Below are 47,094 nucleotides of genomic sequence, written 5' to 3'. Positions count from 1 at the left end.
TCCTTGATGCGAACAGGACGATGATCATAAACAGATTCAGAGAGATGGGCACACTTTGGGCAGACCTCGTGCGTCGAAGTTTTCTTAAAAAACCCCAGAATTCGATTGCTGAGTTTTACCGATTTCACAAGTTCCAGTTCAGGAAGAAGAACGAGTCGTGCTGGTCTTTCCATAGACATAGGCGCCCTCCTGGCTTTTTGATTCTGGCGAACCAAAATCTACGGCAGGTTTGCCTATGTCCCTATTTTATTTTTGGAAATGACCCACCACGAACCGAGAAGACCCCCAATTGTCCCATAGCTCAGTTGGGTTGCGAATATTCGGTTGTCAAAGATCAAGGTGGTTTTCTTCGCGGGACCTGTTACCCATAACCCAACGTGAGTTTTATGTTCATAAGACAACGCTTCACCTCCTGTTCATATCGCCTTGGAAATATAACAATGGTCTGCCTTGCCTTTCGCACCACCTGACAGGCAAGGTTGACCAGACAATAACGAATTCTTTTTGAAAACATCGGACGATCAGGGCGCATCACCGTCCCCAGAAAGCGCATGAAATTGTATGCGAAAGCCGCTATCAATCCATAGGCGCGGTTTGCATTAAGCTTCTGGCAGGGAAAGTGATGCAGATCAAATCCGTTTTTGAGTTCCCGAATGAAATTTTCGGCATGCCCGCGTTTGCGATAAAGTCCACGGCATCCTCGGCGGAAAGGCCCGAACTGCTTTCTGAGGTAATATAGGCCTGATACGTCCAGTGCCAGTCGGCAAAGATCTCCCGCTCGCCCTTGCGAGGTCGTCTCATGAAAATCACCCGGAAAACCTTCTCACACTTTTTCGAATGGTAAAGCGATTCGCCGACCTCGGCCTCCTCCTCTTCCAGCGTCTTGCTCTTTGCCTTCGGCCACTTGATGCGCCGTCGCAGAAGAGGACTGTAAAGGTTTACCGCATGGCGATCAGAAAGCCAAAACCGTTCTGCTCGCAGGCCTGGAACACAGGATTGTTGCAGTAACCCGAGTCAGCCCGCAAAAGCGGGCGCTCGCGCCGCAGCTCACGCGGCAGATGACGCGACACCTCGCTGATGATGAACGGAGCGTCCTCGGAGGTGAAGGCATTGCCCTCCCGGACGTTCAGATAGTGCAGAAAGCCCTTCTGATCAAACACCTCGATCGAGCTCAGGCTCCACTCATTCTTGTAGTTATAGGCAAGGCCCTCCATCTTCACACCATGCTGCTCATGCCCCGTCGAGTCGATATCCAGCACCAGACGTTCCGAACTTCCGCTCCGCAGATGAAGCTCACCAGCCAGACGGCAAAGCTCCTGATTCAAATGCTGAAGCTGGAAACCGGAGAATTTTCGCAGGAAATCCTCATAGGTTGCTGATGAAACAAGAGGGCCGTTCACCCTGCAAAACGAGGGTCTTCAGCCAGGGCATCCATATCATCAAGACAGTCGGCACCACTCACAAGACCAAGCATAAGCGCGCGGAATTTATCGAAACTCGAGGCTCGCGAGGCTATGCGAAGTCGCGGAAGACAATCCACAGCCCGCTCCTCGAGGCGAGTGCTGGTCAGCAGATTCTCGAAAAACAGCAGACCACCGAGCGCGGAGAGCGCCTTGTTCTGAAACATCACCCTGTCATTCATCACTCAACATCCGGATTCCAGCGCCCCATCCGTGGGACACATGGCCGGACTCCATTTGCGCTCTTCTGGCTTGTCTGTAAAGGCGGAAATTTCAGGTGTCGGGTGAAAGCATAGGATGGGCCGGAAATCCGAACGGATCTGAGTTTCGTCACATCGACGGCTGGGAGTTTCGGGGATCTAGATATATAGGCAAAAGTCCCGGGGCCTCCATTACATGCCCGATCCTAAAGCCAATTCCAAAGGCCGGGTAGCCTGCTTCAATGGAGATGCTGCCAAGGAGATCGTAAAAGTGTTGAATCAGCGTGAACGCGATCAGCCTTTCTTTCCATATGGAGCAGACTGGTACTTCAGAGTTGGAGGCGTCTTGGATACCCGGAACTAACCTTGAAGGACTGTCGACGTGGTTCTCTGTACTGGTGGAGTGTTCCCCTCCTGTTTCGTACAGGGTATAAGAAAATTCTGTACTAACGGAGTATGCAATGAAGACCGACTTTCAGAGATGGACTGCCAGACGCAAGGTTGAGTTGATAGTCAGGATCATGAAGGGAGAGAAGTCCCTGGTTGATGTCTGTAGGGAGCAGGACCTGAAGCAGTCTGAGGTCGAAGGCTGGATCGAAACCTTCCTTAAAGGCGGAGAGAATAGTCTCAAGACCAACGCCAAGGAAGATCAGGCCCAATACGAGCGGGAGATCAAAGACCTCCGGGCCACGGTTGGAGAGCTGGTTCTGGAGCTCGATGCCCGAAAAAAGTGGCAGGCTCTGAGCCAAGATCAAGAGACGAACTCTTAGGGCTTCAGAGCGTTCTCAAGGAGGAGGGCAAGGCCGTATCTCTTTCCAAGCTCTGTCAGTGGTTTGGAGTGCCAAGGTCCAATGTCTATTACCAGCCAAAGGGTGGCCGCGCGACCCGTATGGACCAGGATTTGGTTCTTGGGATTCGTCGGATTATCGAAGAATTCCCGACCTATGGAGTCCGACGTATTCACGCAGTTTTGAAGTTCCGTGATGGCCTGAAAGTCAACCGGAAAAGGTCCACCGGATCATCAAGCTCAATGGCTGGCAAAAGACTGAAAAGCCCCGAGGCATGCGCCCCAGGGTCCAGGGACGAAGACACCTGACCTTCCGCTCTGACCAGCTTTGGGCGATCGACACGACGAGCATATTCTGCGGCAAGGATGGCTGGTGTCATCTCACTGCCGTGATCGACTGCTTTGATCGGGAAATTGTGGGCTGGCGGCTTTCAAGTTCGGGAAAGGCCAAGGTTGCATCAGCAGCGCTTGAAGACGGTCTCAGGGCTCGTGGGCTGATCTGGAAACCGAAGGTCCACCTGACTCTGAGAAGCGATAATGGACTCGTGTTTGGTGCCAGGGAGTTCGTTGGTGTTGCGCAGAGACACGGCATCGAACAGCAATACATTACCCCTTATAGTCCGGAGCAGAACGGCATGATTGAGCGGTTCTTCAGATCCCTTAAAGAAGAGTGTATTTGGCTGAATCGATTCAGGTCAAAGGATGCAGCTTTCCAGGCTATTGCCGACTGGATGGACTTTTACAACGGGATGAGGATGCATTCGGCGCTCGGTTATAAATCGCCGCGTCAGTATCGTGAGCAAACTTTAGTGGCTTGAGTTGTACGAAAAGTGGGGAGCACTTCACTGGCTTGGTCACAATACAAAGCTTGATGTTATTGCCTTACGCAACCATGCGAGACATAAGAGCATTGAGACAACCGCTCTTTATACTCGAAGACCATGGGATCTATCGGTGAGTTCTGGAGCTTTGGATCTGGACGAATAGTAGCAAAAGTAGCCGCATGCATCGATCCAACTATGCATTATAGCCATGGTTAATTTCTTGAACCAAGCTTGTGAGCTTCCATTTCTGCTGTTTTTGCCTGGAAAAATCCCAGGAAAAGATCTGCTTGGTTTTTCATGAAAATTCAAAGTAGGAGTTTTGTTTGTATAGACGACCTCTCAATATACCAAAATTATTGAATAATTCTTTTTTTATGGGGTCCTCGCCAAGTCGGGAAGACGAGCCTGTTAAAGGAGACTTTCCCGGACACCTCCTTTATCCAGCTTTTGAAAAGTGATGAATTTGCTCTCTTCCAAAGTTATCCGGAACGACTGCGAGAAAGAGTCAGGAGAAATACCTGGAAGTTCGTTATCATTGACGAAATTCAGAAAGTCCCCAGCTGCTTGATGAAGTTCATCTGCTCATTGAAGACGATGGTGTGGTCTTTAGGCTTTGTGGATCGAGCGCTCGAAAGGTTCGTAAAGGCCATGCAAACCTTCTCGGAGGGCGTGCCTTGCGATATGAAATGTCAGGCTTGGTAGCGGCTGAAATCGGCTCGGAATTCTCTCCTGGAGAAAATGCTGAACCGTGGCTACATGCCACTTATATATGATTCCAATGAAGCTGCTCTGCATTTAAAATCATATTGCGCAGACTATTTAAAAGAAGAAATTTTCGCAGAAGGACTGGTTCGCAAGTTACAGCCGTTCAGCCGATTTCTTGAAATATCTGCATTAGGTGATACGGAGCTTCTCAATTATGAGACTGTTGCGCGTGATTGTGGCGTTTCAGCACCAACGGTCCGCTCTTACTATGAAATTTTAGTCGACACTCTGCTGGCACGCTATCTGCCAGCCTATACTTTCAGGCCGAAGCGTAGAGTTTCGTCGAGCCCGAAGTTTTATTTCGCGGACGTTGGTGTTGTTAATTATCTTGCGCAACGTGGTCAAGTCTTGCCAGGATCGAGTGCGTGGGGAAAAGCCTTTGAAAACTGGGTTTTTCATGAACTCACGACTTACATCGAATACACTGGGCGGCCAGAGACATTGAGTTACTGGCGTTTGACAACAGGGGTCGAAGTCGATTTCATTGTAGGACCTATGAAGGCAGCAATAGAATCCAAAGCTTCGTCGAATATTCATTCTGATCATTTAAAAGGCCTTCGCGAACTGAAAAGCGACTACCCTGAGATTCAGAAGAGAATTGTCATATCAATGGAGAATGGAGCTCGCATGACAGAAGATGGGATCGAAATTCTAAGCTATCAAGATTTTGTCAAGAGCCTCTGGGCAGGAAACTTGTTCTAACCGAGTCCCCGAAACTTTCCGTCAGTCTCGTTCCGCTTTCCCGTCATTTGCACGCTATCATCTGACTTGGCGCTCGCAGCAGATTGACGTTGACCCCGAAAAATCCTCCAGCGAAAAGCTGAAAAATCCGCTATAATTCAGCTCTCTTTGACGTGGAGAGATGTATGAAAACGTCCAAGTTTACTGAGGAACAGATTGTCTATGCCCTGCGTCAGGTGGAAGCTGGCGAGGCTGTGGTGGATGTGTGTCGTAAGCTGGGAATTTCGCAGCAGACGTTTTATACCTGGAAGAAAAAGTACGGAGGGCTTGGTTCGACGGAACTCAAGCGAATGCGTTTGCTCGAAGATGAGAATCGCAGGCTCAAGCGCTTGGTGGCTGACCTGAGCCTTGACAAGCATATGCTGCAGGAAGTGATCGAAAAAAAGCTTTGAAGCCTGCAAGGAAGCGGGAGATTGCAGACTTCCTGAAACGTGCCTTCAAGATTTCCGAGAGACGATCCTGCAGTGTTTTGCTCTTCGACCGATCGTGTTGTCGATATCGAGCCCGCCGACGCGATGATACGGCCATCCGGATGCGAATCAGAGATATTGCACAGAGTCGGGTGCGATACGGCTACAATCGCATTTATGTGCTTCTGCGGCGTGAGGGATGGTTGGTAAATCGCAAGAAGGTTCATCGCATATACGTCAGTGAGGGTTTGAGCCTGCGACACCGGAAGTACTACCGTAAGCGTCGTTCCCAGATCCGAATCATTCCTCCGACACCCACAGCTCCCAATCAGCGTTGGTGCATGGATTTTGTTCACGACTCCCTGGCTGACGGAAAAGCCATTCGAATCCTAACAGTCGTCGATACCTTTAGTCGCGAAGCAGTGCTACTTGAATGTGGGCGAAGCATGACCGGAAAACATGTTGCAAATGCTCTTGAAAGGCTGTCTCATGGTCATGGGATGGCCTCATTCATTAACGTCGACAATGGGAGTGAGTTTATCAGCAAAGCCCTCGACGACTGGGCGCATTGGAAAGGTGTGCGGCTGGACTTCTCCCGGCCCGCGAAGCCAACAGACAATCCTTTCATAGAGTCTTTCAATGGAAGGTTTCGAGATGAATGCCTTAATCAATCGGTTTTTGAAAGCCTTGAGGATGCTCGGCATAAGATCGAACAGTGGAGACGTGAGTACAACGAGGATCGCCCACACAGATCTTTAGGTAATAGGACACCCCAGGAATTCCTGAGGGAATTTGACATGAACAGAGCTGAACAAATGCGATTTTAAAGTGCTATTTGGAGGAGTTTTTTGGACCCCCTCAACAAATGCGATTTTAAAGTGCTATTTGGAGGAGTTTTTGGGGCCCCCTCAACAAATGCGATTTTAAAGTGCTATTTGGAGGAGTTTTTTGGACCCCCTCAGGAAATGCGAGTTTAAAGTTCTGTTTGGAGGAGTTTCGGGGAACCCCTCATCAGGACTGAGTTTCTTCACATCAACGGCCGGGAGTTTAGGGGATCTAGATAATAAATTATATAAACGATAATATTGATGATGGTCGGCACTGGTTTAATGGTGCATTCACAATCAAGGTTAATCATAAAATGAACGAAAATCTGGGGATTTACAAAAATAGTGGGCGGGTAAAAATTTTCGGCGCTATTGTACTCTTGTGTTTTTTCATGGGTATGTCTGAATCTTGCAAAAAGAAATCGAAAAGTGTGGAAACAACTGACTCGTTGAATGAAGAGGTTTTATTAAGGGAAAAAGATGGTCTAACTGAGAGAGACTTCTCTTTTGCACCTTGTGACACCGCTTCGCGCGTCACTAAAAACTTTAGTCTCCTCACAAAAACAAACGAAGAAACTTCTATACATTGGGCAAGTAGCAATCCAGAAATTATCACAATATCCAACGGCGCCGCAGAAGTCATACAAAGCGCGAATATCGAGAATGTTGTCCTGACAGCAAAGCTCACCAGAGGCTCTGCAACGGCAACAAAAGAATTCACCATTGTTGTTGTTCCGAGGAGTGAGTCAGACGTTAGCAACGATGATGGCGTTTACTTCGTTGGATACAGTAATAATACCTCCAATACGCCCGTGGGAGGCTATTGGAAAGCTGGAACATGGAGTGGAAACGAGCTCCTGGCAACCAGCCCCGATGACACCGTTAACGTTAGCTCTGTGGTCATGCTGGGGAATGATGTCTATTCAGGCGGGCATATCAGTGATTCCAATTTCAAAGTTACAGCAGGCTACTGGAAAAATGGAGGGCGGACTGCACTCGAATCCCCGGTCGGTTCGCAACAGCCACGCTTTATCTCAATGGCAAGCTCAGGAACAGACATTTATACATTGATATACAATGAGATGGAGGCCGGATACTGGAAGGCTGACCAATGGTTTCGTCTATCCAGCGATCAAGCTTTTACAAAGGTAACATCACTAACTCTAGATGGGAATGATGTATACGTGACCGGAAACAGAAAGATTCGTGAATCGACCTACGCGGGCGGATACTGGAAAAATGGAACCTGGAATGAGTTGACTTCACCTGCGGCTGTTCCGCCAGGCTCGTGGGCGGAATCCATTTATTTGTATAACGATGACATCTATATCCCCGGATCTTTCGACTGGCACGGTGGATACTGGAAAAATGGTGAATGGACCAACCTTCCTGCTCCTCTAGGGCTAGAAAATTATATTTCAAACTCTTGGCAAGTCATAATTTCTGATAGTGATATCTTTGCTCTAGGATACCTCCAGGAGTTTTATGTGCGCCCCTTTGGCTCTGACCCTAAACGGTTTGGTTACTGGAAGAACCGAACTTGGACAGAATTGAATCATTTTGTACACACAATTGCCATCTTCGGCTGCGATTTATATGCAGTAGGACATACGATTAATTCTTCTAACAATAAACTCCCTGGTTACTCGAAAAACGGGGTATGGACCTCTCTCCCACCGCTGGACGCATCGAAAGATGGGGAAGTTACTTCAATTAAAATTGACCAACAGCTGCGTTGAATGTCGCAAGAATTTGTTCTTATCACTTGCTTGAGGAAGCTGCTCCGACTCTCATACAAAACAACGACATCGACACGTGGTGATGAAGTTTTAGAGATGCAGTAGACGATAAACTTCTTAAACATTAAGTAGTTAGATTTTATCCCCGGAACTTTTCCGTCAGTCCCGTTCCGTATTCCCATGACCAGCTCACTTTTGCGGTCTGAGATGGAAGAGGCCGCCTTGCACTAATAACTGAGATGCATAATTCTCCTCATGGACCTGCTTGTTCTCGCGGATCAGCCGTCCATCACCCGCCATCTGAATTCAGGCGCACCATGGCCCTCCGAGATCCAGCGGAATACTCAAAACCAGTCTTCAGGCGATGTCCTCAAAAAATCTTCGAGCGGCACGCCTCCCATTCCCACAATCAAGGTGCGACAATCGGGATTCCGCTTCTTGAATTCTGCCAATCCTGAAACGGATCTCTGTCGCCTACCGCTTTTAACCTCTATGGCCAATATGCTTCGCCCCAGCGTATACACAAAATCGAGCTCCCATTTTCCTTCGCTCCAATAGAATAGCTGTCCTTTCTCCCTCGAGACACGCCACAGATGGGAGCCGATCACGTTTTCAACAAGGTGCCCCTTTGATTCAGGGTCTTCCAGCCAATCACTTGCTTCTCGCTCATCAATTGCAGTTAAAAGAGAAGGATCCAAAGTCAAAAGTTTAGGACTGGATCCACGCGATCGTACACTTTCTCCACTGAATTTCTGCAGCCCACATACCAGTCCGCATTGTGACAATAGGTCAAGGTAATGGGCGAGAGTCGTTGTATTACCTGCATCATTCAATTGCCCCAGCATTTTTGTATAGGAAAGAATTCGCCCACCATAATTGCAAGCCAAGAAGAATAAGTTGCGAAGCAGAGCAGGTTTATCGATACGTACAGTCGCGAGTAAATCCCGGGATACGGTCGCCTCGATAATGGATTCCTTTACATAATGTCGCCAGCGCTGGGGTTCCTTTCGCAAATGAGCCGCACCGGGATATCCACCAAAATAAAAATATTCATCCAGGGAATATGCAAAAGCGTCCGCCATCTCTTGATAAGACCAATGAGAGGCATAAATTGTTTCATAGCGACCTGCAAGGCTTTCTGTAATTCCTCGCGCTGCGAAGAGTGGGGTGCTGCCTAATAGCAGGACATGAAGAGGCGTCTTGTTGCGAGTGTCTGCATCCCAAAGAGCTTTGACGCTGTCGGACCAATCTGAAACTTTTTGGATCTCATCGATCACAAGGACCGCCTTACCTCTATTCTTTGCCAGAACACGCCCCCTCTGCCATTGCGTTTCCAGCCATATTCGGTCACGGGTTTGCGCGTCGTCAGCTGAAGCATAAAGCTGAGGGATTTCATTATTTTCTTCTAACTGCATGACGAGAGTAGTCTTTCCAACTTGGCGCGGGCCCAGAAGGATTTGAATGAACTTCCGATCCTCATTTAATCTTTTTTTAATTATTTCAATGGTTTGTCGTCTGTACATTTGCTCTTTCCGGATTTACTCAATTGCTCGAGTAAATTTACTCAACTTAAAGAATAAAGTCGAGGTCGGATCTCCGGATTCTTCGCAACAGCTTATAAATGCTATAATGACTGCTAATAAGCAGTGCGCCAGTTAGCAGGGTTACGCAAATACTCCATGAACCATGTGCGAAGGAGAGCATCGATCACTCGGGAATCCCGGTTGTATCCTGGTTTATCATGAAGTGCTGAGTGGTATCGTCTTATCAGATATAGGGCTTGCCTGCTGAGGAACGTGCCGTCCTCTCCTTATGAGTCACTGCCTCTATTTTTCTTTCGCCTCGCCAGTTCTCGAGACCCTGAAGAACCTCTGCCGCCAGTTTCCGACGTTTTTCGTCCTGTTTGAATTGCCTCGGTTCTTTGGTCAAAACCAATTTAAACGGAGATCCTACGCGGGTCGTCTGAAGCGTAACGGGGATCGCAAGCGAATCAATCTCTTGATGCAGATGACAGCGGCGCTCCTTATTTAAAGGGAGGATGATTTGCCTTGACGACGAATTCATCAAGAATCCTTTTAGCACCGTACGTTAATATAAATTGGACAACGAGTTGATTTTATGGAAATAATATCCGAATGCGCCATGTCGGCAATGCAGCATCACTCTATCCTCTCAAGCTAGCCAGCTACTTCAATCTCAACATGTTATCTATTCATGAAATTGGTAGCTTGAAGTTATCACAGTTTCTAATCTCGAGTGGCAGGCCAGCGCTCAATGTGATGAATGAGCTGGCACCTAAGAGCTATAGCAATGACCTCATCTCCACGTTTATTGAAAATGACATTGTTGCTACTAGTTAGTCCTCATAGCTGTCAGTGAAGTGAGTCGATACATCAATCGGGGAATCTACTTTCTTTGTTCCAAAGAAAAAGTTGAATTCGATCCTCGAGCAAAGACTGCCGCGATAAAAGATCGGTGGTCTGAACTCACATGTCTCGAAGACTAAGTTCAAATCCTCCAACCTCATTCCGCATTTCCATCACCACTCTTTTTATTGGCTTGAGATTGGGGAGGATTGCCTCGACATGAGCCCTTGGTTTTGACTACCAGTACAAGGTCAAATCGATCCAATATTTTACGAATCGAATCCATCGTAAAATTTCCTCGCTTCTGCTCGATCTTCCTTAAAGTCGCAAGACTGATATCGATGTGATCAGCAAACGCTTCTTGACCTTTTGCCATCATTTTTCGCAGCGATTTTACAACATCTGAGACTTCCATTCCATTAGTTGACAGAGCTTGGTATAGCGTTGCACGGATCTCGTTTCGTTTCTGTTTATCACGAACAATGGGCATGGCATCTCCCTTAGTGAACCGCTTCCCGCAACAGCGCGATCACTGGTATGTATTTGAAAGGTTAAACACCATCTTATATCCTAAAAAATATAAAATATCCCGAATTCAGCATATTTTATATATTATGGAATATAGATCATATTCATGCGATTTTGGCTGCCTGCTCGCAAGGGGCAGGAAATGTCCCTCGCTTTTCGCTCCCAAAATTCAATATAAATGAGGCATTGCTTTGCCCGGAGAAGCCATGCCCGCAGCACGCCCGAAAAAACGCCACCAGAAGTCCAGTGGCAACATCATCCATCCCATCAGCACTTGCCGCGACTTGGTTCTGGTGGATAGCCAGCCATTACGCACGAAAGTATGGAAACAGTATCAAGCAGCTCTGAAGAAATTCGAGAAGTACACCGCAGACCTGCACCAGTTCAAGAACACCGATACGGAACAATATCGTCTCTGGTACGAAGGTGAGTTTTCTCGTGAGATTATCCAACTCCATAAATCCCGTTCAGCCGTCGCGGATTTGACGGATTGGATGGAGCAGATTGAAGCCTATGCTGAGTACCATGATATTTCCCTGGCGACCAGCTTGCGCGTCCTCTCGGAGGCCAAGGAAGATGGGACTCTTGATGATCTTTGGGAAGAGATGGTTAAAGAGATAGAGGAAAGCGAAAACAATTCGAAAGGAAAAAAAGCCAAGGACGAATGGCAGAAGTTTGAGGAAGCCTTTGACGAGGTGTTCGAGGAAGCTACCGAGGATTTTTTTCAAGATCACTCTGATGAAGGAGCGGCCGGCCGCCGTGGACGGTCGCGGGACGCGAATACTGAGCAGGAGTTGCGTAAACTTTATCACCAGCTCGCCTTAAGATTGCACCCGGACACCAATCCCGATCAAAGTCAGGAACACAGGCAGCTTTTCCATAAGATGCAGGAAGCTTACCGGGATCAGGACGTCGAGGGTCTGGAAGAAATCTGGAAAAAGCTGGAGGGAAAAAGTGAAGGGCCGTTCTCCTGGAAGACTGCGGCTATCAGTGAGATCCTGAGCCGCAAGAATTCTCTGAATCAGCGGAGCCGGGATCTGGGGACCGAGCTGAAGTATGCGCGGAGCCACCCGGCTTGGGAATTTTCCAAAACAGTGAAGAATAAGTCTGCTCTTTCTGCTCTTAAGCTGAAGGTTCGCCACGTTCTCAAGCGTGAGCAGGCGGACGTTGACACCATTTGGGACGAGTTGAATGCCCAGCTCCAGGCGGTGGAGAGGCAGGCCCGGAGGACGGGTCAACGCAAAGCAAAAGTCAAATCCAAAATCCCCTGATCGCTTTCTCCGACAGATTTGGTAGAAACGCGCATTTTCATGAGTCATCAATAATATTGGAGAGATTAGCCGCCGTTCGCTAGAATAGAGCGTAGCTATATAGGAGGAAGGCACGTGACCAAAACAATGAGTGGCGCTCAGGTGACCCCTGCGAACGTGGGGATCGCGGGCCCGGAGTCGGATGTCCTTTCGCTGATTATCACGCGTCCGGAGGATACGACGGACTGTCCTTTCTGGATCGGGCTCTATAAGAAGGGCGACGCGGGGGCACGGGAAGTGTTTGCGCTGGAACGGATTGAGGACGTGTTCAAGCTGCTGATGGAGCAGGGGCTGGATGAAAAGCAGGCCTTGATGCTGTCGGATAGCAGCGGGGAGGTGACCCGGCAGTTTTATTTGGTGCCGGAGACGCTTTGCCTGAGTGATCGACAAGAGGCGCAAGCCCTTATTTTGAAGACGGTTGAAGCTCTGAAGCCGACCCGGATTGGGGTTTACTTTGGAATTGATATGGAGGACCCCGAGTTTAGCCGGGTCCTGCTCGAGGAGATCCTGATTGGGCTGGCGCGAACAGGGATTCGGGAGCTGTTCCTCTTTACGGGGAATTTAGGGGTGAATGCAGTCCTCAATGCTGCCCTCAGAGTGAAACATGGGCTGGCTGGAAACAAAGAGCTGCAAGTCTTTCACTAAAACGGATGAATAGGGCGAGCAGAACTTTCATTTGTTCGCGTGAGATGCCGCGTCTTGAGACCTGAAAAACCTTTGAGGCGTGAAATCCTTGGTGGTCAACGGGTTGATCTTATCCTTCGATCAGATGAGCGCCTGCCTCAGTCTCTGATTAAATATTGAACACAAGTTTTCCTGTTATCGCTACGTCATTTTTAGCGTAAAATAAAGTTATCCACAGAAAAACGAAAAAGCTGTGGATAACTTCATCAGAAAGAATCCAGCCTGTAAAAAATGACCGGGAAAATATCCTTCTCCAGCTGCTTAAAATCTGAACAAAAAAGCGTAGAGAAAAAAGCGGCGAATCGAATTTAATCACGCCATATTTTCGATCACAAAATGACATATTTTGTCAAGCCCGCGCCTGGTGCATGTTGGTTTTTGGGATTTTCTGAAATTTATGCGTCAAAAAAACAGGAGGATTCCATGAGCTGGCCTGCACAGCATATCAGCATTAGCATCAACCGCACGCCGGACAAGGTTTACGCGTACGTTGCGAATCCCGAAAATCTGCCGCAATGGGCGGCGGGACTGAGTGGAACGATTCGCAGGGCAGGGGAGCGCTGGATCGCGGATTCGCCGATGGGTGAGGTGGCCATAAAATTTGCACCGCACAATGCATTTGGGGTTCTGGATCATGATGTGACGCTGCCGAATGGCGAGACGGTGCACAATCCGATGCGGGTCGTTCGCAATGATACGGAGAGCGAAGTGATCTTTACGCTGTTTCATCGACCGGGGATGACACAACAGGATATACAAAGCGATGCCGCTCAGGTGTTCGAAGATCTATTGAAACTGAAAATGATTTTGGAAGAAAGGGAGTGAAGCGGAAGTGCGGTGGCGGAGAGAGAGGGATTCGAACCCTCGGTCCAGTTACCCAGACGCGTCCTTAGCAAGGACGTGCATTCGGCCACTCTGCCATCTCTCCAGTCAAAAAAATTCCTCAAGCTCTGCGAACGGAGGGAGAGGGATTCGAACCCCCGGTGAGTTACCCCACAACGGTTTTCAAGACCGCCGCCTTAAGCCACTCGGCCATCCCTCCATATCTCGGGAAGGAGGCCCTCAGAGACACGAAGCTTGAGCAAGGGTTTTATAATAGCAGGCTGGAGTCTGGCAACGCTTTTTTCGCAAGAGATCTCGACAGGTGAGGACGGCGGGGGGCGGATGGGCCGGCTTGTGCCGGCCGCGTATCAACTTGCGTACTGCTGCAGACGGGCGATACGCACTTCAAGCGGTGGGTGCGTGGCGAAGAGATGCAGCCAGCCGCCCTTGCGTGAGGAAATTTTTAACGCCGCCATGGCTGGTGCGCGTTGATCTTCATCCGGCAGCTCGGTATTCGCTTTCAAGCGCTGCAGAGCGCGAATCATCTTGTTGCGACCGGCAAGCGTGGCGCCACCGGAATCGGCACGGAATTCGCGATAACGCGAGAACCAGGCCACGATTATGCTGCCCAGGATGCCGAAGAGGATTTCAAAAGCAAACACCGTCATCATATGGGCAAAGTAGCCCATTCCGGATGCGCCTTCCTCGTCATCGCCCCGCAGGAGTTGACTGACGCCATAAGCGGCAATGCGCGCGAAGAACATCACAAAGGCGTTCACCACACCCTGGATCAGGGTCATGGTCACCATGTCACCGTTGGCAATGTGCGCCACCTCGTGGGCCAGCACACCTTCGACCTCGTCGCGGTCCATGCGGTTCAAAAGACCCTGGGACACCGCCACCAGCGAATTGTTTTTGGACGGACCGGTGGCAAAGGCATTGATTTCAACACCGGGATAAATGCCGACATCAGGCATTTTGGAAAGACCGGCGCCCTTGGCCAGTCGATGAACCATCTGTACGAGTTCAGCCGCGCGGCCGCCCGCATAAGGATCGATGATTTCCACACCCATCGACCAGATGGCAATTTTTTTGGAAATCAAAAGGGAAATGAACGAACCAACCATACCCCAGATCAGACAGAAAACCGCCAGGGAGCCGATGTTCAGGCCGCGTTCCGTCAGGTAGGGTTGAACGCCGAGCAGGTTCAAAACCAAAGACACGGTCACCACAATCGCGATGTTGACCGCAGCAAATAGCAGGATTCTCTTCATAAAGGCCATACCTTAACTCCCAACTAGCGTTAATCCTGACATGACAACCAAGCGCCTTCTTTAAGGTAAGCATGAACCGGTCGCTGTCAACTTTGGAAGTATTTTACCGCAGAATTGAGTAAGAATTTGTTCAGAGACGACTTTTTTCGGCAGCAGGCATACCGCCGGCCATCAGCTCCTGCGGCAAATTCGGGCGCGGCTGACCCATGGCAATGGCCATGTTCTGAATAATACGGCCGATTTCCGGCTTATTTTTGTCCGTGGGAAGCCAGATTTCGGTGATGCCACCGTCGGGGAGTTTGCTGAGCATCTCCACGTTATTGTAGATGGTGACCTCAACCAGACTGCCGCCCATACGTTTGAGGCGCATCGAAAGCTTGTTCCGGTGGACCTTCCCGTCAAGATAATAGGAATCCCATTCGGTGGTGATCAAACCGTTGTTGCGATCCGCAATCGCCAGGTTGTAGTTGCGCAGGAGCACATCCATGGTCGCTTCCCAAACCCGATCATAGCCCAGTTGAAAGCGGAAGGTGCCCAGATCCACAGCGAAGATGCTGGGACGGCGCGTGGATGCGGGAGCCGCAGACACAGTTCTGACCGTGGATTGTGGGGGAGCCGCGTGAGAGGCCGTCGAGGCCTGCACTTCATGATTGCTGCGGCCGCTGGTGTATTTGCTGAGAACAGCAGGCGCGCAAGCGGAACACCATCCGACAAAACACAGAACCGGGATCAGGCCGAAACGCATATTCCATCCTCCAACTGACGAAGAAGAGAAGGCGACCCCGAGGGTCGCCAGACAAGGCGGTATCAGCCCAGCAGATCCTTCACGACCTCGCGCTCCTCGAGCAGCTCTTTCGTGGTCCTGCCGATCATCTCTCTGGCAAATGGCGTGAGTTTGAGATCCTTGACGATCTCATAGGTGCCATCACCCTTGGAACGGACCGGGTAGGAGAAGATCAGACCAGCTGGGATATCATAAAGTTTTCCATCACTCGGAACAGCGGCCGAGAACCACTCGCCGGATGGTGTTTTGGTGAGGAATCGTTTCACGTGATCGATACAGGCGGAGGCTGCGGAAGCCGCCGAGGACTTGCCGCGGGCGGCAATGATCGCAGCGCCGCGTTTTTGCACCGTGGCGAAGAAATCGTTTTCGAGCCATTTGCGATCCGTGATGACTTCGGTCACGGGCTTATTGCCGATCAAGGCGTTGTCGAAGTCGGGGACCATCGTCGAGCTGTGGTTGCCCCAGATCGCAAGGTTTTTCACCTGACCGACGTTCACGCCGGCTTTGATGGCAAGCTGAGCCTTGGCGCGGTTTTCATCGAGCATGGTCATCGCCGAGAAGCGGGTGGCCGGGACGTCGCGGCAGTTATGCTGAGCGATCAGAGCGTTGGTGTTGCAAGGGTTGCCGACCACGCAGATGCGTACATCCGAGGCGGCGCGAGCGAGAGCACGTCCCTGGGCGACGAAGATCGGACCGTTGTCACGGATCAGATCATTGCGTTCCATGCCGGGGCCGCGGGGCTTGCTGCCGACGAGAAGAGCCCAGTTGATGCCTTCGAAACCTTTCTCGGGACTGTCGTGGATTTCGATGCCGTCGAGGGTGGGAAACCCGCAGTCCTCGAGCTCCATGGCTGTGCCTTCGGCGCCCTTGATGGCGGCCGGCAGTTCGACCAAATGCAAGCGGACCGGAGTGTTCGGTCCGAAGAGTTCACCGGAAGCGATACGAAACAGCAGACTGTAACCGATCTGACCGGCAGCACCGGTCACAGCAACGCGAACAGGTTTTGTCATAACGAGGTCTCCTCTGGAAAAATCTACAGCCTCATGTCTACTCTTGGGCGCCGCGAAGGGGAAGCCCATTTCGGTGATCCGGTCGCCCTACAGGGATCCCCCTGCGGGGGATGACGAGGGGTTGTGAACGGTCGCCCTACACGGCCCCCCTGCGGGGGATGACGAGGGTCTTGAGCAGCCGTTCCTGTCAATCCATCAACTCAATCTGGGGCTCCCGATAATCCGGTTTCCGGCGATTCAGGTCCCAGTACTGTTCCATCGGTCGGTAACTATCCACCAGGGACCAGTGCACGGGACGGCCCTGATCCTGGAAGTAGAGGACCTTGACCCTTTTGTGGGCCTTCAATTCGGCTACACAAATGTGGCAGCCGTAGACGCGCAGGTTGATGCCATCGACTTTAATTGTAGCCGCTTTGAAGTAGGCTCGCATAAAGGGACGGCTGCAAAAATAGCAGCCCTGGGCGGGGACTGCGGTTTCCTCCTGCCAGCGGGCGAGCAGACCCGCAAAGAGAGGCCGCTCCTCGATCGAGCGTTTGAACTTCCGATAGGTGTCCTCAATCTTGGTTTCCACACGTTTGACGAGGGGATGAACCTGGTTGATGAGCTTCGGATCAAAACCAAAGTTGGGCGTACGAGTCAGGGCTGTCAGCAGGGTTTCCATCATCCGCAAGCAGGACTCGAAGTCATCGAGGACCCGGGCGTTTTTCACATGAGGCACAAGATTACCAAGGGTATTAACCTTCAAAACCGCCAGATCTATGCGGGCGATCAGCTGTTGATAGCGTCTGCGATATGACCATGCTCGTTTGGGGTAGCGACTCAGCCAATAGCCACGCACAATCATGGCGAGACCAAGGCCCACCAGGACTGCGGCAAGACTGAGAACGATGAGGGTCACGCAGAGAAACTCCAAACTTGTCCGTGTTTCCAGGATAACAGAGAGCTCTTCCGCTGCGGGAAGGCAGCTTTTGCTTACAATGTAAACTACTGATATTGATAAACTAAAGCCCGGATCAAGGGATCCTATCGAAATAGATTCAAGTTCAAAGGGGCCTCTCCGAAAGGATTGAGCAGGAGGTGATGGACATGGGGTCCCCTTACGGAACATCGAGACAGAATTTCAATAAGGTGCTCGAGGCCTATCTGAATTATGTCGCCCTGTACAAGCTCTTTAACAGTGGCAGCATTGAGGGGGTCACACCTTTCAACGTTTTTTACTGGCGCATGACCTATCACGTCCGTTATGAGAACAGCGAGAACATTTCCCGAGTGGTTTAAGCCTATTGCGCCGCTCGAGGGCGATTTCCTGCCGCCTGTCTGGCTCCTGTGGACAGGCTGAATTCATACTTTAAGCTCCACAGCCATCGCACCAACTTGACCCAGAGCCCCCAGCTCATTATAAAACCTTTAGGTAAGATGAACGCTTGGACATGTATGGAAGCGAGCGACACAGACATTTCCGGTTGGCAACTGCGCGCCACAGAAGATGGGATTCAGGTTCTGGATTCCATTCTTTGGCTGGATGCCCGCTTTACCCGTGATTTGTCCTTTCTGTCCTCTGCCTGCTGCCTCAGTGGTCGAACCGAAGCCCGGGTCATCAGCACCGAAGAAACCGTCAAGCTTCTGGCCATCAACAACATCAAGCTCAATGCACTGATCTGTCCCTATAATCAAATCGTCTCCCTTGGGCAGCTGAGGATGGAGCTTTTGCCATCCGGAGCCGGACTTGGAGCCGCTTCGCTTTGGGTCGAGCAGCGCCAGGGTTCGCTGCTCTATGCCCCGCAGCTGCAGCCACAAAAGACCGGCATCACCCGGCTCATGCAGCTCAAGCATGCGGACACCCTGATTCTGGGCGCGCGCCATCCCTATCCCGCGCATCATCATCCGAGTCGGAAAAAGGAAAAGGACCGCCTTCTGCATGCCCTGCAGCAGCGCATGGCCGAGGGCGAATATCCGGTCATTTTGTGCGAGCCCTATGCGGTGGCACAGGAAATCTGCCGGTTTCTGACCGAGCATGGGATCGAGCCGGCGGTTCATAAGAGCATTTATCGCATCAACCAGATTTATGGCATGTACGGATCGGACCTGGGCTCGTATAGCCTTCTGCACAAAAGGCTGCGGGAAAAGAAGGTCCTGATTCTGCCCCTGAGCACCTTCTCCAAACCCAACGACCGCCGGCCTTTGCCCGAAGGACCTATTTTTTGTGTGGAGGAATCCACATTGCAGACGTCCTGGCCGGATCTGCGGCGGCCGGTGGCGGAGCGCTTTTTTATCAGCAGCTCCGGGGATGGCCGGGAATTGAAGTCGATCATTCAAAGTGTGAGTCCGCGTGAAGTTTTTGTGACCGGGCCCTATGCGAAGCAATACGCTGAAGAACTGAGCACCCAGAAGCTGGCTGTTCATGCCCTTTATCCGAGTCATCTGCCCACTCTTTTCTAATCCCTATTCATGTCCTTGGAAATTTCCGCAGCGGACGTCTAACTTCGGCTTCGTCATACGGAGACGAAGGGGATATTCATGCTGCTCTATCTGTTGCGCCGTTGGATCGTTGTTCTGCCTATCGTTATTCCTTGTCTTAAGGCCTGCCACCAGGAATCGGCATGCCTTGATGTTATTGGAGGGGAGCCTTCCGAGGCTCCCCCTTTTTTTGCAGCTCTGCATGAGGAGGGCAAAAAGAGTCCCTTTTGTGGCGGGACCCTGATTGCGGAGGATCTGGTGGTAACGGCGGCGCATTGTGTCAGTAGTTTAACTGGTCCTTTGGGGGTCTGGCTCGGGGCGGGTGATCTCAGGAATCATCCGGAATCGATCGCGGTGGAGGCCGTGCGGGTTCATCCGCAGTATCATAACCGGCGTTATCAACATGATGTGGCGCTTCTCTTCCTGAAGGGTAGCGAGCGGTCCGCAGAAAAGCATGCGGCGCTGTTAAGCCAGGCTTCACAGTCCAACGTTCCCCTTCAGATTCTCGGTTTTGGCAATACCAGTCGCACCGGGCATAGCTATCCTCAGATCCTGCGATCGGCGCATGTGAAGGAACTCCCGGGCTATGAATGTCAAGCTCTCGGCGGGCCCTATGAGTTTGTCATCGACCGGCAGATATGTGCCGCGGCGCCGACGGCGGATAGCTGTGATGGAGACTCGGGTGGTCCACTCCTGCTGAACGGCGAACTGTATGGGCTGGTCAGCTGGGGAACCAAGTGCGGTGATCCCTCACAGCCTGGAGTCTATACGCGGGTCTCTTCCTATAAGAATTGGATCCGGGACGAGTCGGCAGCCAGCTTCCCGGTGGAAGAGCTGGCCTATGCGGTGTTCCACTATCCCTTGATTCCAAGCGGCAGTTTACGGCTGGCTATCATGTCTGGCAGGAGGAGCAGCGTCCTGATGACCAGAGCGCGCTGAAAACCTGGGTCCGCACCTTCCGCCATGAAACCTACACCATGCGGCTGTTGGCGGCCGGTCCGCAACGCTATCGCCTGGAGTTCCAGGCGAACGGGCGGGTTTATTCGACGCCCGCGACGTTTTCCAGCAGGCCCTGAAGAACAAATTCGTGGTTCGCACCTTAAAATTTCAACGTTTGAAACTTAAACCTGTCAACCCATTGAAATCAATAAGAATAATAGGGGTATAGGCTCAAGGCTGGCCCCGCAGACTACGGGTGTCAGGATTCTGGACAGGCAAGGTGGGTTTATTGCCTGATATTCCCGCCCCTTGAAACCGCGTACGGGACTTGCTCTTAGGGAAGTGGCTGTTGTTGTTGCTGAGACCCTTGCGGAGCTGTTAGCCATGAAAACCCTGTCGTCCCTGCCCGAAGACCTATTGATGGATCAGTATGCCCATCCTGCTTTTCTTCCCCCCCTCTGGCGTGTGATTTTTCAGGAAGCGATGCGTGGTCATCACCTTCTCTTTTCGAAAAGCATTCTGAAGTCGATTGCTGATGACACTATCCTGGATGGTGAAACGCGTGAGTCACTGGAAGAGTTCTGCGTTCATCTTTTTGCGGCCCCGGATTTGAAATCGATCCGTACCATGATCAGTTTTTTACCCCAAGCGGAACAAAAACAACTCTTTGTTATTTATCTCAAGCTGATGCAGACGCTGAAGGAAGAAAACAAGAGTTCCCTGCACTGAAGAAACCGCGGAGCGGGCGTTTTTGATATGATGAAGGGTAGCTTAAACACCTTCATCGTTATCACGAGGCTTTCATGGCAGACGCCAGCTCCTCATCGGATTCCAAAGGCATGTGGCAATCTCTTCGCCGGTTTCGACTGATCCGGCCGGAGGATGGTTATTCCCAGGAAATCGTCCTGCTGGTGATTTTAATAGGCAGCGCCTTTACGCTGGCTTCCCTGATTTCGTTTTCCCCCTTTGATCCCTCGAACTACAACTATTCCTTTCCACCCAGGTCGCCGCAGAATGTCGGCGGCATGCTGGGCTCGTATCTGGCGGCTTCGCTAATCTATCGCCTCGGTGTCGTGGCCTTCCTTTTGCCACTGCCCTGGATCTGGATGAGCGTCGCGTGCGTTCTGGGCCAGAAGGATGCCTTCCGCAAGTCACGCCTTGTGGGCTGGATCCTGCTGTTTGCGAACCTTCTCATGGCCGCTGCGGAATGGGCGCCGGACCTTTCCATTGAAGGATTGAAATACCTGCCGGGTGGCGCCTCCGGCTTTTATATGCATAAGGCCATGACCTATGGTGTGGGTCAGGCGGGTCTGGCCATTTTCCTGGTGGCAAGTCTTCTGCTGGCCCTGGTCATGATTCGGCGCCAGCCTCTTGTTAAACCCGCTCTTGAAAGCCTGCGTGATCGCTGGCTGACCTATCGGAAAGCACAGGCCGCAAAGCCTTCCTTCTGGTCACGGTTTCATTGGAAAAGGAAGGAAAAGGCCCCGGCCACATCCAGGGAAAAACATGCCCCTGACCAGGGCGAGCCGACTGTGATCATGATGCCGGAGCCCGAGCCTCTGGCCGGGATTCCGATTCAGGCACCCTTTGCAAATGAAGTCGTCGCTCCTCCGCTGGCAGCTGAAGTGAAAAAGGTTCCGGCTCCCGTGAGCGAGCGCATTCTGGAAATTCCGGAAGAGGACAATGATCCTCTCTATGAACCACCTCCGGCCGGACTCTTTCGCACCAGTCCCTTCGTGGCTGCCATCGACGATGGACAGAAAAAGGAACTCGAACAGACCGCAGAATCGCTGGTCAAGGCCTTCAGTGAATTCGGCATCGGCGGCGAGATCATTGCCATTCAGCCTGGTCCCGTGGTCGCGGTCTACGAATTTCAACCGCACGCCGGCACCAAACTCGCCAAGGTCACCGGTCTTTTGGATGATATCGCTCTGGCTCTGCGGGTGGATTCGATCTTCATTCATCCGGTCTCAGGCAAAAGGGCCCTTGGGGTTCAGGTTCCCAATAAAAAACGTGACACGGTCTTCCTCGGCGATCTGGTGCAGAACGTGGCATTCCAGGGCACCACCTCGCCACTGACCTTTGCCCTCGGCAAGGCGCTCAATGGCGAACCCATCTGCTGTGACCTTGCAGCCATGCCCCACCTTCTGATGGCCGGACAAACTGGTTCCGGAAAGTCGGTCGCCATCAATGCCCTGCTTTGCAGCCTCATCCTGAAAGCACGGCCGGAACAGGTTCGCATGATCCTTGTGGATCCCAAAATCCTCGAACTCAAAATTTACGAGGGCATCCCGCACCTTCTGATGCCGGTCATCACCGAACCACTGAAAGCTTCGCTCGCCTTGAAATGGGCCTGCCAGGAGATGGACCGCCGCTATCAGCTGATGGAAACCGCCAGCGTTCGTCACCTCACCGGCTTCAATCAATTCTGGGACAACGCCACCGTCGAGCAGAAGGATGCGATTCGTGAGCGTTTCCCTGCCACGGAAATCGGCAAACTGCCCTTCATCGTAGTCGTGATTGATGAGCTGGCGGATCTTATGCTGATGGCGTCCAAGGATGTGGAAGCCTCCATTCAACGTCTGGCGCAGAAGGCCAGGGCCAGCGGCATTCACCTTGTGCTGGCCACGCAGAGGCCTTCGGTGGATGTCATCACCGGTGTGATCAAGGCGAACCTGCCCTGTCGGATCGCGTTCAAAGTATTCTCCCGTATCGACAGCCGCACCATCCTCGATAGCATGGGTGCCGAGCGTCTTCTTGGCAAAGGTGATATGCTCTTCCTGAGACCGGGGTCTTCGCGACTCGAACGGATTCAGGGCGCCTTCCTCGCCGATGAGGAGGTCGTGACCATGGTGGATCACATCAAAAAATCGAGCGAGGCTCATTATGATGCGAGCGCCATGGAATGGATCGATGAGGAATATCAAAGACAGGCGAACCCGTCGGGCGCGGAATCCGCAGCGGATGCCCCCGGAGGCAGCGATCCCAAATGGGGTGAGGCCATCGCCATCGCGCAGCGGCAGGGAGCCATCAGTGCTTCCTATCTGCAGCGCATGCTGAAGATCGGTTACAATCGCGCGGCCCGTATTGTGGAAGCGATGGAAGCTCAGGGCCTTGTGGCCAAAGCCGACGGCAGTAAACCACGCGCCTGGATAGGATCGTCATCATGAGTGTCTGGAAAGACGATAGCACGTATAACGCTTATCCCCGGCTGGTCGAGGACGCCTGCACCACGACAGACGGCGTCCATCTGGAAATGCTGCACAGCAAGTCTCTGGACCACGGCATACCGTTGATCCTGGTACCGGGCATGATCGGCACGGCTTCCATGTTTTCCGAGCGCATTGAAATGCTGCATCCAAGACCGGGCATTGCCTTCAGTCACCGCGGCTGTGGCAAAAGCTCAAGTCCTGCGGTCGGGCACTATGATTTTGCCTCGCGCTGTCTGGATATCGAGGCGGTGGTGGATCATTTCAAGCTGAAGGCCTATTTTCTTTATGGCTTCTCCCGTGGTGTACCCATGGCCGTGCAGCATGCCCTGGATCATCCCTCCCGCGTGAAGGGTTTGATTCTGGACGATGCGGAACCTGTTTATCCGCGTCTCACGCATGCCTGGACGCAGCGGATGGTGGCCGCCCAGTTTTTATGGGCCCATCCTTTTGCGCTGGAGCAAATTCAGAAGGAATCGGTCGAATGCGATCTTTTTGATCGTTTGCCGGAAATCAAGGCGCCGGTTCTGATTTTTCGGGGTGAGCAGGATGGTTCCCTGCTTTCGAGAGCCACAGCCCTCAAGATGAAGGCCCGCTTTCCACAGGCTGATCTTATTCCGCTGCCCAACAGTGCCCACGGGGTGAGTCCCGCGGACTTTCCGGATTTCCGTGATGCGATGAATGCCTTTCTCAACCGTCTGGATCCTCAGCCCGAAGAGCGTCCAGCATAGCGTTGAGCTGCCGGCCCATGGCATCGAGGCTGAAGTAAATGCGCGCAGCTTCGGCTCGCGCCTGGCGCTGGGTGGCTGATTCCTGGGATGCCTGCCACAGTTTTTCTGTCAGAAGGGTGGCGGCCCGTTCCTCGCTGAGGCCGCGATAGCTGCTGCCAAAGCCTTTTTCCGCCAGACATTCCTCGAGTGAACCCACACCCGAAACAAAGAGCGGCACACCGCAGAGCGAAAACTCCTCGGCCACGCGGCAGATCACTTCCGATCCAAGACTCGACACCACCGCAAGATGGGTGGCGCTCATGACTTCGCTGATCCGTTCCACCCGTTCACTGCGCAGGCGCCAGTTTTCACCCTCACGCAGGCGATAGTCCGCCGCCATCCGCCGCAGCTGTTCCGGAGAAATGTTGGCCCCTTCGCCGATGACTTCGAGGAAGGGCTCGGGCCGGTTTTTGGGCCAAAGCCGGAGCAGCTGACGGAACATGCTGAAAAACACCTGATGCCCTTTGATGGGATCCAGGCGCCCGAGGATACGCAGCGTGGGACGTCTTTCCACCGCAAAGGCTTCCGGATGAAACTGAAATTTCGCGGTATCGACGCCGAGGGTCACCGCCTGCACCGGCTGCCAGATGATGCTCTGAAAACGCTCCTGCAGAATTTTTGCGGGCACCAGCATGGCCACGCAGTGCTGCATATTCAGCCGCGTTTTCAAAGGCGGCAGACGATCGGTGATATCCTTATCCTGACCGCGAAAGCGAATCCGCAGGGTTCCCGGTAGAAATCGGGCGAGAAAGGTTTCAGGGCCACCGAAAAGAAAGATGGCATCGGGTCGGAGGCTTTTTTTCAAACGCCTGAGTTTCGCCACGTCCCCCAGACCGAAGGTTTCAAACGAATCCCCGGGCAGATCATAGGATCGCGCCCGCCTTTCCCCCGGTGAATCCGTCAGGGCGGAATAAAACACGGTCCAGCCTTGAAGCCGCAGGGCGCGGGCGGTGCTCAGCGCATATTCGGTGATGGCACTATTCCAGCGGTTGGAACAGAGGATCCAGGCCACTCCCTGATTCATGACGATCGCCTCTTTTCCAGAATTTTTGCGTATTTGATATAGGCATAGAGCGAGGAGATCAGGGCATAGGTATAGCCTGGATACCCATCGAGAAAGCCAAGGCGCAGGACATAACGCGTGAAAAATTCCATCCAGGGCCGCAGAATATGCGAGACCATGGGAACGCGTTTGCCTTCCGCCATATGTCTTTCGGCGATGGCGCTGGTGTAGCGGTTGAATCGCACGAAGTAGTCGCTGAGATCCCGATAGCTGTAATGCCAGAGAAGGCCCTGCCGCAGCCTTCCGATCCGGCCAGGGACCTTCAGCTCCTCATGGATGCTGCCCTCATAACGTCCCTCCTTGCGCAGAAAGAGACGAACCGGCCAATCGCGGGTTTTCCCAAAGTGCATCCGCCGACCCATGAACACGAGCCGCCTTTGCAGACGCCAGGCCTGAATCCCGGCTTCGGGGCGTGCAATGGCCTCCCGAATCGCTTCCCGCAGCGGGGCATCCAATTCCTCATCCGCATCCACAGCCAGCACCCAGAGGCGCGTGGCGTGCGCGAGAGCGGCATTTTTATGTTCGGCGAAATGGGTAAAGGGACGCTGATAAACCTTCGCTCCGAATTCCTGGGCGATGGCGGCCGTGCGATCGGTGCTGCCCGAATCGAGCACGATGATTTCAACGTTGGGCGGAAGACTTTTCAGACAACGGGGAAGGTTGGCTTCTTCATTGTAGGCGATGATGACAACGGAAAGGTCGATGGGCTCGTTCATGGAATCTCATAAGAGATGCCCCGAGCGAGCCCTGAGCATCAGAAAGGGGCGTTGGTTGCCGTCCAATAATCCTGGCTTTCGTTGATCCGCAGCATGGCAGGGTAACCGGCCATTGAGCCTTCATCACGATTGTACTTCGTGAGAACGACAATAGTCGCCGTCCTGCCCTGTTTGATCACACGACCCACTGCCACAATGTAATTATATTGGTTTTTGATTTCAACATAATCACCGACAGTGCCAAGACGCGGGGTGACCGTGCAGAAGACTTTTTTCTCCTTGCCCTGGTCACGGCTGGCATCCACGAATGAACTTTGCTTCAGCTTCTTGCAGGCCTTAACAGCTGCAGCGAAGGAAACGTTGGAAAGAAACGCAGAGGACAAAACCCCAGCCACCGACATCAACCACATCCAATGCAAAATCGACTTCAACATCCGCATAAGAACTCCACATCAAGTCCGCTTCTGGCCCAGCTCAACGGGATTCGGCCAGTTCTGCGGATTATAGAGCAATCCCCGTGCCTGTCAATATGCCTGTGACAGATTGATTTCGTTGGACTTTCTTTGCGCAGGCAGGAATCTTTTCTCGACAGCTGTACGGAAACCTTACACTCTGAGGGCGACCCAACGTCCAAGGAGGGGCTTATGAATCGGTTATCAAAGGAAATTTCCCCATATTTGCTGCAGCACGCCCATAACCCGGTGGATTGGTACCCCTGGGGCGAGGAGGCGTTTGCGCGCGCGCGTCAGGAGAATAAACCCATATTTCTCTCGATCGGCTATGCAACCTGCCACTGGTGTCACGTCATGGAAGGAGATTCATTCGAAAAGGCGGACGTTGCCGCGATTTTGAATGAATACTTTGTGCCGGTGAAAGTGGATCGCGAGGAGCGGCCTGATGTGGATGCGATCTATATGCGTGCGGTCCAGGCCATGAATCAAAGAGGCGGCTGGCCCTTGTCCGCGGCCCTGACCCCGGATGGCAAGCCCTTCTGGGGTGGCACCTTTTTCCCGCGTGAACAGTTCAAACAGGTTCTCGGCCGCCTCGCCGAGGTCTGGAAGAGCAAGCAGCAGGATATTGAAGACAGCGCCTTTGAGCTGATGGAACACCTGAAAATGCTGGAGGATGAAGTCAGCCAGGAGAAGGACTTCGATACCAGACCTTTGAAGGGTTTTGTGGAGCGCGAGCTGAAGGCCTATGATCCGGAATGGGGCGGTTTCGGCAGCGCTCCGAAGTTTCCACCGGCCATGGCTCTCATGGCCCTGATGCGCATCGCGCGGCGGGACAAGGAGGATCGCGCGCTCGCGGCTGTGATCGGCACTTTGGATGGCATGGCCCGCGGGGGCATCCGGGATCACGTGGGCGGCGGCTTTCATCGGTATTCGGTGGATGCGACCTGGCTCGTGCCGCATTTTGAAAAGATGCTCTATGACAATGCGCTTTTGACTTTGGCTTATGCCGAAGCCTGGCAGGTCACGCGGTCCGATGAATACCATGATGTGGTGGCCACGACGCTGCACTACATTATGCATGATATGCAGAGCCCTGATGGGGGCTATTATTCCGCCGAGGATGCTGACAGTGAAAAGACCGAGGGCAAGTTCTATGTGTGGACGCTCGATGAGCTGACGAAGATCTTTCGGCCCGAGGAAATGGAACAGTTCTGCGAGTATTTCGATGTGAAGGAGGAGGGCAACTTTCAGATCGATCAGCGGGTGGAGGAACTGGAGGCTGCAGCCGGACTCAAGGCGGTGCAGAAGGCCAATATTCTCCATCATCAGAAGATGCCGCGTCTGCCGACGATGGCGGATCCCATCTACCGCCAGCTGATTGAAAAACTGCAGAAGGTGCGTGAGAAGCGCGTGCGTCCCCTGCGTGATGATAAAGTTTTGGCGGCCTGGAATGGGCTGATGATCGGGGCGATGGCCAAATCCTATAAGGTTTTTGGGGAATACGCCTGGCTGCAGAGCGCGAAGCGGGCCGCTGATTTTGTATTGACCCGGATGCGCAAGGACGGGCGCCTGCAGCGTTCGCATCGGGACGGGCAGACGCGTTTCAATGCCTATCTCGAGGACTACGCCTGCATGATTTTCGGTTTGATTGAACTTTATGAGGCGAGCTTTGATCCGCAGTGGCTGCGGGCGGCTATCGAACTGCAGAACAAACAGGATGAACTTTTCTGGGATGAAAGCGGCGGTGGCTACTTCGATCATGACGGCGAGGATGGAACCGTGCTTTTGCGCAGCAAGGATTTTCTTGATAACGCCACGCCCGCGGGCAACAACCTGAGCGCCTGGAACCTTGTGCGTCTGAGTGCGATGAGTGGGCAGCTCGAGCGTGAGGCCAGGGCGGAGCAGATTCTCCGAAAAACGGCTGAGCTCATGGAACGCTTTCCGGGCTCCTTTCCCATGCTGATGCTGGCACTGGATTGGATCAGCGGACAGCATTGGGAAGTGGTGATCGCGACCGAACATCCGGACAAGGATCTGGTCTGGCCTGATCTCTGTCCCGACTTCAGCCCGCATGCCGTGTTCATGCGAGCGGATGAAAGCCTGGATGACATTTGCCCCAACCTTTCCGGGAAAGGGACACGTCGCGGAAAGACCCTTTACTATCTTTGTGAGAAGGGCAGTTGTCAGCAGCCAACGGATGATGCTGAACTGGTGCACCGGATGCTGCGGGATTCATCGAACAGTTAAGGGGGCAGTTCCACATGGCTCAGGCAAGAACAGCAGAAGAGTGGATCCGTTGTTTGAATTTAACGGCTCATCCGGAGGGTGGTTTCTACCGGGAGATCTATCGCTCATCCGGGCAGATTGCTGAATCCTCCCTACCGGCGGGCATGAAAGGGGAAAGATGCTATGGAACGGCCATCTATTTCCTGTTGCGCGCCGGTCAGGTTTCACGCTGGCATCGCATCAAGAGTGATGAGCTATGGTTTTATCATGCCGGCTGCCCTTTGGAAGTGATTGTCCTTTTGAATGATGGGGTGGAGAAGAAGCTGCTTCTGGGGCTGGATGTGGCAGCCGGACAGAGACCGCAGGTGATGGTGCCGGCGGGCTGCTGGTTTGGATCGCGGATTGTGGGCGGGCAGGAGGATTTCAGCCTTGTGAGCTGTGCGGTGGCGCCTGGTTTTGATTTTCAGGATTTTCAGCTGGCCACGACGCAGGACACCGAGAAGTGGCCGGCGCTGTGGAAGCATCCTGAGCTTTTGCCGGTGGCGGCCATGGGCCGTTGAGCGTAGGGGGAGCTGCCGGTGGCGGCCATGGGCCGTTGAGCGTAGGGGGAGCTGCCGGTAACGGCCATGGTGCGTTGAGCGTGAGGGGAGCCTGCGGCTCGCGTGCTCCCAAACTAAATATCAATTATTTCATCCACTTATTTTCGATCCCGCGTCATTGATGCGACGTTCTTTCATGTAATATTTCAGCTTTCCGGATTCCTCTTAAGATCGGCCGATGATGCACCGAAAAGTACATTAGAGTCACAGATTTATACGGAAGCAAAGAATTGAATATGAAGCTTGTCCATCGCCGTACTCTCGCTTCGCTTTTCTGCGTTGCTGCCTTGGGCATTGCTTGCAAAAACGAGAACTTTGGCAAAACCCCCAGCAGCAATAACGACAATAAGAATCTCGCTCCAGCTGAGGCCACCAAGGCACCCGGCTCGGAAAAGGAAATCATCCCGCGGGTGGAATACCCGGGCGGTGATCCCAGCGACTTCACCAACTTTGAAGTCGGTGAGGAGGCGTCGATTGCAACGGATATCACAGGCACCTATCTTTCCATCCCGAAAGGGATCGTGGAAGCCGGCAAGGCCATAGCCATTCGCACCAAGGAAAAGGTGGCTGATGCTGCCGTGCAGGCGGTCAAGGTCGTGATTCCCAAAAATGCTGTGCCCTCGGAAGAGAATATGGTGGTGCTCTATCATATGACGTCCGAGAAGGGCGAAAGCTTCTATGGTCTCATTCCTAAAAAGGATCTGGAGATCAAGGAAAACTCCGTCACCTTTCATCCCAAGGGTCTTGGTGTGTATCAGGCGGCCGTGCTGCCGGTGCTGATCACCGAACCACGGCAGGTGCCGGTACTGGCGGCCAATGGTCCACGCCTCAAACTTCTCTCGACTTACAACACGACTGGCATTGCCCAGGACATCGTCCTCGACGGAGCCACAGCCTATGTGGCTGATGGCACAGGAGTGGAAGTGCTGAACTGGTCACCGGCGGCGGGTCTGTCCGCCAATACCCGGGTGGCCGGCACGGGCAATATCAATTCCATTCTGCTGGCAAGCCGCCGCATTTATGTTGCTGCCGGAAATGCTGGGCTTGGTGTCATTGATCTGGCCAACCCCGCAACCATGCAGATGGCGGACGCGCGCGGCGTCACCAATGGCATTGCCGTGGCCGAGAACTTCAATAACATCTATCTCACGCAGGAAGGATCGGGTGACGAGGAATCACCGGCCGGCATATCGCGCTTTGATATTCAGCAGCTTCAGCCGAGCTATGAGACAACGGGCAGTCTGGGTTCCGAAGAGAACCCACAGAATGCCTATGCGATTCAAATCTCGGGCACCGTGGCCTATGGCCTCAGCCGGACAGGCCTCTACAGTTTTGATATCACCCAAAATGATCGCATCAATCAAATGAGTCAGATCCCATTGGATGGCTCGGCAGAAAAACTTCTGTTCCATGCCAATCGGATTTATACCGCAGAAAAAAGCACCGGCATCACTGCGGTCGATGCCATCAATCCAGCTGCTCTCAGCGTGCTGGGCCGGCTGGCTCTGCCACAGGTTTTGGATATCGCGGCCAGCGGCAAGTATCTCATTGCCGTCGATGCGCTCAGAAAAGTGAGCCTCATTGATATCGCGGATCCATCACATCCCCTGGTCTTGAACCAATTGACCCTGGCAGGACTGCCCACACGGGTGCGGGTCTTTGGTGATACGATTTTTGTCACGATGGGTGATACCGGAGTTGCCGTACTGGCCCTGGAAACACCCACAGCCCCTTAAGTTTGATGGGAAAGGACAAGGATGTCCGGAACGCCACGTGAAAAACCAGGCCTTCTGCCAGCGCTCCTGGCCTTGATTCTGAGCCTTGGCTTTTTCGCGCTCTATTTCACACCCGTTCAAACCTATCTCTCTCATCAGGTCGGCCGGCCCCTGGAGTTTCGCTTTCGGTCCTGGCTGGGCAAAAGCCCAACTCTCGATCCACGCATTAAAATCTATGCCTTCGATGAGCAGACGGTTCGCTACCTGGGTTATCATGATCTGACCGTGGATAGCTGGCTGAAACTGGTGAAGCACCTGAGCGCCAGCAAACCACGCGCGATCTATATCGATAAACTCTTCAGTCTGCCCCTCCAGGAACGGGTCTATGACGGGCTGTCTCCCGAAGATGCCAAGGCCTTTGTCGATGGCATTCGCAGCCTCGGCGTTCCAGTCGTGTCGGGCGGATTTATATCAAACTTGCAGCTGCCGGGGTGGAAGACCTTGCAGCTCCTGCACTCGGACTATCATCTCAAGGAATCTCCTGGCACCTGGCCTCCGATTGAGCAGGCCTACTTTTATGGACCGCATCCCTTCCTGCGTGATGCCTTTCGCGTCGGCCATATCACGAACAGTGAATTCGGATATGCCCGGCCCTTTATTCGAATCGATCCGAAGTCCCTCGTGCCGCACGCCGCTTTTCTGAGTCTTGGTCCACTCCGTATTCAGAATCAGGAGCTTTACCTGGACGAGCAGCTGATTCCCTTGAATCACCGGAATCTCATTCCCATCAACTTCAGTGAACGGGAAGAGTATATGGCGCGGGGTCGGACCAAAAGCTTGAGAGTTGTTCTGCAAAGCATGGAAAAGGGTCTGCCGGAGCCCATCACCAGCGAGGATATCGTCGTAATCCTGCCGGCGATGTTTACCGGTAACGTCGATTGGAAGGATACACCAGTCGGGCGCCTGCAGGGTGGCTACTTTGGGGTCGCTCTACTGAACAGCGTGCTTCAAAACTCGTGGCTGGTGGAATCCTTTTCATTGAGTCTTGCGGCCGTGATTGTGAGTCTCAGCGGCGCCATGCTCGCCGCTTTATTTCTGCAGCCCTGGCTGGCGACCTTGAGTCTTCTGCTGCTGACCCTGCTTTTGCCGGTGGCCGGTCTTCTGCTCTTCAGCTTCCAGGGGCTTATTCTTCCCTGGCTCTGGACCAGTCTCACGGTAATGCTGGGAGGCAGTATTGTGCTTCTGGAAAGGATGCGGGCCGAAAATCAAAAATCGCGCATCCTCATCAGCAGTCTGCGTGGAGCCTTGTCACCGGAACTGGCCGATAGTATCGCCCAGAATCCAAAGATCCTGCATGGCGATCCGGTGGAACAAATCGTCAGCATCATGTTTGTTGATATCGTGGGCTTCTCGCTGACCACCGAGCGGTTGACAGCCAAGGAAGCCTTTCAACAGCTGAAGTCGCAGATTGAATATATCGTGGAGAAGATTCACGACTTCGGCGGACTGGTGGATAAAAGCCTGGGTGATGGCGTGCTGGCTTTCTTTGGCTATCATTTTAACAGAGGAGCCAGTCAGGTCGGTCACGCGGACCAGGCTCTGCTCTGTGCCATTGAAATTCAAAAGGAAGCTTTGCGACGGGCGCAAATTTTGAAAGGCAGTGGCAATCCGATTTTCCCGCTGCGCATTGGCATCAATACGGCCACGGTCTATATCGGCAACCTCGGGACTGAAGGGCGTATTGATTTTACCCTGATCGGCAATGGGGTGAACTTCACCGCACGGCTCGAACACGCCTGCCAGCCCTATCGCATCATGCTGGGTCTTTCAACCTTCGATCTTCTGGCTAAATTTTCGCCGCGTGATCCGGGCGTCAGCAGCCGGGAAATTCGCATCAAGCATCATAAAAAGCCGATGCGTTGCTTTGAATATAACCCCTTCCATGCCGCAGACGGTGAGCTGCGATCCGTGCTCGATTACTATGGCGAATACCATAAGCTTTATACCAACGAACCCCGCTGGTATCTGGAGCCCACGGACTATATCCCGCTGCATACCTCTCTCGGGGACGCGCGACTGGTGAATTTCTCGGTGGGTGGTGTGGCTTTGATTTTGAATCACCGTTTGCATACGGATGAAAGCATCCGCCTGCGCCTCACAGTGAATGAAGGCGAGACGCCGCTTGAAATTCTGGTGCGGACCTGCTGGTCCCGGGTGATGGAACCAGGCAAGGTCGTTCATGGCTGTCAGTTCCTTGATAATGCCGCCGAGGATCAGGAGCGCTTTGTTCAGGGTTTGCGGGATGTCCTGGGACGGCTGGGCAAGAAAGCCGAAATCCTGCCGCGCAGCCGTCCGGCAGCGTAATGGAGAATGGACCTTAATCCATCAGGAAATTATAGTGCAGGGCAAAACCCACACTGCCCACCTTATTATACGCAACACCGCCTCGATTCTTCACATAAGCCAGTTCAGAATCAAGCAGAGCGTATTCCAGGGATGCGCCAAAGCCTGGACTGATTTGCAGGCGCAGCCCTGTGAACAAAGCGGGACGCAGGGCTGAGGGCACGTAATAGGACTTCGGATATTGATCCGGGAGTTTCAAAAAGAGTTCATCGTCCGGACTGTAAAAGGAGCCAAGACCCAGATAAGGGCGCAGGCTGGTTTCCGCCTCATGACCGACCGTGAAAAGATACCAGAGGCCTTTGACCGTCACAGAGCGGACGTCATGACCTGCGAGACGTTCGGGGGTCCAGCCGTAGAGCGCATCGGCCCCAAAACTGGAACCAACGTAACCAAGGCCGAGGGCGGCATGACCAGCGTAGCCGGCATGCTGCGCGTTGACAAAGACATCGGCGCGAGCGGGAGCCGCAGCAAGAAAAAGAACAAGGGCGGTTATCAGAAGGCGCATGATTATTTCTCCTCGCTGCAGGTCACATGACAGAGATCAAAGCGGATTGTGCGATCCTCGTTGATTGTCATGATCGAGTAACGAACCCCTTCCACCTTGGGAACGACGTAGTAGGGGATGCCTTCCTCAAAGGATAGGAAATCCGTTTTTCCGCCCCGATGACCGTGCAGGGAAGCGAGAATTCCGGCCTGTGTATTATTGCCTTTCCAAAGCGCCACCTGCTCCGGACGGTGGGCATCCACCACCGGCGGGATATGCGAGGCCGTGATCGTGTTTTCATCGATCTGCTGCTGGAGCCAGGAAAAATCCGTGTCACCGAATTCAAACTGGTTGTTATTGAACAGCACAAACTTGAGGCCGGCGTAAGTGAAGGTATAGTCAAAAGGCCCGAACATATCCTGATAGATCCGCTTGCCGTGGGCGATCGCATCATGATTGCCGACCACGGTCAGATTCGGAACCCGCAGCTTTTCAAGCGCCTGACCGGCCCAGATGTATTCATGTTGCAGACCATAATCGGTGAGATCGCCCAGCACGAGCACGAGGTTCACATCATCACGCTCGTTAATACGCTCCACGACCTTTTCCAGATCATAGGGCGTTCCCTGCGGATCCCCCATCAGGGCAATGCGCAGAGGCCAGGAAGGTTCCGGCAGGGCCTGGACTTTGGCGAGATTGCGCGCGGTGAGGTCTTTATAGTCCTCCGGCACCGTGATCGCCCAGGGGGTTAAACGTTCAGAACAGGCCGTAAGCAGGAACAAACAACAGAGCATTCGCAGCATGAATCACCTCAGCAACGGAATCAGCGGGAGCACAGCAGTCGCCTGCGAAGCGACGGAAGGCTTCAAGCAAGATCCGGTCTGAAATTTTTTCTAGCTATTGCGAGGAGTTGGAGAAGGGCTGGCTGTCAAAATTCTCGACACCTGCAGAAAGACGTAGCGCAGAAAAGAAATTGGCAATAAAGTCTCCTCCAGATCGTCAACACCTCCGGAACCCTTTCCAACCGGAGGTTATAACCCAATGTTCGAGGCGGCTTTGAAAAGCTTTTGGAATGCCATTAAATCCGGCGTGATTGCGGCTCTGGTCTGGACTTGCGTCTTTAGTGCCATACTCTGGTTTTTCTCAAAACCCACCATTCCCTACCTGAACTTCGTCAGTACCCTGGCCCCTTATGCGCTGGCCTTTTTTGGAACGGCGGCTCTGGTCTTTGAAGGGCTGACGCAATGGATTGCGGCCGATTCCGTGAAATACGAGAGGGAATAGGCTTCATCGCTTATTGTGTCTTTCCAATCAGAACCTTATCCTGGACAGTTTCCAAAACATATTCCACCCGCCGGTTGAGCAAACGATTCGCGCGACTTGTGTTGGGAACAAGCGGACGCGAGGATCCCATCCCAAGAGCCATCAGTCGCTTGGGATCCACACCCTTCTTTTTCAGGAACTTTGTGATTTCATCCGCGCGGTCCTGAGTCAGCTTGATGTTGGAAGCCTCCTTGCCGCCGGAGTCTGTATGCACCAGCACCGAGAGTGTCTGGATGGTCTCTTCGTCGTGCATCAAGGCAGCTACAAACTCAAGAATCGGATAGGACTCCTTCAGGACTCCCTTTCTGCTCTTCTGAAATTTCACCTGCGGCAGTTCAATGCTTTGCTCCAAGGCAAAACCGGATTCTTTCGTGTAACTCAGACGCAGATTCGAATGGAGATCGGGAAAGGCCTGGAACTTCCTGCGGAACGTTTCACGCTGGTCCACCGAAACGATGAGTTCATAGAGACCCGGCTCCAGGAGTGCGGGACCCTTGCCATCGCGAGCCTTGGGAGGCTGGCTCTCCACTGGAACAATTCGATAAGTTATTTTTGCCGGCAGGTCTTTGCTTTCGATGAGCGAAAGATGCAGACCAGCATGGCTTTTCGCACTCACTTCATTTTTGATTTCGTCATCAATCATGGGAGCAACCGCTGTCCGGATCATCTGATCATGCAGATTGTTGGCAGCCGATTGTCCCGAAATTATTAGACAGATCCATAAACCCAGGAAAACCATCCGTGTCCATAGCATGCGTGGAATCCTTGTCTCTGTTTAAAAACATAACCATCTAACCCTCGCTATAACAGGCCTGCGAGGAACTGTCCAAGCTTAAAACTTGGGTATTTTTGGAGGATACGAATGGCCATGAAGAGAATACAGTACAGTGAATTCCGATGAGGCTCGTCTGCAACCGAATGCGATCGCACGAGGCTTAAGTGTATTCTCCAAGCTTCATGGTCTCGTTGTCATTGGGGCCTTTTCTATCGACTTCATGGGCGTGAATGAGTATACGTCAAACTTAGTAGAGTCAGGCCTTTGCGAGCCACGACATTTGCTGAACTTACAATCTTTTCGCTTGGGTATGGGCCGTGATGACAAAACCCGATGAACTCCTTTGGATGAATGAATCCGCGGACACCCGTTTCAAATTCCTGGCTGATGCGAGCCAGCTTCTCTCCAGCTCCCTGGATTATGAAACAACACTCTCCAATGTCGCCCACCTGTCGGTGCCTGTCTGTGCGGACTGGTGTGCGATCGACATCCTGGAAGATGGGGGGAACATCCGGCGTCTGGCCGTCGTGCATACCGATAATCGCAAGACGGCGCTGGCGTTCGAACTCTTCGATAAGTATCCCCCGCAGCTCAGCGACAATCACGGTCTGGCTCTGGTCATGAAAACCGGAGCACCGCAATTTTATCCGGATATCCCCGATGAATTGCTGGTGAGCACGGCCCGGGATGAAAAACATCTGGCGATCATTCGCTCCCTGGGAATGAAGTCGGCGATTATCATGCCTATGAAAGTACACGGTAAAATCCTGGGAGCCATCTCGTTTACCTTCGCCGAATCGGACCGTCGTTACCGATCCAAGGATCTCGATTTCGTCTTTGAACTGGCGTCACGCGCCGCGCTGGCCATGGAAAACTCCAGGCTCTTCACCGAAGCCCGGCAGGCCGTGGCCAGTGAAAAACACTCCGCTGCGGTCCTGAATACTCTTTTGATGTCAGCACCTGTGGCCTTTGCCTTCCTCGACTGCAATCTCCGCTATGTGCGGGTCAATAATGCGTTTGAAAAGATGTGCGGGAAAAAGCAGGAGCAGATCCTCGGCACGACGTTTGGCAGCCTCTTTTCCAAGGAAGTTCAGGACCTCGGCCTCGATCTGCACACGGTCATGGAGGAGCGCAGACCTCTTCTGAATGTGCCGGTTCACGGGGAGTCCCCGGCCTGCGCCGGTGGCCTCGTGCACTCCCTGGCCAGTTACTTCCCCATCATCAGCGAGGATGATGTGATTGGTGTCGGCGTGCTCATCTATGACATTACCGATCAAAAGCAGCTCGAGCAGAAGTTACGCGAACAGGCGCGTATCAATGAGAAGCTGCATGAGGTGGGTTCCGCACTGACGGCGGAACTCAAACTGGACCGGATCGTCCAATCCGTGACCGACGCGGCCACCGAGCTGTCCGGCGCGCAGTTTGGGGCCTTCTTTTACAACGTCCTGAAAGAGGATGGTGAGTCCTATACGCTCTACTGTATCTCGGGTGTGCCGCGTGAAAAATTTTCCCGCTTCCCGATGCCGCGCAATACCAGGATTTTCGCGCCCACCTTCAAGGGGGAAGGAATCGTGCGCATCGGGGATGTCACAAAGGATCCCAATTTTGGGCAGAATGAGCCCTATTACGGAATGCCGGCCGGCCATCTTCCCGTGCGGAGCTATCTGGCCGTGCCCGTCATCTCGCGTTCCGGCGAGGTTCTGGGCGGCCTCTTTTTCGGCCATGAAAAACCGGATATGTTCACCGAGTCGGCGGAGCGCCTCGTGGCTGGGCTCGCGCCTCAGGCTGCGATTGCCATTGATAACGCACGGCTCTTTGATGCCGCAAACATCTCAAGCGCCCGTCTGCAGTCCCAGCTGAATTTCACCGACGCGCTGACGCAGAGTCTTGGAGAAGGGATCTGTGCCTTTGACCGCAACCGCAAGGTTGTCTTTGTCAATCCTGCGACGGTTCGACTGCTCGGTTGGGAGCATAGCGAACTCATCGGCAAAGACCTTGCAGAGATTTTCCCTCCGGATTTATCCTCAATCACGGTTTGGGATGCCATATTGAATAACGAGCAGATGATCAAAGGCGAAAATACCTTCGTTCGCAAGGATGGGAGTTCCTTCCCGGCCAGCTACCTGGCCACGCCTTTTGTGGAGAACCGGGTCGTCCAGGGGATCGTGGTGACCCTGCGGGATATCACCGAGACCCGGCGCATTCAGGATGAGCTGCAACGTTCGCGGGAAGAGCTGGAGCGTCGGGTGGTGGAGCGAACCGTGAACCTGACAGCGGCCAACCAGGAGCTTGAGGCCTTCAGTTATTCCGTGTCCCATGACCTCAGAAGTCCGCTTCGCAGTGTCGATGGCTTCAGCCAGGCACTTCTGGAGGACTATGCCGACCAATTGGATGACATCGGCAAGGATGCGCTGCAACGCATCCGCCTCGCTTCGCAGAAAATGGGTCGGATTATTGATGATCTTTTGAATCTTTCCAAACTCACCCGGGCTCAGATGCGAACGGAACGCATCCATATCAGCGAGATGGCACGCATCATCCTCGAGGAGTTGAAAGCGTCCGACCGGGATCGACAGGTGCAAATCATTATTCAGGAGAACCTGTTCGCATACGGCGACAGCTCGCTTCTGCGCATCGCCCTTGAAAACCTCCTGTCCAACGCCTGGAAGTTCACCACCAAACAGGCCAACGCCCGCATTGTATTCGGGTCCGAGCGTATCCAGGGCGAGCTGGTCTATTTCGTTCAGGATAATGGCGCAGGTTTTAATATGGAATATATTGGCAAGCTCTTCGGTGCGTTTCAAAGGCTCCATCAGGCTCACGAATTCTCCGGCACCGGCATAGGCCTCGCCACGGTCAGACGGATTATTCATCGGCACGGCGGCAGAATATGGGCCGAAAGTGAAGTCGGACAAGGCGCAAAGTTTTCCTTCACGCTTCCTCCCTTGCATCACGAAAAGGAGATCCCTCGGTGACAAGTAAAACCATACTTTTGGTCGAAGACAACCCTGACGATGAAGCCCTGACCATCCGCGCCCTGCGCAAGTCTCACGTCAGCAATGAAGTGGTGGTCGCCCGTGACGGGGCGGAGGCGCTGGATTTCCTTTTTGGAACAGGAAAATACGAAGGCAGGGACCTGAGCGAGCAGCCTCAGATCGTCCTTTTGGATCTGAAGCTGCCCAAAATTGATGGGCTTCAGGTGCTGGAAAGAATCCGATCGGATAAGCGAACCGAACTTATTCCGGTTGTGATTCTGACGACCTCCAAGGAGGAAAAGGATCTCATCGGTGGTTACAGCCGTGGGGCGAACAGCTATGTGGCCAAGCCGGTTGATTTCGTCGAATTCACCGAGGCTGTCAAAAGTCTTGGAATGTACTGGCTTCTTATCAACGAACGTCCACCCAACATAGGGCCTTGAATCAATGCAGGAAAAGGCATGTCTCCATGTCCTCATCATCGAAGATTCAGAGGATGACCTTTTGCTTCTTCTGCGGGAGCTGCGCAAGGGGAGATTTCAAATTGAATACTCCTGCGTGGCGAACGCTCAGGATCTGGAAAAAAGCCTGGAGGGTCATCCCTGGGATGTTATCCTGTCCGACTATAATCTGCCTGGATTTGGGGCTATGTCGGCTCTCGCCATACTCACCAGGCGCGAGCTGGATATTCCTTTTATCATCGTCTCCGGCGCCGTGGGCGAGGAGACGGCTGTCGCGGCGATGCGGGCCGGGGCGCATGATTATGTGATGAAGGGGAACCTCGCGCGTCTTCTGCCGGCCATCGAACGGGAACTGCGGGAGGCTGCCAGCCGGAAGGCCCGGCGCGAGGCGGAACAGGCTGTGTTCAGGGCCAAGGAGGAGGCGATTGCAGCCAGCCGGGCCAAGAGCAATTTTCTGGCCCAGATGAGCCATGAGATTCGCACACCCCTTGGCGCCATCCTGGGTTTCTCGGAACTCCTGCTGGCCTCCCATGACGATGAAGAGACGCGTCGCGAGACTGTGGAAATTATTGTTCGCAATGGTCAGAACCTGCTGCAGATTGTCGATGAGATTCTGGATATGTCGAAGGTCGAGGCGGGCATGCTGAGCATCGAGAACATTCCCTTTTCGCTGCCTGAAATGCTGAACGATCTTGAAAATCTTTTCATGCCGAAGGCGCGTGAAAAGAACCTCCAGCTGAAATTTTCACGTGAGCTGCGGCTGCCTCAGGAAATTCAGACCGATCCGAATCGCCTGCGACAGATTTTGATCAATATCATCGGCAATGCGATCAAGTTCACCTCGAGCGGCAGCGTCAGTCTTATGGTGAGTCTGGCCGAACCCCAGGATGGGAAGCAGACCCTCGAGTTTACGGTGACGGATACAGGCGTCGGGATTGCCCGGGAGCTGCAGAGCTTTCTCTTTAAACCCTTTTCCCAGGCGGATTCCTCGATTTCACGGCGCTTTGGGGGAACAGGTCTGGGCCTTGCCCTTTCGAAACAGCTTGCGCGCCTTTTGCAAGGTGACCTCGTCCTCACGGCCAGTGAACCGGGCAAGGGCAGCACCTTCACCCTGCGGGTGGCTGTTGATGTGAAAGAGGCTGAAACCCAAGTCGCAAGGCAAGCGCCTGTGCAGGACTCCACGGGGTCGCACCTGCAATTGAGTGACGTGCGCATTCTGCTCGTCGATGATTCCCAGGACAATCGTCTGCTTGTCACCCGAATATTGAAATCGTCGGGAGCGATTGTGGATATTGCCGTCAATGGGCGGGAGGCGATTGACAAGGCTTTGGATCAGGTCCATGACCTGGTTCTGATGGATATGCAGATGCCCGTGATGGACGGTTATGCCGCGGTACGGGCCCTGAGAGATAGGGGCTTTCCCAAGCCGATCATCGCTCTGACGGCCAATGCCATGAGTTCAGAGCGCATGCGCTGTCTGGAGGCAGGCTGTGATGATTTTCATCCGAAGCCGATTGATCGACCGGTGTTGATGCATCTGATCAGCAGCTATGTAACACCGCCACCGGCGACCTAAGCTGCCCGGTGGGTTAGCCTCTTAAGCCGGCCCATTCCTTTTTGTTTTCGTGCACGATGCGACCGTTCGTTATGGTCATCAGCACCTTGGCCTTCAGGATATCGTGTGGTCTTTTGTCCTGAACAAGCTCATTCAAATCACTGTCGAGGACCACGATGTCAGCATATTTTCCAGGCTCCAGGGTTCCCATATCCTTGTCCCAGAAGGCGGCGAAGGCTGCGTTTTTCGTATAGGATTCCAAAGCCTCCGCCATGCTCAGGTGTTGGTCAAAGCTCCAGCCCTTGGGTGGATGGCGTTCCTGGGTTTGACGGGTGACCGCTGCGTAAAGGCCCCAGAGTGGATTGGCGGATTCCACGGGTGTATCCGAACCGCTGACCAGGACGGCTTTGCTCTGCCGCAATTTTTGCCAGACGTAGGCGCCCTCTTCCATGCGGCCCATCCCAATGCGGGTGGGAACCCAGGGTGCATCGGAGGTGAGATGCGTGGGCTGAACTGAAGCGATGATGCCGAGTTTTCCGAAGCGGGGAATATCCTGAGCATCCAAAATCTGGGCATGTTCCACACGCAAACGCAGATCGGTTTTGGGAAATTCCTTGATCACGCGTTCGAATGCATTCAGAACGCTGCGGTTGCTGCGATCACCGATCGCATGGACGGCTGTTTGAAAGCCGGCCTTGGCAAAACGTTTGGTAGCCTGGTAGACCTGCTCTTCAGTGAGTATTTCCAGTCCGGAATATCCGGGCTGGTCGGCATAGGGTTCGAGCATCGCCGCGCCGCGTGAACCGAGGGCACCATCGGCCATGAGCTTCACGGAACGGATCTGCAGCTGATGATCGCCTTTTACCACCGGGCCTGATTTCATATAACGGTCGAGCAGGGCTTCATCCGATCCTGAAAGCATGACGTTCACCCTGAGAGGCAGTGCGCCCTCGGCCAGCAGCTTTTCATAGATGGCAATATCTGCGGCGCCAACACCGGCATCATGGAAACTCGTCAATCCCAGTTCCACGCAACGGGCCAGGGCGGCCCGGATGGCTTTTTCGCTTTGCGCGGGTGATTCAGGTGGAATGATGGCGCGTACCAGATCCATGGCGCGGTCGACCAGTATGCCGGTGGCTTCGCCCTGGGCATCACGGATGATCTTTCCACCGGCAGGATCCGGTGTCTTGCGGGTGATGCCGGCCTTTTTTAAAGCCAGAGTGTTCACCCAAAGGGCGTGACCATCAATGCGGGTCAGCGCCACGGGAAAGTCGGCGCCCAGTTTATCAAGGTCCTGACGGCTCGGAAATTCCTTGCGGGACCAAAGATTCTGGTCCCAGCCGCGGCCGAGAACCCATTCTGATTTTGGGGTTTTCGCGATCTCCTTTTTCACCTTGTCCTGAACCACCTTCAGGTCTGTCACGCCGGAAAGATCGAGACGGACCAGCTGGTAACCAAGGCCTTTTAAATGGCCATGACCTTCATGGAAACCGGGATACACGGCCTTGCCCTTGAGATCAATGACCCGCGTGGATGGTCCCTGCAAGCTTTTCAGTTCCTGCGCGGTTCCCGTCGCCACCACACGCCCACCCTGGATGGCAAGGGCTTCCACCTGCGATTTTTCCGCTGTCATGGTGTGAATCCTGGCATTCGTCAGCACAAGATCAGCCGGGGCTGCGGCCAGAGGCAGGGTGAAAAAAAGGAGGCCGACCATGCCGTGAAGCCAGGTGGAAAATCTTCCTGTCATAGTTATTTCTCCAGATTGGGTCGTCGAGGGCGTTTGAACATGGGTCGGAGATTAGCCCTGTTTCAGCCCATTGCCAAGAGCGGAGAGAGGGCAGAGGATAGTGGGTGCCATGACGCCCAGGAATGCGAGGGGGATTTTTCATGAATCATAGGCCGGATGTTTTGGAATTTGATGCCGCTTATCATCTTGCAGGCCATCTCAAAGTGAAACTCCTTTTCAAATCCATAAGCCTGGCTTTGGTTCTGACCAGCTGCCAGACTGTGCCTCCAACGTTGGAGCGGAAAATCGGGTGGACGTTCCATCCTGCTCCGGCGGAATTTGGTCCTGTGGCTCACAGTTCCTGCGGGGTGATCGAGGGCACGATCCTGGCCTTCGGCGGCATCAATCCGCAGAAGGCCTCGCCTTTGAACAGTGACCTCGTTTTGTATGATGACAGGACCGGAGATTGGCAGCAGATTAGTGCGGAAAATGGCCCTGTGCCGCGAAATTTCACGTCCTATGCTGTCTTTGATCAGGCCCTGTATATCTTTGGAGGGGAAACAGCTTATAGCAATGCCGTGGCGGATGCCTTTTCCTATGATATCAGGAGCCGGAGCTGGACGGCTTTGCCGCGACACAGAGGTTTGATTCCCCGAAAACAGGCGTCGCTCACGCGCGTGGGAAAGAGTCTTGTCCTCTTTGGAGGCCAGGGACTGACGAGGATTACAAACTGGGGGCGCTATGATGTGGACAGCAGGAGCTGGCGGACTTTTCCCGCAGAGCCCGGCATGGAAGCCCGTGTTTCCCACATTGCCTTGAGTGTGGGTGAATCCAAACTCTTTGTTTGGGGTGGTTTCATCGGTCAGGAGAGGCGCGGGGATGGCTTTCTTTTGGATGTAAAATCAGGTGAGTCGCTGGATATTGCCTCGACATCCACGCTCGCGCCGCGGGCCAATGCGCGTGCTGTGCACATGGGCGGTGACGTCTTTATCTGGGGCGGAGCCACAGAGGATGGAGATTCCAATACCGGGTCCAGTTATGACCTGGATCGCCGTCAGTGGCGCAGCCTTCCTCCGATTCCGGATGCCCGCTATGCCCAGCTCCGAGCAGCGGAAATCGCGCCCTGGGGAACCCAAGGGTTTTTGCTCTTTGGTGGGCGGTTTGGGACGGAGGATTTCAACGATCAGCTTTGGTTTTTTGATGTCGGCAGGCGGGAATGGTCACTCCTTCGATCGAATGAAAGCCCTTCGGGACGCATGGCGCATTGTTTTGTGGCCCTTGGACCCAACAGATTTGCAGTCTTCGGGGGCATGGGCTATGCGAAGGGCAGCCAAAGTCTGGAGCATAAGGATGGGATTTGGATTTATGACGGTCTTCTCCACGGCCACCAGGATCCCTTCCCGCGACCGAAGGATTGAGCCGCCTGTTCCAGGGGATTCCGCACCGTAATGCCGCCGACCAGAAAATAAACAGGAACAAAGAAAGGTCCCAGAATCTGGTACTGCCAGGTGTGGGCCTGCTCATGCAAACCGAGATTGACCGTGTTATCACCGTAGGCCCCGAAATGATCCGGCGCCGTGCCCTTGCCATAGGATATGGTGTTGCCGAGCGTAATCGCGGAATGGGGTATGGCCAGCGGGTTATTCACGAATTGGAAGGCATTGTTTCCCAGAAGGATCTCAGGCCGCACCGAATACCAACCCCAGTGGTGGGCCAGACGTCCGGCTCCATAACCCAGGACACCGTAGACTAAACCAATCAGGGTATAGGGGGCCGCCCAGGCCTTTCCCAGAGTATCCGCCAGCCATCGTGCTGACCCTGTTTTTCCCAAGTGAACTTTCCTCCGGGTTGAGAGTAGAATCCAATGCAAGATGGAGGTGCACGGATGCTCACACGAGGAGCCCTGATCAATATTGATGTTCCGGACATCAAAAAGGCGGAAGCCTTTTACTGTGGAGTCTTTGACCTTAAGGTTACGCGGCGCATCGGGCCCGATGCCGTGGAATTGTCAGGCCTCGGAGTGCCCTGCTATCTGCTTGAAAAGGCCAGCGGCACACCGGCTTTCCGCGGCGGCTCCCACCCCAGGGAGTATAGCAGGCATTGGACTCCGGTACATCTGGACATAAGCGTGACGGATATTCATGCGGTGCACAATCGGGTTGTGGCCGCGGGCGGTCACGCCGAGTCCGGAATCCGCGAGGCGCCCTATGGGAAAATCGTATTGATGTCGGATCCGTTTGGTCATGGGCTTTGCCTCATTGAGCAGTAGCTCGCCGCAACCCTCTTCCTTTAGGGGGAGGTCAAGGCGAGCTGCCAAGGTTTCGCGCTAGCGAATACCGCCGCTCTGTTCCTTCCCCTTTGCTCCCTTCCTTACCCAGGTCTTGTCCTCGTTTCGCCTTGCTCCCGTAAATCTTTTGGACTGCTCGATATGCTTTTTCTCGGACGGCTTTCTTTGGCTTTCGACATAGGAGCGGATCACTTCGAGCGGAGCACCGCCGCAGGATACCACGCAGTAGCTGGGGCTCCAGAAGTGATCCCCCCAGAGCTTTTTTTTGATCTCAGGCCAGAACTCCTGCCTAAGGACATAGCTCGACTTTCCTTTAAGCTTTCCAGCCAGAGCTGATACGGCGGTTTTTGGGTGCGCAGCGACCAGAAGGTGAACATGGTCGTCCTCCCCGCCAAACTCCAAAAGCTCGCCCCCCATCTGCTCCATCGTCTCAGAATAGACTTCGTTCAACCTTTCGAGCATCTCATCAGTGAGAACTCCGCGCCGATACTTTGTAACAAAGACAAGGTGAATGTGATTTTTAAATATGCAGTGTCTTCCTGTTCTCCATTCAAAATCACCAGACATATGCTTGACTCCATTTTCTCTTTTCCATAAGATAGCGAAAGAATATCGAAAGGTAAATCATGCTTACAGGCATTCGACTGAAAGCGAACGTAACAGATCACCAAAGGCTTGTTTTAAGCCAGTGGATGGGCTGCGCACGCTTTATCTGGAACGCCAAGTGTGATGAATACCGCTACCATTCCACCTATGCGCGAAAGTATTTCCCCATTGGAACCTTTGCGCCTATTGATAAAAAATACTCACACTTCAAAAATGACGAGCTTTCTCCGTGGCTTTCTGATTGCCCGAGCAAGATCCTTGCAAACTCAGCCTGCAACTGGTTTGATACTTACCAGAACTTCAAGCAGGGCCGCTGTGGAAAGCCAAAAAGAAAGAAAAAGACCGGAAGCGGCAGCATATATCTCACTCGTGATCTTTTCCGCTTTGAAGTGTGCCCTGATGGAGTAAAAAGACTTTTCATCGGGGCTGAGCGCAATAACATCGGCTTCCTTTCTCTTAAGCTCCATAAAGGTTTCAAGGAGCCGGCGTCCCTTTATATTAAAAAGCGTCACGATGAATTCTGGGTTTCCTTTTGCTATGACGACGGGAAGGATGAAGGCGAGCTTTTATCCCAGGCCGACCACCTTAAATACCTTCGCGGCCAGTCCCAGGAGTTTTTGCAAAACCATGTCATCGGCATCGACCGGGGAGTCAAACGCCCAATTCAGGCAGGTGAACAGTGCTTTGACTTTACCCCAGAGCAAAAAAAGAGCATGGATCGCTCCAGGCGAAACCTTGTTCGCTACCAAAAACGCATGTCGCGTCAAGTGAAGGGCTCAAAGCGCCGTCACAAAACAAAAGTCAAACTCTCAAATACCCATAACGATATTGCCAATATCCGAAAGGACTTCTGCCACAAGGCTTCTCGCACGTTGGTCGATCAAAAGGATTCGAGGGTTTTTGTTCTCGAAGACCTTAGAACAAGGCAGATGACCGGAAGAGCCAAGGCCAAAAAGGATGATTCCGGCAGGTGGCTTAAAAATGGAGCCAAAGCCAAATCCGGTCTGAATAAGGCCATCCTTAATGTTGGCTGGCACCGTTTCGAGGAATTCTTAAAGTATAAAGCAAACCGGGCCGGCAAGGCCTGGTTCAAAGTACCCGCCTTTCAAACCTCTCAGGAGTGCGCGGCTTGCGGCAGCACTCATCCCGGCAATCGCAAAAGCCAGGCGCTTTTTAAATGCGAAAGCTGTGGCCACACTGATAATGCCGATCATAACGCGGCAGAGGTTATCAAAAAGCGAGCAATAGGTCTTATTTCAAACTCCGGATCGGAGTTGTCAAAGAGGGGTGTCTTGTCCCTCTCTGACAGTGGACGTGGAGCCATGGGTAAGTCGCGGCGGGCCAAAAGCTCCCGCGCACCGGGCGAAAAAGGGCTCCCATCAGAATACTTTTCTGATGGGCTACAGGAAGCGTCAAAAAAGAAAAAGAAGGATCGAATGGCTTTGCCTTTGGATTTTTCTTTTGAAGCCTCACCCCTTCAGGGGTGACGGTAGATCACTTTAATGAGCGGGGTTATGATGCTCTGTGAGCAAAGGCTGGCATCCCAGCGGGATCTTCCCTATATATTGCATGTGTCTCGATCAGAACCCTGGCGTGAGGATCGATGAATGCAAGTATATACCAATCCCGTGCATGCTGAATATTTCGCAGACCCCTTCGTGTGGCTTTATGAGAATGAGTACTATGCAATCGGCACAGGTCCTGCGGATGCCGAGGGGCGTTCGCCGCCCCTCGGACGACCCTGTGTTTTTCCACTCCTCCGATCGAAGGATCTCATCCATTGGCAGAACGCCGGCCATGCTCTGGTGCCGCCCGATGAAAA

The 47,094-nt window shown here is 53.2% G+C and carries 47 protein-coding genes and 2 tRNA genes (1 of these 49 cut by a window edge); 28 read left to right on the top strand and 21 right to left on the bottom strand.

Translation table 11 applies throughout. From position 1 onward, the window contains the following. Positions 1-361: 361 nt before the first annotated feature. From OLTU_RS33030 to OLTU_RS00480, 4 genes are all read right to left on the bottom strand, one after another. Positions 362-655 (bottom strand): hypothetical protein, encoded by a 294-nt coding sequence (locus tag OLTU_RS33030; RefSeq protein WP_369696371.1) that lies wholly within the window; start codon positions 653-655, stop codon positions 362-364. Beyond that, positions 577-801 carry a hypothetical protein gene (locus tag OLTU_RS32580; protein WP_245676803.1) on the bottom strand — a complete coding sequence of 75 codons (225 nt, stop codon included), beginning with the start codon at positions 799-801 and terminating at the stop codon, positions 577-579. The genes OLTU_RS33030 and OLTU_RS32580 overlap by 79 nt, the downstream gene beginning before the upstream one ends. Positions 802-938: 137 nt before the next feature. Continuing rightward, positions 939-1,400, bottom strand: a complete 462-nt coding sequence (locus OLTU_RS00485) for a transposase (RefSeq protein ID WP_141730811.1) — start codon at positions 1,398-1,400, stop codon at positions 939-941. After that, positions 1,397-1,627: a hypothetical protein gene (locus tag OLTU_RS00480; protein WP_218109759.1), complete on the bottom strand. Its 231-nt coding sequence runs from the start codon at positions 1,625-1,627 to the stop codon at positions 1,397-1,399. The genes OLTU_RS00485 and OLTU_RS00480 overlap by 4 nt, the downstream gene beginning before the upstream one ends. A 494-nt stretch (positions 1,628-2,121) precedes the next feature. Here OLTU_RS00480 and OLTU_RS00475 point away from each other — a divergent pair, with 494 nt between their 5' ends. The 7 genes from OLTU_RS00475 (at position 2,122) to OLTU_RS00450 (ending at position 7,753) form a co-directional block, all read left to right on the top strand. Then, positions 2,122-2,430: a DUF1153 domain-containing protein gene (locus tag OLTU_RS00475; protein ID WP_141730809.1), complete on the top strand. Its 309-nt coding sequence runs from the start codon at positions 2,122-2,124 to the stop codon at positions 2,428-2,430. 119 nt (positions 2,431-2,549) lie between these two features. Continuing rightward, positions 2,550-2,756: an IS3 family transposase gene (locus OLTU_RS33025; RefSeq protein ID WP_369696370.1), complete on the top strand. Its 207-nt coding sequence runs from the start codon at positions 2,550-2,552 to the stop codon at positions 2,754-2,756. Beyond that, positions 2,678-3,265 carry an IS3 family transposase gene (locus OLTU_RS00465; protein WP_141730807.1) on the top strand — a complete coding sequence of 196 codons (588 nt, stop codon included), beginning with the start codon at positions 2,678-2,680 and terminating at the stop codon, positions 3,263-3,265. Before OLTU_RS33025 ends, OLTU_RS00465 begins: the two co-directional genes overlap by 79 nt. Before the next feature lie 366 nt (positions 3,266-3,631). Next, complete coding sequence (locus OLTU_RS33020; protein ID WP_218110398.1) at positions 3,632-3,973, top strand: AAA family ATPase; 342 nt, start codon at positions 3,632-3,634, stop codon at positions 3,971-3,973. Positions 3,974-4,009: 36 nt separating this feature from the next. Further along, positions 4,010-4,738 (top strand): ATP-binding protein, encoded by a 729-nt coding sequence (locus tag OLTU_RS32190; protein ID WP_218109758.1) that lies wholly within the window; start codon positions 4,010-4,012, stop codon positions 4,736-4,738. 164 nt (positions 4,739-4,902) lie between these two features. Beyond that, positions 4,903-6,014, top strand: a protein-coding gene (locus OLTU_RS00455; RefSeq protein WP_439956666.1) for an IS3 family transposase whose coding sequence is annotated in 2 segments (ribosomal slippage) — positions 4,903-5,155 and positions 5,155-6,014 — 1,113 coding nt in all. Because the reading frame shifts where the segments join, the coding sequence is not laid out codon by codon here. Between the two features lie 314 nt (positions 6,015-6,328). Then, positions 6,329-7,753 carry an immunoglobulin-like domain-containing protein gene (locus tag OLTU_RS00450; protein ID WP_141730806.1) on the top strand — a complete coding sequence of 475 codons (1,425 nt, stop codon included), beginning with the start codon at positions 6,329-6,331 and terminating at the stop codon, positions 7,751-7,753. 344 nt (positions 7,754-8,097) lie between these two features. Here OLTU_RS00450 and OLTU_RS00445 read toward each other — a convergent pair whose 3' ends face one another. Further along, the gene (locus OLTU_RS00445; RefSeq protein ID WP_141730805.1) at positions 8,098-9,276 is read right to left on the bottom strand and encodes an ATP-binding protein; all 1,179 of its coding nucleotides are present in this window, start codon (positions 9,274-9,276) and stop codon (positions 8,098-8,100) included. Positions 9,277-10,276: 1,000 nt separating this feature from the next. Beyond that, positions 10,277-10,609: a helix-turn-helix domain-containing protein gene (locus OLTU_RS00440; RefSeq protein WP_141730804.1), complete on the bottom strand. Its 333-nt coding sequence runs from the start codon at positions 10,607-10,609 to the stop codon at positions 10,277-10,279. Between the two features lie 244 nt (positions 10,610-10,853). Between OLTU_RS00440 and OLTU_RS00435 the strand changes: the two genes are divergently transcribed. From OLTU_RS00435 to OLTU_RS00425, 3 genes are all read left to right on the top strand, one after another. Further along, positions 10,854-11,918 carry a J domain-containing protein gene (locus tag OLTU_RS00435; protein WP_141730803.1) on the top strand — a complete coding sequence of 355 codons (1,065 nt, stop codon included), beginning with the start codon at positions 10,854-10,856 and terminating at the stop codon, positions 11,916-11,918. A gap of 114 nt (positions 11,919-12,032) precedes the next feature. Then, positions 12,033-12,602, top strand: a complete 570-nt coding sequence (locus OLTU_RS00430; protein WP_141730802.1) for a hypothetical protein — start codon at positions 12,033-12,035, stop codon at positions 12,600-12,602. Between the two features lie 462 nt (positions 12,603-13,064). Then, entirely contained in the window at positions 13,065-13,466 is a 402-nt protein-coding gene (locus tag OLTU_RS00425) for an SRPBCC family protein (protein ID WP_141730801.1), read from the top strand. A gap of 13 nt (positions 13,467-13,479) precedes the next feature. Here OLTU_RS00425 and OLTU_RS00420 read toward each other — a convergent pair. The 6 genes from OLTU_RS00420 to OLTU_RS00395 form a co-directional block, all read right to left on the bottom strand. Then, positions 13,480-13,569 (bottom strand) — tRNA-Ser (locus OLTU_RS00420). Positions 13,570-13,598: 29 nt separating this feature from the next. Beyond that, a tRNA-Ser gene (locus OLTU_RS00415) sits at positions 13,599-13,683 on the bottom strand. Between the two features lie 148 nt (positions 13,684-13,831). Then, positions 13,832-14,746: a protease HtpX gene (htpX, locus tag OLTU_RS00410; protein ID WP_141730800.1), complete on the bottom strand. Its 915-nt coding sequence runs from the start codon at positions 14,744-14,746 to the stop codon at positions 13,832-13,834. A gap of 121 nt (positions 14,747-14,867) precedes the next feature. Next, the gene (locus tag OLTU_RS00405; RefSeq protein ID WP_141730799.1) at positions 14,868-15,482 is read right to left on the bottom strand and encodes a hypothetical protein; all 615 of its coding nucleotides are present in this window, start codon (positions 15,480-15,482) and stop codon (positions 14,868-14,870) included. A gap of 62 nt (positions 15,483-15,544) precedes the next feature. Continuing rightward, a complete protein-coding gene (locus OLTU_RS00400; protein ID WP_141730798.1) occupies positions 15,545-16,531 on the bottom strand; it encodes a malate dehydrogenase in 987 nt (328 codons plus the stop codon). 187 nt (positions 16,532-16,718) lie between these two features. Further along, complete coding sequence (locus tag OLTU_RS00395) at positions 16,719-17,429, bottom strand: hypothetical protein (RefSeq protein WP_141730797.1); 711 nt, start codon at positions 17,427-17,429, stop codon at positions 16,719-16,721. Positions 17,430-17,617: 188 nt separating this feature from the next. Between OLTU_RS00395 and OLTU_RS00390 the strand changes: the two genes are divergently transcribed. The 6 genes from OLTU_RS00390 (at position 17,618) to OLTU_RS00365 (ending at position 23,867) form a co-directional block, all read left to right on the top strand. After that, entirely contained in the window at positions 17,618-17,809 is a 192-nt protein-coding gene (locus OLTU_RS00390; RefSeq protein WP_141730796.1) for a hypothetical protein, read from the top strand. Positions 17,810-17,947: 138 nt separating this feature from the next. Then, positions 17,948-18,970 carry a hypothetical protein gene (locus tag OLTU_RS00385; protein WP_218109755.1) on the top strand — a complete coding sequence of 341 codons (1,023 nt, stop codon included), beginning with the start codon at positions 17,948-17,950 and terminating at the stop codon, positions 18,968-18,970. 78 nt (positions 18,971-19,048) lie between these two features. Then, positions 19,049-19,927: a S1 family peptidase gene (locus OLTU_RS00380; protein WP_141730794.1), complete on the top strand. Its 879-nt coding sequence runs from the start codon at positions 19,049-19,051 to the stop codon at positions 19,925-19,927. A gap of 384 nt (positions 19,928-20,311) precedes the next feature. Further along, positions 20,312-20,656, top strand: coding sequence for a hypothetical protein (locus OLTU_RS00375; protein ID WP_141730793.1), 345 nt, complete (start codon positions 20,312-20,314; stop codon positions 20,654-20,656). 74 nt (positions 20,657-20,730) lie between these two features. Next, positions 20,731-23,097 (top strand): FtsK/SpoIIIE family DNA translocase, encoded by a 2,367-nt coding sequence (locus tag OLTU_RS00370; protein ID WP_141730792.1) that lies wholly within the window; start codon positions 20,731-20,733, stop codon positions 23,095-23,097. Then, complete coding sequence (locus OLTU_RS00365; protein ID WP_141730791.1) at positions 23,094-23,867, top strand: alpha/beta fold hydrolase; 774 nt, start codon at positions 23,094-23,096, stop codon at positions 23,865-23,867. The genes OLTU_RS00370 and OLTU_RS00365 overlap by 4 nt, the downstream gene beginning before the upstream one ends. Here the strand turns inward: OLTU_RS00365 and OLTU_RS00360 are convergent. Genes OLTU_RS00360 through OLTU_RS00350 form a run of 3 tightly spaced genes read right to left on the bottom strand, consistent with a single transcriptional unit; the run spans position 23,827 to position 26,125 of the window. Continuing rightward, positions 23,827-24,930, bottom strand: coding sequence for a glycosyltransferase (locus tag OLTU_RS00360; RefSeq protein ID WP_141730790.1), 1,104 nt, complete (start codon positions 24,928-24,930; stop codon positions 23,827-23,829). The genes OLTU_RS00365 and OLTU_RS00360 overlap by 41 nt on opposite strands. Then, positions 24,927-25,685, bottom strand: coding sequence for a glycosyltransferase family 2 protein (locus tag OLTU_RS00355; RefSeq protein WP_141730789.1), 759 nt, complete (start codon positions 25,683-25,685; stop codon positions 24,927-24,929). The genes OLTU_RS00360 and OLTU_RS00355 overlap by 4 nt, the downstream gene beginning before the upstream one ends. Positions 25,686-25,723: 38 nt before the next feature. Further along, positions 25,724-26,125: a hypothetical protein gene (locus OLTU_RS00350; RefSeq protein WP_141730788.1), complete on the bottom strand. Its 402-nt coding sequence runs from the start codon at positions 26,123-26,125 to the stop codon at positions 25,724-25,726. Between the two features lie 204 nt (positions 26,126-26,329). On the opposite strand from OLTU_RS00350, the gene OLTU_RS00345 reads away from it, so the two are divergent. The 4 genes from OLTU_RS00345 (at position 26,330) to OLTU_RS00330 (ending at position 33,041) form a co-directional block, all read left to right on the top strand. Continuing rightward, the gene (locus OLTU_RS00345; protein WP_141730787.1) at positions 26,330-28,384 is read left to right on the top strand and encodes a thioredoxin domain-containing protein; all 2,055 of its coding nucleotides are present in this window, start codon (positions 26,330-26,332) and stop codon (positions 28,382-28,384) included. Positions 28,385-28,398: 14 nt separating this feature from the next. Continuing rightward, positions 28,399-28,923, top strand: a complete 525-nt coding sequence (locus OLTU_RS00340; RefSeq protein WP_141730786.1) for a cupin domain-containing protein — start codon at positions 28,399-28,401, stop codon at positions 28,921-28,923. A gap of 275 nt (positions 28,924-29,198) precedes the next feature. Further along, on the top strand, positions 29,199-30,698 hold the full coding sequence (locus OLTU_RS00335) for an LVIVD repeat-containing protein (RefSeq protein WP_141730785.1): 1,500 nt from the start codon (positions 29,199-29,201) through the stop codon (positions 30,696-30,698). A gap of 21 nt (positions 30,699-30,719) precedes the next feature. Next, the gene (locus OLTU_RS00330; protein ID WP_141730784.1) at positions 30,720-33,041 is read left to right on the top strand and encodes an adenylate/guanylate cyclase domain-containing protein; all 2,322 of its coding nucleotides are present in this window, start codon (positions 30,720-30,722) and stop codon (positions 33,039-33,041) included. A gap of 13 nt (positions 33,042-33,054) precedes the next feature. On the opposite strand, the gene OLTU_RS00325 is transcribed toward OLTU_RS00330, so the two are convergent. Beyond that, positions 33,055-33,585 carry a hypothetical protein gene (locus tag OLTU_RS00325; protein WP_141730783.1) on the bottom strand — a complete coding sequence of 177 codons (531 nt, stop codon included), beginning with the start codon at positions 33,583-33,585 and terminating at the stop codon, positions 33,055-33,057. A gap of 2 nt (positions 33,586-33,587) precedes the next feature. Beyond that, positions 33,588-34,367, bottom strand: coding sequence for a metallophosphoesterase family protein (locus tag OLTU_RS00320; protein WP_141730782.1), 780 nt, complete (start codon positions 34,365-34,367; stop codon positions 33,588-33,590). 238 nt (positions 34,368-34,605) lie between these two features. Between OLTU_RS00320 and OLTU_RS00315 the strand changes: the two genes are divergently transcribed. Beyond that, complete coding sequence (locus OLTU_RS00315; protein ID WP_141730781.1) at positions 34,606-34,848, top strand: hypothetical protein; 243 nt, start codon at positions 34,606-34,608, stop codon at positions 34,846-34,848. A gap of 10 nt (positions 34,849-34,858) precedes the next feature. On the opposite strand, the gene OLTU_RS00310 is transcribed toward OLTU_RS00315, so the two are convergent. Next, on the bottom strand, positions 34,859-35,641 hold the full coding sequence (locus OLTU_RS00310; RefSeq protein WP_141730780.1) for an OmpA family protein: 783 nt from the start codon (positions 35,639-35,641) through the stop codon (positions 34,859-34,861). Between the two features lie 368 nt (positions 35,642-36,009). On the opposite strand from OLTU_RS00310, the gene OLTU_RS00305 reads away from it, so the two are divergent. From OLTU_RS00305 to OLTU_RS00295, 3 genes are read left to right on the top strand one after another with little or no spacing between them, the layout of a single operon-like run. Beyond that, positions 36,010-38,637 carry a GAF domain-containing protein gene (locus OLTU_RS00305; protein WP_218109754.1) on the top strand — a complete coding sequence of 876 codons (2,628 nt, stop codon included), beginning with the start codon at positions 36,010-36,012 and terminating at the stop codon, positions 38,635-38,637. After that, positions 38,634-39,080 carry a response regulator gene (locus tag OLTU_RS00300; RefSeq protein WP_141730778.1) on the top strand — a complete coding sequence of 149 codons (447 nt, stop codon included), beginning with the start codon at positions 38,634-38,636 and terminating at the stop codon, positions 39,078-39,080. The genes OLTU_RS00305 and OLTU_RS00300 overlap by 4 nt, the downstream gene beginning before the upstream one ends. Positions 39,081-39,084: 4 nt before the next feature. After that, complete coding sequence (locus OLTU_RS00295; RefSeq protein WP_141730777.1) at positions 39,085-40,674, top strand: hybrid sensor histidine kinase/response regulator; 1,590 nt, start codon at positions 39,085-39,087, stop codon at positions 40,672-40,674. Positions 40,675-40,687: 13 nt separating this feature from the next. Here the strand turns inward: OLTU_RS00295 and OLTU_RS00290 are convergent, their stop codons facing one another. Further along, positions 40,688-42,400: an amidohydrolase gene (locus OLTU_RS00290; protein WP_141730776.1), complete on the bottom strand. Its 1,713-nt coding sequence runs from the start codon at positions 42,398-42,400 to the stop codon at positions 40,688-40,690. Positions 42,401-42,540: 140 nt separating this feature from the next. On the opposite strand from OLTU_RS00290, the gene OLTU_RS00285 reads away from it, so the two are divergent. Next, positions 42,541-43,797: a Kelch repeat-containing protein gene (locus OLTU_RS00285; protein WP_176736213.1), complete on the top strand. Its 1,257-nt coding sequence runs from the start codon at positions 42,541-42,543 to the stop codon at positions 43,795-43,797. On the opposite strand, the gene OLTU_RS00280 is transcribed toward OLTU_RS00285, so the two are convergent. Continuing rightward, entirely contained in the window at positions 43,743-44,210 is a 468-nt protein-coding gene (locus OLTU_RS00280; protein WP_141730774.1) for a hypothetical protein, read from the bottom strand. The two genes, OLTU_RS00285 and OLTU_RS00280, sit on opposite strands and share 55 nt — an antisense overlap. 54 nt (positions 44,211-44,264) lie before the next feature. On the opposite strand from OLTU_RS00280, the gene OLTU_RS00275 reads away from it, so the two are divergent. After that, a complete protein-coding gene (locus OLTU_RS00275) occupies positions 44,265-44,648 on the top strand; it encodes a VOC family protein (protein ID WP_141730773.1) in 384 nt (127 codons plus the stop codon). Between the two features lie 57 nt (positions 44,649-44,705). Here OLTU_RS00275 and tnpA read toward each other — a convergent pair whose 3' ends face one another. Beyond that, positions 44,706-45,233, bottom strand: a complete 528-nt coding sequence (tnpA, locus tag OLTU_RS00270) for an IS200/IS605 family transposase (RefSeq protein ID WP_369696328.1) — start codon at positions 45,231-45,233, stop codon at positions 44,706-44,708. A 59-nt stretch (positions 45,234-45,292) separates the two neighbouring features. On the opposite strand from tnpA, the gene OLTU_RS00265 reads away from it, so the two are divergent. Both OLTU_RS00265 and OLTU_RS00260 read left to right on the top strand, forming a co-directional pair. After that, positions 45,293-46,759 (top strand): RNA-guided endonuclease InsQ/TnpB family protein, encoded by a 1,467-nt coding sequence (locus OLTU_RS00265; protein WP_245676800.1) that lies wholly within the window; start codon positions 45,293-45,295, stop codon positions 46,757-46,759. Positions 46,760-46,879: 120 nt separating this feature from the next. Continuing rightward, a protein-coding gene (locus OLTU_RS00260) for a glycoside hydrolase family 43 protein (RefSeq protein WP_141730772.1) crosses the window boundary here: on the top strand, positions 46,880-47,094 show its beginning. It continues 817 nt past the right edge of the window; the window shows 215 of its 1,032 coding nt (coding positions 1-215); its start codon is at positions 46,880-46,882; its stop codon lies beyond the right edge, outside the window.

Source organism: Oligoflexus tunisiensis, from assembly GCF_001748245.1.
GTDB classification, from domain to species: domain Bacteria; phylum Bdellovibrionota_B; class Oligoflexia; order Oligoflexales; family Oligoflexaceae; genus Oligoflexus; species Oligoflexus tunisiensis.
Note: the sequence above shows the minus strand (reverse complement) of the source record. Positions and strands in the feature narration are given on the sequence as shown.

Coding starts and splice junctions, on each gene's coding strand:
- OLTU_RS32580 (WP_245676803.1), bottom strand. CDS start 801: ATGAGACGACCTCGCAAGGGCGAGCGGGAGATCTTTGCCGACTGGCAC.
- OLTU_RS00480 (WP_218109759.1), bottom strand. CDS start 1,627: ATGTTTCAGAACAAGGCGCTCTCCGCGCTCGGTGGTCTGCTGTTTTTC.
- OLTU_RS00475 (WP_141730809.1), top strand. CDS start 2,122: ATGAAGACCGACTTTCAGAGATGGACTGCCAGACGCAAGGTTGAGTTG.
- OLTU_RS33025 (WP_369696370.1), top strand. CDS start 2,550: ATGGACCAGGATTTGGTTCTTGGGATTCGTCGGATTATCGAAGAATTC.
- OLTU_RS32190 (WP_218109758.1), top strand. CDS start 4,010: ATGCTGAACCGTGGCTACATGCCACTTATATATGATTCCAATGAAGCT.
- OLTU_RS00450 (WP_141730806.1), top strand. CDS start 6,329: ATGAACGAAAATCTGGGGATTTACAAAAATAGTGGGCGGGTAAAAATT.
- OLTU_RS00445 (WP_141730805.1), bottom strand. CDS start 9,276: ATGTACAGACGACAAACCATTGAAATAATTAAAAAAAGATTAAATGAG.
- OLTU_RS00440 (WP_141730804.1), bottom strand. CDS start 10,609: ATGCCCATTGTTCGTGATAAACAGAAACGAAACGAGATCCGTGCAACG.
- OLTU_RS00435 (WP_141730803.1), top strand. CDS start 10,854: ATGCCCGCAGCACGCCCGAAAAAACGCCACCAGAAGTCCAGTGGCAAC.
- OLTU_RS00425 (WP_141730801.1), top strand. CDS start 13,065: ATGAGCTGGCCTGCACAGCATATCAGCATTAGCATCAACCGCACGCCG.
- htpX (WP_141730800.1), bottom strand. CDS start 14,746: ATGGCCTTTATGAAGAGAATCCTGCTATTTGCTGCGGTCAACATCGCG.
- OLTU_RS00405 (WP_141730799.1), bottom strand. CDS start 15,482: ATGCGTTTCGGCCTGATCCCGGTTCTGTGTTTTGTCGGATGGTGTTCC.
- OLTU_RS00400 (WP_141730798.1), bottom strand. CDS start 16,531: ATGACAAAACCTGTTCGCGTTGCTGTGACCGGTGCTGCCGGTCAGATC.
- OLTU_RS00390 (WP_141730796.1), top strand. CDS start 17,618: ATGGGGTCCCCTTACGGAACATCGAGACAGAATTTCAATAAGGTGCTC.
- OLTU_RS00385 (WP_218109755.1), top strand. CDS start 17,948: ATGAACGCTTGGACATGTATGGAAGCGAGCGACACAGACATTTCCGGT.
- OLTU_RS00380 (WP_141730794.1), top strand. CDS start 19,049: ATGCTGCTCTATCTGTTGCGCCGTTGGATCGTTGTTCTGCCTATCGTT.
- OLTU_RS00375 (WP_141730793.1), top strand. CDS start 20,312: ATGAAAACCCTGTCGTCCCTGCCCGAAGACCTATTGATGGATCAGTAT.
- OLTU_RS00370 (WP_141730792.1), top strand. CDS start 20,731: ATGGCAGACGCCAGCTCCTCATCGGATTCCAAAGGCATGTGGCAATCT.
- OLTU_RS00365 (WP_141730791.1), top strand. CDS start 23,094: ATGAGTGTCTGGAAAGACGATAGCACGTATAACGCTTATCCCCGGCTG.
- OLTU_RS00360 (WP_141730790.1), bottom strand. CDS start 24,930: ATGAATCAGGGAGTGGCCTGGATCCTCTGTTCCAACCGCTGGAATAGT.
- OLTU_RS00355 (WP_141730789.1), bottom strand. CDS start 25,685: ATGAACGAGCCCATCGACCTTTCCGTTGTCATCATCGCCTACAATGAA.
- OLTU_RS00350 (WP_141730788.1), bottom strand. CDS start 26,125: ATGCGGATGTTGAAGTCGATTTTGCATTGGATGTGGTTGATGTCGGTG.
- OLTU_RS00345 (WP_141730787.1), top strand. CDS start 26,330: ATGAATCGGTTATCAAAGGAAATTTCCCCATATTTGCTGCAGCACGCC.
- OLTU_RS00340 (WP_141730786.1), top strand. CDS start 28,399: ATGGCTCAGGCAAGAACAGCAGAAGAGTGGATCCGTTGTTTGAATTTA.
- OLTU_RS00335 (WP_141730785.1), top strand. CDS start 29,199: ATGAAGCTTGTCCATCGCCGTACTCTCGCTTCGCTTTTCTGCGTTGCT.
- OLTU_RS00330 (WP_141730784.1), top strand. CDS start 30,720: ATGTCCGGAACGCCACGTGAAAAACCAGGCCTTCTGCCAGCGCTCCTG.
- OLTU_RS00325 (WP_141730783.1), bottom strand. CDS start 33,585: ATGCGCCTTCTGATAACCGCCCTTGTTCTTTTTCTTGCTGCGGCTCCC.
- OLTU_RS00320 (WP_141730782.1), bottom strand. CDS start 34,367: ATGCTGCGAATGCTCTGTTGTTTGTTCCTGCTTACGGCCTGTTCTGAA.
- OLTU_RS00315 (WP_141730781.1), top strand. CDS start 34,606: ATGTTCGAGGCGGCTTTGAAAAGCTTTTGGAATGCCATTAAATCCGGC.
- OLTU_RS00310 (WP_141730780.1), bottom strand. CDS start 35,641: ATGCTATGGACACGGATGGTTTTCCTGGGTTTATGGATCTGTCTAATA.
- OLTU_RS00305 (WP_218109754.1), top strand. CDS start 36,010: ATGAATGAATCCGCGGACACCCGTTTCAAATTCCTGGCTGATGCGAGC.
- OLTU_RS00295 (WP_141730777.1), top strand. CDS start 39,085: ATGCAGGAAAAGGCATGTCTCCATGTCCTCATCATCGAAGATTCAGAG.
- OLTU_RS00290 (WP_141730776.1), bottom strand. CDS start 42,400: ATGACAGGAAGATTTTCCACCTGGCTTCACGGCATGGTCGGCCTCCTT.
- OLTU_RS00285 (WP_176736213.1), top strand. CDS start 42,541: ATGAATCATAGGCCGGATGTTTTGGAATTTGATGCCGCTTATCATCTT.
- OLTU_RS00275 (WP_141730773.1), top strand. CDS start 44,265: ATGCTCACACGAGGAGCCCTGATCAATATTGATGTTCCGGACATCAAA.
- tnpA (WP_369696328.1), bottom strand. CDS start 45,233: ATGTCTGGTGATTTTGAATGGAGAACAGGAAGACACTGCATATTTAAA.
- OLTU_RS00265 (WP_245676800.1), top strand. CDS start 45,293: ATGCTTACAGGCATTCGACTGAAAGCGAACGTAACAGATCACCAAAGG.